50 protein-coding genes and 1 tRNA gene (1 of these 51 running past the window's edge) are annotated in these 56,995 nt (G+C 72.9%); 25 read left to right on the top strand and 26 right to left on the bottom strand.

Features of this window, described 5'->3' with window-relative positions; translation table 11 throughout:
• Positions 1-496 carry the 3' portion of a YbaK/EbsC family protein gene (locus ACZ4W9_RS09355; protein WP_467934330.1) on the top strand. It extends 17 nt beyond the left edge of the window, so 496 of the gene's 513 nt are visible here — the last part of the coding sequence; its start codon lies beyond the left edge, outside the window; the stop codon is at positions 494-496.
• Positions 497-565: 69 nt separating this feature from the next.
• Entirely contained in the window at positions 566-844 is a 279-nt protein-coding gene (locus ACZ4W9_RS09350) for a DUF1876 domain-containing protein (RefSeq protein WP_467934329.1), read from the top strand.
• Positions 845-884: 40 nt separating this feature from the next.
• On the opposite strand, the gene ACZ4W9_RS09345 is transcribed toward ACZ4W9_RS09350, so the two are convergent.
• The 4 genes from ACZ4W9_RS09345 to ACZ4W9_RS09330 form a co-directional block, all read right to left on the bottom strand.
• Positions 885-2,054 carry a serine hydrolase domain-containing protein gene (locus ACZ4W9_RS09345; protein WP_467934327.1) on the bottom strand — a complete coding sequence of 390 codons (1,170 nt, stop codon included), beginning with the start codon at positions 2,052-2,054 and terminating at the stop codon, positions 885-887.
• A gap of 129 nt (positions 2,055-2,183) precedes the next feature.
• Positions 2,184-2,942: an energy-coupling factor ABC transporter ATP-binding protein gene (locus ACZ4W9_RS09340; protein WP_467934326.1), complete on the bottom strand. Its 759-nt coding sequence runs from the start codon at positions 2,940-2,942 to the stop codon at positions 2,184-2,186.
• Positions 2,930-3,727, bottom strand: a complete 798-nt coding sequence (cbiQ, locus tag ACZ4W9_RS09335) for a cobalt ECF transporter T component CbiQ (protein WP_467934325.1) — start codon at positions 3,725-3,727, stop codon at positions 2,930-2,932. Before cbiQ ends, ACZ4W9_RS09340 begins: the two co-directional genes overlap by 13 nt.
• Position 3,728: 1 nt before the next feature.
• Positions 3,729-4,784: an energy-coupling factor ABC transporter permease gene (locus ACZ4W9_RS09330; RefSeq protein WP_467934323.1), complete on the bottom strand. Its 1,056-nt coding sequence runs from the start codon at positions 4,782-4,784 to the stop codon at positions 3,729-3,731.
• 149 nt (positions 4,785-4,933) lie between these two features.
• Between ACZ4W9_RS09330 and ACZ4W9_RS09325 the strand changes: the two genes are divergently transcribed.
• Positions 4,934-5,272, top strand: a complete 339-nt coding sequence (locus ACZ4W9_RS09325; RefSeq protein WP_467934322.1) for an SsgA family sporulation/cell division regulator — start codon at positions 4,934-4,936, stop codon at positions 5,270-5,272.
• Here the strand turns inward: ACZ4W9_RS09325 and ACZ4W9_RS09320 are convergent, their stop codons facing one another.
• The 5 genes from ACZ4W9_RS09320 to ACZ4W9_RS09300 all read right to left on the bottom strand — a co-directional run bounded on the left by ACZ4W9_RS09320 (position 5,273) and on the right by ACZ4W9_RS09300 (position 11,707).
• Positions 5,273-6,937 (bottom strand): penicillin-binding transpeptidase domain-containing protein, encoded by a 1,665-nt coding sequence (locus ACZ4W9_RS09320; protein WP_467934320.1) that lies wholly within the window; start codon positions 6,935-6,937, stop codon positions 5,273-5,275.
• Positions 6,938-7,031: 94 nt separating this feature from the next.
• Positions 7,032-8,669, bottom strand: a complete 1,638-nt coding sequence (locus tag ACZ4W9_RS09315) for a penicillin-binding transpeptidase domain-containing protein (protein WP_467934319.1) — start codon at positions 8,667-8,669, stop codon at positions 7,032-7,034.
• A gap of 112 nt (positions 8,670-8,781) precedes the next feature.
• Complete coding sequence (locus tag ACZ4W9_RS09310) at positions 8,782-9,165, bottom strand: hypothetical protein (RefSeq protein WP_467934318.1); 384 nt, start codon at positions 9,163-9,165, stop codon at positions 8,782-8,784.
• Between the two features lie 3 nt (positions 9,166-9,168).
• Positions 9,169-9,846 carry a DUF6313 family protein gene (locus tag ACZ4W9_RS09305; RefSeq protein ID WP_467934316.1) on the bottom strand — a complete coding sequence of 226 codons (678 nt, stop codon included), beginning with the start codon at positions 9,844-9,846 and terminating at the stop codon, positions 9,169-9,171.
• Between the two features lie 103 nt (positions 9,847-9,949).
• The gene (locus tag ACZ4W9_RS09300) at positions 9,950-11,707 is read right to left on the bottom strand and encodes a dolichyl-phosphate-mannose--protein mannosyltransferase (protein ID WP_467934315.1); all 1,758 of its coding nucleotides are present in this window, start codon (positions 11,705-11,707) and stop codon (positions 9,950-9,952) included.
• Between the two features lie 116 nt (positions 11,708-11,823).
• On the opposite strand from ACZ4W9_RS09300, the gene rsmI reads away from it, so the two are divergent.
• From rsmI to ACZ4W9_RS09270, 6 genes are all read left to right on the top strand, one after another.
• Positions 11,824-12,672: a 16S rRNA (cytidine(1402)-2'-O)-methyltransferase gene (gene rsmI / locus ACZ4W9_RS09295; RefSeq protein ID WP_467934314.1), complete on the top strand. Its 849-nt coding sequence runs from the start codon at positions 11,824-11,826 to the stop codon at positions 12,670-12,672.
• Positions 12,673-12,877: 205 nt separating this feature from the next.
• Positions 12,878-13,234, top strand: coding sequence for a hypothetical protein (locus tag ACZ4W9_RS09290; protein ID WP_467934312.1), 357 nt, complete (start codon positions 12,878-12,880; stop codon positions 13,232-13,234).
• Between the two features lie 47 nt (positions 13,235-13,281).
• Entirely contained in the window at positions 13,282-14,181 is a 900-nt protein-coding gene (locus ACZ4W9_RS09285; RefSeq protein ID WP_467934311.1) for a TatD family hydrolase, read from the top strand.
• Positions 14,182-14,315: 134 nt separating this feature from the next.
• Positions 14,316-15,656, top strand: a complete 1,341-nt coding sequence (locus ACZ4W9_RS09280) for a ubiquitin-like domain-containing protein (protein ID WP_467934310.1) — start codon at positions 14,316-14,318, stop codon at positions 15,654-15,656.
• A gap of 74 nt (positions 15,657-15,730) precedes the next feature.
• The gene (gene rsmA, locus ACZ4W9_RS09275; RefSeq protein ID WP_467934308.1) at positions 15,731-16,600 is read left to right on the top strand and encodes a 16S rRNA (adenine(1518)-N(6)/adenine(1519)-N(6))-dimethyltransferase RsmA; all 870 of its coding nucleotides are present in this window, start codon (positions 15,731-15,733) and stop codon (positions 16,598-16,600) included.
• Positions 16,597-17,490 (top strand): 4-(cytidine 5'-diphospho)-2-C-methyl-D-erythritol kinase, encoded by an 894-nt coding sequence (locus tag ACZ4W9_RS09270; protein ID WP_467934307.1) that lies wholly within the window; start codon positions 16,597-16,599, stop codon positions 17,488-17,490. The genes rsmA and ACZ4W9_RS09270 overlap by 4 nt, the downstream gene beginning before the upstream one ends.
• A gap of 3 nt (positions 17,491-17,493) precedes the next feature.
• Here the strand turns inward: ACZ4W9_RS09270 and ACZ4W9_RS09265 are convergent, their stop codons facing one another.
• On the bottom strand, positions 17,494-18,012 hold the full coding sequence (locus ACZ4W9_RS09265; protein ID WP_467934444.1) for a Uma2 family endonuclease: 519 nt from the start codon (positions 18,010-18,012) through the stop codon (positions 17,494-17,496).
• 128 nt (positions 18,013-18,140) lie between these two features.
• Here ACZ4W9_RS09265 and ACZ4W9_RS09260 point away from each other — a divergent pair, with 128 nt between their 5' ends.
• From ACZ4W9_RS09260 to ACZ4W9_RS09245, 4 genes are all read left to right on the top strand, one after another.
• Positions 18,141-19,949: an ABC-F family ATP-binding cassette domain-containing protein gene (locus ACZ4W9_RS09260; protein ID WP_467934306.1), complete on the top strand. Its 1,809-nt coding sequence runs from the start codon at positions 18,141-18,143 to the stop codon at positions 19,947-19,949.
• Positions 19,950-20,182: 233 nt separating this feature from the next.
• Positions 20,183-22,063 (top strand): outer membrane protein assembly factor BamB family protein, encoded by a 1,881-nt coding sequence (locus tag ACZ4W9_RS09255; RefSeq protein ID WP_467934304.1) that lies wholly within the window; start codon positions 20,183-20,185, stop codon positions 22,061-22,063.
• Between the two features lie 77 nt (positions 22,064-22,140).
• Entirely contained in the window at positions 22,141-23,934 is a 1,794-nt protein-coding gene (locus ACZ4W9_RS09250; protein WP_467934303.1) for an outer membrane protein assembly factor BamB family protein, read from the top strand.
• 174 nt (positions 23,935-24,108) lie between these two features.
• Positions 24,109-24,795, top strand: coding sequence for a helix-turn-helix transcriptional regulator (locus ACZ4W9_RS09245; protein WP_467934301.1), 687 nt, complete (start codon positions 24,109-24,111; stop codon positions 24,793-24,795).
• Positions 24,796-24,869: 74 nt separating this feature from the next.
• On the opposite strand, the gene ACZ4W9_RS09240 is transcribed toward ACZ4W9_RS09245, so the two are convergent.
• Both ACZ4W9_RS09240 and ACZ4W9_RS09235 read right to left on the bottom strand, forming a co-directional pair.
• On the bottom strand, positions 24,870-25,211 hold the full coding sequence (locus ACZ4W9_RS09240; protein ID WP_467934300.1) for a hypothetical protein: 342 nt from the start codon (positions 25,209-25,211) through the stop codon (positions 24,870-24,872).
• Between the two features lie 21 nt (positions 25,212-25,232).
• Positions 25,233-26,921, bottom strand: coding sequence for a sodium:solute symporter family protein (locus tag ACZ4W9_RS09235; RefSeq protein ID WP_467934299.1), 1,689 nt, complete (start codon positions 26,919-26,921; stop codon positions 25,233-25,235).
• Positions 26,922-27,101: 180 nt separating this feature from the next.
• Here ACZ4W9_RS09235 and galT point away from each other — a divergent pair, with 180 nt between their 5' ends.
• Genes galT through galK form a run of 3 tightly spaced genes read left to right on the top strand, consistent with a single transcriptional unit; the run spans position 27,102 to position 30,276 of the window.
• Entirely contained in the window at positions 27,102-28,163 is a 1,062-nt protein-coding gene (gene galT / locus ACZ4W9_RS09230) for a galactose-1-phosphate uridylyltransferase (RefSeq protein ID WP_467934298.1), read from the top strand.
• Complete coding sequence (galE, locus tag ACZ4W9_RS09225; RefSeq protein ID WP_467934296.1) at positions 28,160-29,122, top strand: UDP-glucose 4-epimerase GalE; 963 nt, start codon at positions 28,160-28,162, stop codon at positions 29,120-29,122. The genes galT and galE overlap by 4 nt, the downstream gene beginning before the upstream one ends.
• On the top strand, positions 29,122-30,276 hold the full coding sequence (gene galK / locus ACZ4W9_RS09220) for a galactokinase (protein WP_467934295.1): 1,155 nt from the start codon (positions 29,122-29,124) through the stop codon (positions 30,274-30,276). The genes galE and galK overlap by 1 nt, the downstream gene beginning before the upstream one ends.
• A 9-nt stretch (positions 30,277-30,285) precedes the next feature.
• Here galK and ACZ4W9_RS09215 read toward each other — a convergent pair whose 3' ends face one another.
• On the bottom strand, positions 30,286-30,738 hold the full coding sequence (locus ACZ4W9_RS09215) for a GNAT family N-acetyltransferase (protein WP_467934443.1): 453 nt from the start codon (positions 30,736-30,738) through the stop codon (positions 30,286-30,288).
• 309 nt (positions 30,739-31,047) lie between these two features.
• On the opposite strand from ACZ4W9_RS09215, the gene ACZ4W9_RS09210 reads away from it, so the two are divergent.
• Positions 31,048-31,815: a LuxR C-terminal-related transcriptional regulator gene (locus ACZ4W9_RS09210; protein WP_467934294.1), complete on the top strand. Its 768-nt coding sequence runs from the start codon at positions 31,048-31,050 to the stop codon at positions 31,813-31,815.
• Here ACZ4W9_RS09210 and tamR read toward each other — a convergent pair.
• Positions 31,774-32,271, bottom strand: coding sequence for a MarR family transcriptional regulator TamR (gene tamR, locus ACZ4W9_RS09205; protein WP_184966086.1), 498 nt, complete (start codon positions 32,269-32,271; stop codon positions 31,774-31,776). The genes ACZ4W9_RS09210 and tamR overlap by 42 nt on opposite strands.
• An 89-nt stretch (positions 32,272-32,360) precedes the next feature.
• Between tamR and ACZ4W9_RS09200 the strand changes: the two genes are divergently transcribed.
• On the top strand, positions 32,361-33,194 hold the full coding sequence (locus ACZ4W9_RS09200) for a trans-aconitate 2-methyltransferase (protein ID WP_467934292.1): 834 nt from the start codon (positions 32,361-32,363) through the stop codon (positions 33,192-33,194).
• A gap of 71 nt (positions 33,195-33,265) precedes the next feature.
• Here the strand turns inward: ACZ4W9_RS09200 and ACZ4W9_RS09195 are convergent, their stop codons facing one another.
• Both ACZ4W9_RS09195 and ACZ4W9_RS09190 read right to left on the bottom strand, forming a co-directional pair.
• Positions 33,266-33,943 carry a TetR/AcrR family transcriptional regulator gene (locus tag ACZ4W9_RS09195; RefSeq protein WP_190012673.1) on the bottom strand — a complete coding sequence of 226 codons (678 nt, stop codon included), beginning with the start codon at positions 33,941-33,943 and terminating at the stop codon, positions 33,266-33,268.
• Entirely contained in the window at positions 33,940-34,947 is a 1,008-nt protein-coding gene (locus tag ACZ4W9_RS09190; protein WP_467934290.1) for an acyl-CoA desaturase, read from the bottom strand. The genes ACZ4W9_RS09195 and ACZ4W9_RS09190 overlap by 4 nt, the downstream gene beginning before the upstream one ends.
• Positions 34,948-35,255: 308 nt before the next feature.
• Here ACZ4W9_RS09190 and ppc point away from each other — a divergent pair, with 308 nt between their 5' ends.
• Positions 35,256-37,988 (top strand): phosphoenolpyruvate carboxylase, encoded by a 2,733-nt coding sequence (gene ppc, locus ACZ4W9_RS09185; protein ID WP_467934289.1) that lies wholly within the window; start codon positions 35,256-35,258, stop codon positions 37,986-37,988.
• A gap of 74 nt (positions 37,989-38,062) precedes the next feature.
• Here the strand turns inward: ppc and ACZ4W9_RS09180 are convergent, their stop codons facing one another.
• The 7 genes from ACZ4W9_RS09180 to ACZ4W9_RS09150 form a co-directional block, all read right to left on the bottom strand.
• A complete protein-coding gene (locus tag ACZ4W9_RS09180; protein WP_467934288.1) occupies positions 38,063-38,569 on the bottom strand; it encodes a hypothetical protein in 507 nt (168 codons plus the stop codon).
• Positions 38,570-38,621: 52 nt separating this feature from the next.
• A complete protein-coding gene (pth, locus tag ACZ4W9_RS09175; protein ID WP_467934286.1) occupies positions 38,622-39,224 on the bottom strand; it encodes an aminoacyl-tRNA hydrolase in 603 nt (200 codons plus the stop codon).
• A 71-nt stretch (positions 39,225-39,295) separates the two neighbouring features.
• A complete protein-coding gene (locus ACZ4W9_RS09170) occupies positions 39,296-39,886 on the bottom strand; it encodes a 50S ribosomal protein L25/general stress protein Ctc (protein WP_467934285.1) in 591 nt (196 codons plus the stop codon).
• A gap of 205 nt (positions 39,887-40,091) precedes the next feature.
• A complete protein-coding gene (locus ACZ4W9_RS09165) occupies positions 40,092-41,072 on the bottom strand; it encodes a ribose-phosphate diphosphokinase (protein ID WP_467934284.1) in 981 nt (326 codons plus the stop codon).
• 154 nt (positions 41,073-41,226) lie between these two features.
• Positions 41,227-42,675: a bifunctional UDP-N-acetylglucosamine diphosphorylase/glucosamine-1-phosphate N-acetyltransferase GlmU gene (gene glmU, locus ACZ4W9_RS09160; protein ID WP_467934282.1), complete on the bottom strand. Its 1,449-nt coding sequence runs from the start codon at positions 42,673-42,675 to the stop codon at positions 41,227-41,229.
• 117 nt (positions 42,676-42,792) lie between these two features.
• A tRNA-Gln gene (locus ACZ4W9_RS09155) sits at positions 42,793-42,864 on the bottom strand.
• Between the two features lie 29 nt (positions 42,865-42,893).
• Positions 42,894-43,751 (bottom strand): hypothetical protein, encoded by an 858-nt coding sequence (locus ACZ4W9_RS09150; protein WP_467934281.1) that lies wholly within the window; start codon positions 43,749-43,751, stop codon positions 42,894-42,896.
• A 166-nt stretch (positions 43,752-43,917) separates the two neighbouring features.
• Here ACZ4W9_RS09150 and ACZ4W9_RS09145 point away from each other — a divergent pair, with 166 nt between their 5' ends.
• A complete protein-coding gene (locus tag ACZ4W9_RS09145) occupies positions 43,918-45,249 on the top strand; it encodes a sensor histidine kinase (protein ID WP_467934279.1) in 1,332 nt (443 codons plus the stop codon).
• A gap of 63 nt (positions 45,250-45,312) precedes the next feature.
• Here ACZ4W9_RS09145 and ACZ4W9_RS09140 read toward each other — a convergent pair whose 3' ends face one another.
• Positions 45,313-45,807 (bottom strand): SUKH-3 domain-containing protein, encoded by a 495-nt coding sequence (locus tag ACZ4W9_RS09140; RefSeq protein WP_467934278.1) that lies wholly within the window; start codon positions 45,805-45,807, stop codon positions 45,313-45,315.
• A 46-nt stretch (positions 45,808-45,853) separates the two neighbouring features.
• The gene (locus ACZ4W9_RS09135) at positions 45,854-46,369 is read right to left on the bottom strand and encodes a YwqJ-related putative deaminase (protein ID WP_467934276.1); all 516 of its coding nucleotides are present in this window, start codon (positions 46,367-46,369) and stop codon (positions 45,854-45,856) included.
• A 311-nt stretch (positions 46,370-46,680) separates the two neighbouring features.
• On the opposite strand from ACZ4W9_RS09135, the gene ACZ4W9_RS09130 reads away from it, so the two are divergent.
• The 3 genes from ACZ4W9_RS09130 (at position 46,681) to ACZ4W9_RS09120 (ending at position 51,585) form a co-directional block, all read left to right on the top strand.
• Entirely contained in the window at positions 46,681-47,676 is a 996-nt protein-coding gene (locus tag ACZ4W9_RS09130) for an SMI1/KNR4 family protein (protein ID WP_467934275.1), read from the top strand.
• A 10-nt stretch (positions 47,677-47,686) separates the two neighbouring features.
• Positions 47,687-50,491, top strand: coding sequence for an SUKH-4 family immunity protein (locus ACZ4W9_RS09125; protein ID WP_467934273.1), 2,805 nt, complete (start codon positions 47,687-47,689; stop codon positions 50,489-50,491).
• 206 nt (positions 50,492-50,697) lie between these two features.
• A complete protein-coding gene (locus tag ACZ4W9_RS09120) occupies positions 50,698-51,585 on the top strand; it encodes a cellulose-binding protein (RefSeq protein WP_467934272.1) in 888 nt (295 codons plus the stop codon).
• Between the two features lie 27 nt (positions 51,586-51,612).
• Here ACZ4W9_RS09120 and ACZ4W9_RS09115 read toward each other — a convergent pair whose 3' ends face one another.
• On the bottom strand, positions 51,613-53,109 hold the full coding sequence (locus tag ACZ4W9_RS09115) for an MFS transporter (RefSeq protein ID WP_467934271.1): 1,497 nt from the start codon (positions 53,107-53,109) through the stop codon (positions 51,613-51,615).
• Positions 53,110-53,553: 444 nt separating this feature from the next.
• On the opposite strand from ACZ4W9_RS09115, the gene ACZ4W9_RS09110 reads away from it, so the two are divergent.
• Together ACZ4W9_RS09110 and ACZ4W9_RS09105 are read left to right on the top strand one after the other, a co-directional pair.
• Complete coding sequence (locus ACZ4W9_RS09110; protein ID WP_467934269.1) at positions 53,554-54,342, top strand: ABC transporter ATP-binding protein; 789 nt, start codon at positions 53,554-53,556, stop codon at positions 54,340-54,342.
• Entirely contained in the window at positions 54,339-56,918 is a 2,580-nt protein-coding gene (locus ACZ4W9_RS09105) for an ABC transporter permease (RefSeq protein ID WP_467934268.1), read from the top strand. Before ACZ4W9_RS09110 ends, ACZ4W9_RS09105 begins: the two co-directional genes overlap by 4 nt.
• Positions 56,919-56,995 lie beyond the last annotated feature (77 nt).

The raw sequence follows: 56,995 nt of genomic DNA, 5'->3' as shown, positions 1-56,995 counted from the left end.
CGATGCCGAGGACTTCGGGGCCCACCCCCGGTTCGCCGAAGCGCTGCGGGCGCTCGGGCTGGACGACGTCCTCGCCCGCACCCGGCGCTTCCCGGAGGCCACCCGGACCGCCGCGGAGGCCGCCGCCGCGATCGGGTGCGAGCCGAGCCGGATCTGCAAGTCCCTGGTCTTCGCCGCCGACGGGGAACCGGTGCTGGTGCTGATGGACGGGGCCTCGCGGGTGGACGTGGAGCGGGTGCGGGAGGAACTGGACGCCGGGAAGGTCGGCCGGGCCGACGCGCGGGTGGTGCGGGAGACCACCGGGTACGCCATCGGCGGGGTGCCGCCCTTCGGGCATCGTACGCGCACCCGGGTCCTCGCCGACCGCGCTCTGCTGGAGCACGACCTGGTGTGGGCGGCGGCCGGGACGCCGTACACCGTCTTCCCCATGGCGCCGAAGGACCTCGTGGTGCACGCCGGTGCCACCGTCGCGGACGTGCGCGAACGCACCGCCTGACGCCGCCGACATGACGGGCCGGGGTGGCAGGGCGCACCCTGGAAGCAGCGATTTACGGAGGTGGTCGTGATGACGCACACCGCTGTCGGATGGCATGTCGAGCTGGAGTTCAAGGAGGACGACGACCTGCACACGCGCGCGGCGGCCCTGGTGCGCCTGCCCGACGGCACCGAGGTACGGGCGCACGGCCGGGCCAGCAGGCACCAGGTCGACGCGAACCAGCCCCGGGTCGGCGAGGAGATCGCCGGTGCCCGCGCCCTGAACGAACTCGCGATGCGGTTGCTGAGCAAGGCGCACGAGGAGATCGACTCGGCGTCCGGGCGGACCTCGCACCCGATCCACGTCTGACCCGCACCCGGCGTGCGCCGGGCGCGGGTGCGGGCGCGGATCAGGCGAGCGCCGTGCGGACGGCCCGTACCAGCGCCTGCGCCCTCGGATCCGCCGTCACGCCGGCGCGGAAGCCGTTGGTGACGTAGCCGAAGGCGATGCCGGACTCCGGGTCGGCGAAGGCGAGGGCGCCGCCGCGCCCGGGATGGCCGAAGGAGCCGGGGGAGAGCAGCGGGGACGCCGGCCCGTGCAGCATGTAGCCGAGGCCGTAGCGGGTGTTGACCACCAGGACCCGGTCCGGCCCGGCGGACCGCTCGGCGCGGGCCAGCTCCATGGTGTCCGGGGTGAACAGGCGGCTGCCGCCGTCCACCTCGCCGATCAGCGCGGCGTAGAAGCGGGCCAGCCCGTCGGCCGTGGCGATGCCGTTGGAGGCGGGCAGGGCGGCGGCCCGGTAGCCGGGGTCGTTCTCGTCCGGCAGCGGGGTGATCGCGGCGAAGGCGCGGCGGGTGAGGGAGTCCGGGTCGGCGTAGGCCTCGGCCACCGCCCGCTTGGGGCGGGTCTTCAGGCCGCCCGCCGTCTCGGGCACCTTGGCCGGCCCGACCCGGCCCGCCCGCGCCCGCTCCGCCTCCGGCAGCCCGAGCCACAGGTCCGCGCCGACGGGCCCGGCGATCTCCTCGGCGATGAACGCGCCCACCGGGCGGCCGGTGACCCGGCGGAGCAGTTCACCGGTGAGCCAGCTGTAGGTCTGGGCGTGGTAGCCGTGGTCCGTGCCCGGCTCCCACACCGGCGCCTGGGCGGCGACGGCCGCGGCGCCGGCGTCGGGGCCGGCGGCCTCGGCCGGGGTCAGCGGACGGTCCAGCACGGGCACGCCCGCCCGGTGCGCCAGCAGGTGCCACACCCGCGTGCGCTCCTTGCCGGCCGCCTTGAACTGCGGCCAGTACGTGCCGACGGGCGCGTCCAGGTCCAGTTCGCCGCGCTGGTGCAGGAGCAGCAGGGCGGCGGCGGCCACGCCCTTGGTGGCCGAGCGCACGATCTGGGCGGTGCCGGGCTCCCAGGGCGCGGCCCCGGCGCCGCCGTCGATGTCCCTCCCGCCGCCCCAGAGGTGCACCACCCGGTGCCCGTCGCGGTAGACCGTGACGGCCGCGCCGCGCTCGCCGAGATGCGCGAAGTTCGCGGCGAACGCCTCCCTGACCGGCTCGAAGCCCTCGGCCACTGTGCCGTGCACGTCCACGTCCGCCGTCCCTTCCGATCGCCTGCGACAGTGGGTGCAACCGGGGCTGTGCGCCTGCGATTCCTCGGTGGGATCAGCCCGGCGGAATCGTTACACCGGCGTTGCCGGGGACGACGGCGGGACGGCGCGTCACGCGCCCGCGGTCACGGACTTCGGGTCGAAGCCGAACGGCAGCTCCAGCCGGTGCGCCCGCATCAGCGCGTCGTCGGACAGCAGCTCGCCGGTGGGGCCGTCCGCCGCGATCACGCCGTCGCTGAGGATCAGGGAGCGCGGGCACAGCTCCAGGGCGTACGGCAGGTCGTGCGTGACCATGAGGACCGTCACGTCCAGGGAGCGCAGGATGTCGGCGAGCTCCCGGCGGGAGGCCGGGTCCAGGTTGGACGACGGTTCGTCCAGGACCAGGATCTCCGGTTCCATGGCGAGCACGGTGGCCACCGCGACCCGGCGGCGCTGCCCGAAGGACAGGTGGTGCGGCGGCCGGTCGGCGAAGTCCCGCATCCCGACCCGCTCCAGCGCGGTGTCCACCCGCTCCTGGAGCGCGGCCCCCTTGATCCCGGCGGCGGCCGGGCCGAACGCCACGTCCTCCCGCACGGTCGGCATGAACAGCTGGTCGTCCGGGTCCTGGAAGACGATGCCGACCTTCTGCCGGATCGCGGCCATGTGCTGCCTGCCGACCGGCAGCCCGGCCACGGTCACCGTGCCCGTGCCGCCGCTCAGGATGCCGTTGAGGTGCAGCACCAGGGTGGTCTTGCCGGCGCCGTTGGGGCCGAGCAGGGCGACCCGTTCGCCGCGCGCGATGGTGAAGTCCACGCCGAACAGCGCCTGGTGTCCGTCCGGGTAGGCGAAGGCGAGGCCGGAGACCTCCAGAGAAGCAGTCACAGGAACCATCCCAGCAGACAGACGACGAGAGCGGCGCAGGGGAGGGCGAGGGCGTGCCGCCACTGGGCGCCGGAGGCGGTCACCTCGTCGATGACCGGCATCGATCCGGCGTACCCCCGGCTGACCATGGCCAGGTGCACCCGCTCCCCGCGTTCGTAGGAGCGGATGAACAGCGCGCCGGCGGACTTGGCGAGCACGCCCCAGTGCCGCACGCCCTTCGCCTCGAAGCCGCGCGACTCCCGGGCGATCCGCATCCGGCGCATCTCGTCGGTGATGACGTCGCCGTAGCGGATCATGAAGGAGGCGATCTGCACGAGCAGCGGGGGCAGCCTCAGGCGCTGCAGGCCCAGCAGGAGTTCGCGCAGCTCGGTGGTGGCGGCCAGCAGCACGGAGGCGGCGACGCCGAGGGTGCCCTTGGCGAGCACGTTCCAGGCGCCCCACAGTCCGTTCACGCTGAGCGAGAGCCCGAGGACGTGCACCCGCTCGCCCTCCGCGACGAACGGCATGAGCACCGCGAACGTCACGAACGGCACCTCGATCAGCAGCCGCCTGAGCAGGAAGCCGGCGGGCACGCGCGCGTGGTACGCGACGGACCCGAGCAGCACGGCGTAGACCGCGAACACCCACATCGCCTCGCGCGGGGTCGACACCACGACCACCACGAACAGGAACGCGGCGGCGAGCTTGGTGTGCGGCGGCAGCCCGTGCACGGGCGAGCGGCCCTGCCGGTACAGCCGGTGCGCTCCCCCACGCTCGGCTGCGCTCGCGCGGGAGGTACCCCCATCCGCTCCCACGTCAGACGCCCGTGTTCACGGGGGAGGCGTCGTCGGTGCGCCGCCGGCGCAGCGCCCAGAACACCGCGCTGCCCGCGACGACGGTGACCCCGACGCCGATGACGCCCGCGAGACCGCCGGACAGCCGGGCGTTGGTGACGTCCTTCACGCCGTAGTCGGCCAGCGGCGAGTCGGCCGCGGCGTGCTCCTCCGCCTTCTTGTCGATCCCCTTGTCGTGCGCGACCTTCTCCAGGCCGTCGGGGTTGGCGGAGGCGTAGAAGCTGACGAAGCCGGCCAGGACCAGGGAGGTGACGAGGCCGGTCACCCACAGGGTGCGCCGCGAGGTGCGCGCCGCCGCGGGCGCCGGGACGGCGGGCCCGGCCGCGGGGGCGTCCACCAGGGCGCCGTTCACCCGCAGCCGGAGGCGCCGGCGCAGGCCGCGTGCGCCGTACACCAGGTCGGGGCGCACGGCGATGACGGCGCCGACCGTGAGCGCGGTGATGACCGCCTCGCCGATGCCGATGAGCACGTGCACGCCGATCATCGCGGTGGCGACCTTGCCGATGGAGACGTCGGTGGTGCCGCCGACGGCGTAGATCAGGGTGAAGGCGACCGCGGCGGCGGGCACGGACACCAGCGCGGCGACGAAGGAGGCCACCGTCGCCGAGCGCCGCTTGCGGGGCAGCACGGCGAGCAGGCCGCGGAAGACGGCGTAGGACACGACGGTGGTGACGAGCGCCATGTCGGTGATGTTCACGCCGAGCGCGGTCAGCCCGCCGTCGGCGAACAGCACGCCCTGCATCAGCAGCACCACGGACACGCACAGCACGGCCGTGTACGGGCCGACGAGTATCGCGGCCAGGGCTCCGCCCAGCAGGTGTCCGCTGGTCCCGGCCGCGACGGGGAAGTTCAGCATCTGTACGGCGAAGATGAACGCCGCGACCAGACCGGCCAGCGGTGCGGTGCGCTCGTCCAGCTCGCGGCGGGCACCGCGCAGGCTCACCGCGAGGGCGCCGGCGGCGACCACTCCGGTGACCGCGGAGGTCGGGGCGTCTATGAATCCGTCAGGTACATGCACCCGACGATTTTAGGCCCTTGTTGCGAACCTCTTGCAAGAGAGACAGAGTCTCGTCTCCCACCAGAGGCGCGAACCGGGAAATGTGCGACTCTGGATGGAAGCGGATGAACGGCTTCCACCTAAGTCACGGTGCGTGAGAGGGCGGTCCGATGTCTGTAGTCGAGCAGTACGCGTGCGCTCATATCGTCACGGACGAGGAGGACCCGGGGGCCGTGCCCGTCGTGCTGCGGTACGACCCCGACCGTGATCCCCGCGCGGTCCGCATCGGGCTGCCGGGAGCGCACGAGTGGACCTTCGCCCGCGCGCTGCTCGAACGCGGACTGCGGGTGCCGGCCGAGAGCGGCGCCGTCCGGGTGTGGCCCTGCGGCCGGGTGCAGGCCGTCGTGGAGTTCCACACCGGCGACGGCGTGGAAGTGGTCCAGTTCGAGTGCAAGACCCTGCTGCGGTTCCTGCGCCGGACCTACACCGCCGAGCCGGTACGCGGCTGATCAGCCGCCGAGCTTCAGCAGCGACGCCACGACGGGCCCGGCCGTGTCGCCGCCGTGCCCGCCCGCCTGGACCACGCCCGCGGCGGCGAGATCGCCCCGGTAGGCGGTGAACCAGCCGTTCGGCTTCTTCTGGCCGTCGACCTCCGCCGAGCCGGTCTTCGCGCCGTAGTCCGGGCCGAGCCCCGCCATCGCCTCCGCCGCCGTGCCGGAGGCGGCCGTGTACCGCATCAGCTCGCGCAGCTGGGAGAGGGTCTTCGCGGACAGATCGCGCGCGGCGGTGGCCAGCTTCCGGTGGTCGACGGACGGCGCCACCAGGTACGGCTGGTGGAAGGAGCCCGCCTTCACGGTCGCCGCGACCGAGGCCATGTTCAGCGGGTTCATCCGCACCCCGCCCTGCCCGATCAGCTCGGCCGCCATCTGCGCCGCCGACTGCACCGGCACCGAGCCGTCCACGCTGGGCACGCCGATCGCCCAGTTGTTCATCGACAGCCCGAAGACCTGCTGGGCCTGCTTGGTCAGGTCGTCGTCGTCCAGCTTCTTCGCCTGGCTGATGAAGGCGGTGTTGCAGGAGCGGGCGAAACTCGCCTTGAACGTGCCGCCCTTGATCTCGAAGTCGTCGTCGTTGTGGAACTTCCAGCCGCCGTAGGTCACCGTCTTCGGGCACGGGTGCGGCTTGTCCGCCGAGGCCAGGCCCTTGTCGATGAGCAGCGACGACGTGATGACCTTCATGGTGGAGCCGGGCGCGAGGGCGCCCTGGAAGGCGGTGTTGAAGCCGTGGCCGCTGTTGGCTACCGCGAGGATCTCGCCGGTGGAGGGCCGCAGCACGACCACCGAGGCCTTCGCCCGCTTCTCCACCTGCCGCTCGGCCGCCGCCTGGAGCGCCGGGCTGAGCGTCGTCCGCACCGTGCCCGGGGTGCCCTCGCTCAGCTCCGCCAGGGTCTTGTCGGACAGCTTGGCGGCCTTGGACTCCTTGCCGCGCACCACGCGCAGCTCGATGCCCGCCGTGCCGCCGGCGGTCTTGCCGTACTTCTCCCGCAGCCCGTCCAGCACCGTGCCCAGCGACGGGTACCGGGCGGCCGTGATCTCGCCGCCGTCGCGGTCCAGCGCCTTGACCGGCGGGGTGCCGGACGCGCCGGTCACCAGCCGGTCGCCGTCCTTCAGGTCCGGGTGGACGACGGCCGCGTGCCAGTCGACGCGCGGCTCGCCGTCCCCCGGGCGCCGGACGACGGTGAGCGAACTGCCGTAGGCCAGCGGCTTGCTCACGCCCTGGTAGGCCAGGGTGGCGCGCACGTCGAACGGCACGGTGGCGCCCTTGGCGGCCTTGGGGGTGAGGGTGACGTTCTCCAGGTGGGCGTCCTTGGTGTAGCCGGTGAGCAGCGGGCCCGCCGCCGCGGGGTCGTCGGTGGCGGCGGCGGCCTCGGCCGTCCTGCCGTGCTGCCAGGCGGTGAGGAATCGGGTGGTGGCGGTGCGGACCTCGGCGGCGGTGAGCGGGCCGGTCTTCACTTTCTCGCGAGCGGCCGCGGCGGTGCCCTCGTCGGCCGCGGCCCCGCCGTCGTACAGCGCGTACAGGCCGGCCCCGGCGCCGCCGACGACCACGGCGAGCATCCCGCCGAGCACGGCGGGACGGGTCTTGTGCCGCTCGGCGACGCGCCTTCTCTTGCCCACAGCCTCAGTTCCTCCGCGCCTTTTCCAGGCTCTCCTAAGCCCTCACTCTCCAACGACGGCTTTCACCTTAAGGTCCCCGTCTCCACGGGTGATCTCAACCGGCGTTCCGTAGCACGGTTGCGACAATCGGCCCGGCGGCGTCGACACCGTGCCCGCCGTCCTGGACCATGGCCGCCGCCGCGACATCGCCCCGGTAACCGGTGAACCAGCTGTCCGACCGGGCCGCGCCGTCGGTCTCGGCGGACCCGGTCTTCGCGCCGACGTCCCCGCCCAGGCCGGCCATCACCCCGGCGGCGGTGCCGGAGCGCGCGGTGCGGCCCATCATGGCGCGCAACTGCCGGACGGTGCCCGGCGCGAGGCCCCGCGCGCGTGCCGGCTCCCGGCCGTCCAGGCTCAGCGGGACGATCACCGGCTGGCGGAAGGCGCCGGTCATCGCGGTCGCCGTCACGGAGGCCATGTTCAGCGGGCTCATCTGCACCGTGCCCTGGCCGATGAGACCGGCCGCCGTGTCGGGCCCGCCGGAGACGGGGACCCGGCCGTCGAAGGTGGGCACACCGGCCTGCCAGTCGTTCCGGCCGAGCCCGAAGCGGTCCTGGGCCTCCTTGGTGAGGGAGTCGGGCCGCACCTCGTCGGCGAACTTCACGAAGGCCGTGTTGCAGGAGCGGGCGAAGCTGTCGGCGAGGGTGGCGTGCTCGTCGGGCGCCAGCCCCTCGAGGTTCTGGAAGGTCTGGCTCTCCGAGACGGCCGAGGGCGGGCAGGGCGCCGGGCCGTCGGCCGTGGTCAGGCCGTTGTCGATGAGGGTGGCCGCGCTGACGATCTTCATGGTGGAGCCGGGGGCGCGTTCGCCGAGGAGGGCCGCGTCGAAGCCGTCCTGCCGGTTGTTGGCGACGGCGAGGATCTCGCCGGTGCTCGGCTTGACGGCCGCCACCGAGGACTCGGGGTACTTCAGCACGGCCGCCTCGGCCGCCGCCTGGACGCTCGCGCTGAGCGTGGTCGGCAGCCGGCCCGGCCGGCCCTCGGCCAGGGTGACCAGCGGGGTGTCCGCGGCCTGGCCGCCGTCCGCCCCGGCCTCGTGCCGGATCACCAGCTCCACGCCGGGCCGGCCGCCGGCCCTCTCGCCGTAGCGGCTCCTCAGCTCGTCCAGCAGGGGGCCGAGCGAGGGGTACTTCTCCCGGGTCAGCACCTTCCCGTCGCGGTCCACGGGCTCGATCAGCGGGGCGGACGACTCCCCGGTGGCCAGCGTGTCGCCCCGGCGCAGCCGCGGGTGGACGACGGAGGGCCGCCAGTCGACCAGCGCCCGGTGCGAGGTTCTGCCGCGGACGACGGTGAGCGTGCCGCGGTAGGACAGCGGCTTGGACGTGCCGCCGTAGGACACCGTCGCCGTCACCGAGAAGGGCACCGTGTCGCCGACGGGCGTGTCCGGGGCGATGCGCACCTCGCCTATGTGCGCGTCCCGGCCGTAGGCCGTCAGCAGCGCCCGGGCGGCCTCCGGGTAGTTCGTGTACGAGGCCGCGGTCGCCGCGTCCCCCTTCTCCCAGGCGGCGAAGAACGCCTTGGTGGTCTCCTTCACCTCCGAGCCGCCGGGCGGCCCGGTGCGCGGGGGTGCCACGCCGGCCGCCGTGCCGCTGTCCCCGCTCATGGCGGACGCGAAGTTGTAGAGCCCGTAGCCGGCGCCGCTCAGCAGCGTGACGCACACCCCGCCCACCACGGCCGCCTTGACCCCGTTGCGCATGACGCGGATCCCCCTCCCGTTCAGCCTGTTGAACATGTTCAATTCGACATGCGGGAGCACTGTAAGCGGTTGTGGTGCGCTGGGAACGGGAGTTTTCGAACCGTGACTCGATTCAGCGGCCGCCCGGACGCGGTGGCCGGAACGGGTCGCCGGGGTCACCGGGGCCCCGGGGCTCGTCCGGAGGCCTCGGCAGGAACGGCAGCGGGAGCATGGCGTCGGAGTGCGACCAGGTGCGGTACCGCGCCGCCAGGCCCTGGAGCATCTCCCCGTTCCAGTCCCCCTCCGCGGGCCGGAACTCCTCGACCCGCACCCCGGCGACATCGAGCAGGTCGAGCAGCATCCGGGCGATCAGTTCCTGGTCGAGCTGGTCCTCGACGTCCTCCGAGCCCCAGCGGATCAGCGTCTCGGCGGCCCGGGTCAGGCCCTCTGCGCTGGCCGTGGGGAAGGCCAGGGCCAGCGAGGCCCGCATGATCTCCACCGCGTCGTCGGAACGCACGGCTCACCGCCTCCTCTCGCACACGACGCACAGTCCGCTGCTCCGGGCCGTGACGCGCAGCGCCATCTTCGCCGCGCTCTGCACCTGCCGCAGGCACTCGTGGCGGTCCAGGTGAGCGTACTGCTGGGTCGACATGGTGTCCCGCACGAAGACCTCCCAGTGGTCCTGGGCCCGGGCCCAGTCGTTGCGGTGCGCCACCCGCACCCAGGCGTCGACGAAGTCCTGCTGGGCGACGGTCCCGTGGAAGTAGGCGGCCAGGTTGTCGATGAGGCCGGGCGGACGCAGCCGCTGGCGCAGCCTGCGCTGCCGGAAGAGGGTGTGCGTCGAGATCGACTTCGCCCGGCTGATGCGCTCGGCGATCACATGACCGGCGAACCCGCCGATGATGGCGGGGACGAGGAGCCAGCCCACGAGCGACGCCAGCCACAACGGCAGGTGCCGGGGCGCGTCGATCATGGCGAAGACCCGGTAGACCCCGCTCGGGCTCTGCGCCCGCGCCGCGAAGACGTACAGCGCGCCCAGACAGGCGAGCAGCGGCAGCCCCCAGTCCAGGATCCACTGGGTGACGCCCTTCAGTGCCTTGCGCGACCGCCAGGCCCGGCGCAGCCGCCCGAGGAAGCGCTGCCGCCCCGGAGGCAGCTTGAGATGACCCGGAATCGGGATGGGCCCGCCGTGCAGCAACTACTCCCCCAGGCTGTCGTCACCACAGCGCGCCGGACCCCCGGCCCCCCGCGCCGAACACGCCCGATTCTGCCCCAGCCCGGGCCCGCCCGGCACCGCCCGGCTAAACCCACGTATCCAGCCACATCCGCGACCGCCACGAGTCGATGGGGATCGCGGTGCCCGTGTAAAGGGGCCAGAAGTAGATGAAGTTCCAGGCGATCAGGAGGACCAGGACGCCCGCCGCCGTCGCGCCGATCACCCGGCGGGTGTCCGTGGAGCGCGGCGGGCCGATGACCGCGCCGGTCGTCATCGCCACCGCCAGGCACAGGAACGGCACGAAGACGACCGCGTAGAAGAGGAAGATCGTCCGCTCCTGGTACAGGAACCACGGAAGATAGCCGGCCGCGACGGCGCAGGCGATGGCGCCGGCCCGCCAGTCGCGGCGCAGCGCCCAGCGCCACAGCACGTAGGCGATCGCGAAGCAGGCCGCCCACCACAGCAGCGGCGTGCCGAGCGCCAGCACCTCCCGGGCGCACTTCTGCCCCGCGTCCGCCGGGCAGCCGTCGGTGCCGGGGCCGGGCGACTCGTAGAAGTACGACACCGGGCGGCCCAGCACGAGCCAGCTCCACGGGTTCGACTGGTACGTGTGCGGCTGGTCGAGACCGACGTGGAACTTGTACACCTCGTGCTCGTAGTGCCACAGGCTGCGCAGCCAGTCCGGCAGGAAGGACCAGGTGCCGCCCCTGCCGTCGGTGGCCGCCCAGTTGCGGTAATAGCCGCCGGTGCCGTCGGTGGGGGACAGGATCCAGCCCGTCCAGGAGGCCACGTAGACCACCAGCGCCACCGGGATCGTCGCCACGAAGGCGGCCCCGGTGTCGTACTTGAGGACCGCGAGGTAGGGGTGACGGGCACCGGCCACCTTGCGGGTGCCGACGTCCCACAGGACCGTCAGCACGCAGAACGCCGCCAGCACGTACAGGCCGTTCCACTTCGTGCCCACCGCGAGGCCCAGCATCACCCCCGCCGTCCAGCGCCAGGGCCGCCAGCCGAACCGGAAGGCGTCGGCGACCGCCGCGTCCGGCCGCACCCGGCCGTCCGGCCCGGCCGGCAGCGTGGCGGCCAGTGCCTCCCGCGCCCGGTCCCGGTCGACCACCAGGGCGCCGAACGCGGCCAGCACGAAGAACATCAGCACGCCGTCCAGCAGCGACGTCCGGCTCATCACGAAGTGCAGCCCGTCCACCGCCATCAGCGCGCCCGCCAGGCAGCCGAGGAACGTCGAGCGGAACATCCGGCGCCCGATCCGGCACAGCAGCAGCACGCTCAGCGTCCCGAGCAGCGCCGTCATGAACCGCCAGCCGAACGGGTCGAACCCGAACAGCAGCTCCCCGAGCCCGATCACGTACTTGCCGACCGGCGGGTGCACCACGTACGCCGGGTCCGTCGGCACCGCCAGGCCGCCGTGCTGCTGGAGCACCATGTCGTTGGCGTTCTTGCCGTACTGGTCCCAGCTGACCTCGAAGCCGCGGTGGACGAGCGCCCAGGCGTCCTTGGCGTAGTACGTCTCGTCGAATATCACCGCCCGCGGACTGCCCAGGTGCCAGAACCGCATCAGGCCCGCCATCAGCGTCACCAGCAGCGGCCCGCCCCAGCCCGACCAGCGGGTGATCCGCTCCGCCAGGACCGGCGAGGCGCCCAGCGTCCGCCACAGCCGGGGACTCGGCTGCGCGTACGGCGGCACCAGCCGGTCGCGCACGTCACCGGCCGGCGCGTCCTTGCCCGGCGCGTACCCGAATCGGCGCAGCCGCTGCTGCCACGACGGCCGCCGGTCGTGCGGTGCCCGGCCCTGCCGGAGGTCCATGGAGGACGCGGTACTGGTCACCGCGCCATCGTAGGGAACCGGCCTGTGCGAGTCCCGTGCATGCGCGCCACCGAATCCGGACACGGCCGTTTTCCTCCGCGTTCCCGGGCACCCCGGAGCCCTGGGAGGATGGACGGGTGACTGGAACCCTTGTCCTGGCAGGTACCCCCATCGGCGACATCGCGGACGCGCCGCCCCGGCTGGCCGAGGAGCTGGCCGCGGCCGACGTGGTCGCCGCCGAGGACACCCGGCGGCTGCGCCGGCTCACCCAGGCGCTGGGCGTCACCCCCAAGGGCCGCGTGGTCTCCTACTTCGAGGGCAACGAGTCCGCCCGCACCCCCGAGCTGGTCGCCGAGCTGGCCGGCGGCGCACGCGTGCTGCTGGTGACCGACGCCGGCATGCCGTCCGTCTCCGACCCCGGCTACCGGCTGGTCGCCGCCGCCGTGGAGCAGGACATCCGGGTCACCGCCGTCCCCGGCCCGTCCGCCGTGCTCACCGCGCTCGCGCTGTCCGGGCTGCCCGTGGACCGGTTCTGCTTCGAGGGCTTCCTGCCGCGCAAGGCCGGCGAGCGGCTGTCGCGGCTGCGCGAGGTGGCGGCCGAGCGGCGCACCCTCGTCTACTTCGAGGCCCCGCACCGGCTCGACGACACCCTCGCCGCGATGGCCGAGGTCTTCGGCGACCAGCGCCGGGCCGCCGTCTGCCGCGAGCTGACCAAGACCTACGAGGAGGTGCGGCGCGGCCCGCTGGCCGAGCTGGCGCGGTGGGCCGCGGAGGGCGTGCGCGGGGAGATCACCGTGGTGGTCGAGGGCGCGCCGGAGACCGGACCGGAGGAACTGGACGCGGAGGAACTGGTGCGCCGGGTCCGGGTCCGGGAGGAGGCCGGGGAGCGGCGCAAGGAGGCGATCGCTGCGGTGGCGGTGGCGGCGGGGGTGCCGAAGCGGGTGGTCTTCGACGCGGTGGTCGCCGCCAAGCGGGCCGGCGGGTGACGTTCGTCGCGCCGGGGGACGCCGTGGGCGGCGCCCCCATACGCCGGCAAAGTACCGGCCTGGTGGGCAAAGCCCACTCGTCCCAATCGGCCCGCTTGGGCAAGTAGGGGCCAAATCGGGGCCAACAGTCGGCAGGACGGATGCATTCGCGCCACCGGAGGCGTCCACTGGGCGAGAAGACGCACCCCTCCGAAAGGGAGCCGGCATGAGTGACATAGCGTCGTACGCCTTCGCCTGCATGCGCTGCGGACACGGCTGGGAGCAGTCGTACGCCATCGAGCACCACACGAACGCCGAGGGGGAGCGGTTCGTGCGGTACGTGACCGACGGCCGGATCGTGCCGTCGCCGCTGACCCGGCCGGTCTGCCAGAACTGCGACGGTCACCTCGTCCGGATCATGCGCGCGGGCCAGGTGGCCGCCGTGCGCGCCGCGGCCGACGGGCCGCACCGGGTGCCGGCGGCGGGCCCGGTCGAGGTGCCCCGGGCGCCGGGTCAGGCCGGCCCGTCGCACCACTGGCACCTGTCCGACCTGCTGCACCCGTTCCACCGCAAGGCCGGCTGAGCGGAGCACCGGCCGGCCGCGGCCTGCCCCTTTCGTAGGATCGGGGCATGCCTTCGAACGCCGGCCACAGCTCCAAGGGCGACGACAAGAACGCGGCCCCGCCGCTTCCGGTACCCCTGCGGGTGCCCGTCGCCGACTCCCACACCCATCTCGACATGCAGTCCGGCACGGTCGAGGAGGGCCTGGCGAAGGCCGCCTCGGTGGGCGTCACGACGGTCGTGCAGGTCGGCTGCGACATCAAGGGCTCGCGGTGGGCCGCCGAGACCGCCGCCGCGCACGAGAACGTCCACGCCGCCGTCGCCCTGCACCCCAACGAGGCCCCGCGGATCGTCCACGGCGATCCCGACGGATGGTCCCGGCAGGGGGCGCGGGCGGCGGGCGGGGACGCGGCGCTGGACGAGGCCCTCGCCGAGATCGACCGGCTGGCCGCGCTGCCGCACGTCAAGGGCGTCGGCGAGACGGGCCTCGACCACTTCCGCACCGGCCCCGAGGGCAAGGCCGCGCAGGAACGCTCCTTCCGGGCCCACATCGAGATCGCCAAGCGGCACGGCAAGGCGCTCGTCATCCACGACCGCGACGCCCACGCCGACGTGCTGCGGATCCTGAAGGAGGAGGGCGCCCCCGAGCGCACCGTCTTCCACTGCTACTCCGGCGACGCCGAGATGGCCGGGATCTGCGCCCGCGAGGGCTATTTCATGTCCTTCGCCGGGAACGTCACCTTCAAGAACGCCCAGAACCTCCGGGACGCCCTCGCCGTCGCCCCGCTGGACCTGGTCCTGGTGGAGACCGACGCGCCGTTCCTCACCCCGGCGCCGTACCGCGGACGGCCCAACGCGCCGTATCTCGTTCCGGTCACGGTCCGCGCGATGGCCGCCGTGCGCGGCATCGACGAGGACGCGCTGGCGACGGCCCTGGCCGCGAACACCGCCCGCGCCTTCGACTACTGACCGTCACGAGGGCGCCGCCGGGCGCCCGCGGCACGCGACCGTGCGTAGTCGTGCCGCTTTGGAGAGTGACCGGAGCTCCGCTAGGTTCTGGTGGCCCGATCCGGACCCCTCTGGCCTCTCTGGAGCGTGTCGGCGTGAGCAAGTCGCAGTACGAGACGTACGAGGCGTACCGCCCCGGCGCCGCGCGCGGCCCGGCGGTGCGGGAACTGCCGGCGCACGCGCGGGCGGGCGAGCCGCCCGCCCTCCCGCGGCAGGGCGGGAGCGCGCCGCCGGGGGACGGGGCACGCGGGCACGGCACGGACGGCCTCCGGACGGAGAGCGAGGCCGGTGAGCCGGGCGGGCGCGGCGCACGCCGGCGCCGGGCGCGCGGCGGCGAGCGGCCGGAATCCGCCGTGCGCCGCCTGCTGCCGCAGGCCCTGGTCGTGGCCTTCCTCGCCGGCGGCACCAGCGCCTTCGTCGCCAAGGACAAGGCGATCGAGCTGAGCGTCGACGGCCGGCCGCGCACCCTGCACACCTTCGCCGACGACGTGGGCGAGCTGCTCGCCGAGGAGGGCGTGCGCGTAGGGGCGCACGACATGGTCGCGCCCGCCCCCGGCACGGCGCTCACCAGCGGCGACGAGGTCGCGGTGCGCTACGGCCGCCCCGTACGGCTCACCCTGGACGGGCGGAGCCGGCAGGTGTGGACGACGGCGCGCACCGTGGCGGGCGCCCTGGACCAGCTGGGCGTCCGCGCCGAGGGCGCCTACCTGTCCGCCTCGCGCTCCCAGCGCATCGGACGCGCCGGGCTCGCGCTCGACGTGCGCACCGAGCGCGCCGTCACCGTCATGGCGGACGGCCGGACCCGCCTCGTGCGCACCAACGCGGCCACCGTCCGGGAGGTGGTCGAGGAGGCCGGGATCATCCTGCGCGGCCAGGACACCCTGTCCGTTCCCGGGGACGGCTTCCCGCGCGACGGCCAGACGGTGACCGTGCTGCGGGTGACCGGCCGGCGCGAGGTCCACGAGGAGCAGATCCCGTTCCCGGCCGTACGGATCACCGACCCCACCCTCTTCCGGGGCACCGAGGTCGTCACCCGGCCCGGCCGCCCCGGACTGCGCCGCACCGTCTACTACGTGCGCACCGTCAACGGCGTCCGGCAGCGGCCGCGCCCGGAGCGGACCGAGCTGGTCCGCGCGCCCCGCACCCAGGTGGTGAAGGTCGGCACCCGGCCGCGGCCCGCCTCCGTCCACGACGCCGACCACCTGGACTGGCACGCCCTCGCCGTCTGCGAGTCCGGCGCCCGCCCCGACGCGGTCGACCCCTCGGGCACCTACGGCGGCCTCTACCAGTTCGACACCCGCACCTGGCACGGCCTCGGCGGCAAGGGCCGCCCCCAGGACGCCTCCCCGCAGGAGCAGACGTTCCGCGCGAAGAAGCTGTACGTGCGGCGGGGGGCGAGCCCCTGGCCGCTCTGCGGCGCGAGGCTGCGGGGGTAGTCCCGCGCGGCCGGCCCGCGGCCGGGGCCGGGTGCCTGGCACCCCGGCCCCCCGCACCCCCGTACCCTTGTCCCGTGACCAGCCCCACCCCCGACGCCCTCCTCGGCCCCGCCGACATCCGTGAGCTCGCGGCAGCGCTCGGCGTCCGCCCCACCAAGCAGCGCGGCCAGAACTTCGTGATCGACGCCAACACGGTCCGCCGGATCGTGCGTACCGCCGGGGTCCGCCCCGACGACGTGGTCGTGGAGGTCGGCCCCGGGCTCGGCTCGCTCACCCTCGCCCTGCTGGAGGTCGCCGACCGGGTCACCGCCGTCGAGATCGACGACGTGCTGGCCGCGGCCCTCCCGGCGACCATCGCCGCGCGCATGCCCGAGCGCGCTGGCCGGTTCGCACTGGTCCACTCCGACGCGATGCAGGTCGCCGAGCTGCCCGGCCCCGCGCCGACGGCCCTGGTGGCGAACCTGCCGTACAACGTGGCCGTGCCCGTGCTGCTGCACATGCTCGACACCTTCCCGAGCATCGAGCGGACGCTGGTGATGGTGCAGTCCGAGGTCGCCGACCGGCTCGCCGCCGCCCCCGGCAACAAGGTGTACGGCGTGCCGTCCGTGAAGGCCAACTGGTACGCCGAGGTGAAGCGGGCCGGGGCCATCGGCCGGAACGTGTTCTGGCCGGCGCCGAACGTCGACAGCGGACTGGTGTCCCTGGTCCGGCGGACCGAGCCGATCGGGACGACCGCCTCGAAGAAGCAGGTCTTCGCGGTGGTCGACGCGGCGTTCGCGCAGCGCCGCAAGACCCTGCGGGCCGCGCTCGCCGGCTGGGCCGGCTCCGCGGCGGCGGCCGAGGCGGCCCTCGTCGCGGCCGGGGTCTCGCCGCAGGCGCGCGGGGAGTCCCTGACGGTCGAGGAGTTCGCGCGGATCGCCGAACACAAGGAGAGCGGCAAGTGAGCGTCACGGTACGCGTCCCGGCCAAGGTCAACGTCCAGCTCGCGGTGGGCGCCGCCCGCCCCGACGGGTTCCACGACCTGGCCAACGTCTTCCTCGCCGTCGGCCTGCACGACGAGGTGACGGTGACCCCGGCGGAGGAACTCCGGATCACCTGCGAGGGCCCGGACGCCGACCAGGTCCCGCTGGACCGCACCAACCTCGCCGCGCGCGCCGCGCTCGCCCTCGCCGCGCGCCGGGGCATCGAGCCGGACGTGCACCTCCACATCGCCAAGGACATCCCGGTCGCCGGCGGCATGGCGGGCGGCAGCGCGGACGGCGCGGGCGCGCTGCTCGCGTGCGACACGCTGTGGGGCACGGGCGCCTCGCGCGAGGAACTCCTGGAGATCTGCGCCGAGCTGGGCAGCGACGTGCCGTTCAGCCTGGTCGGCGGGGCGGCGCTCGGCGTCGGGCGGGGCGAGCGGCTGACGGAGCTGGAGGTCGGCGGCACCTTCCACTGGGTGTTCGCGATGGCCGGGCGCGGCCTGTCCACCCCGGCGGTGTTCCGCGAGTTCGACCGGCTCGCACAGGGCCGGGAGATCCCGGAGCCGGTGGCCTCGCCGGACCTGCTGGCCGCGCTCGCCAAGGGCGACCCGGACGCGCTGGCCGCGGCCGTCTCCAACGACCTCCAGCCGGCGGCGCTGTCCCTGTTCCCGGAGCTGGCGGACACGCTGGCGGCGGGGCGCGGCGCGGGCGCGTTGGCCGCGCTGGTCTCCGGGTCCGGTCCCACGACGGCGTTCCTGGTGCGGGACGCCGGGGCGGCTCAGAAGGTGGCCGAAGCCCTGCGGGCGTCGGGGACGTGCGGGGCGGTGCGGGTGGCGGCGGGGCCGGTGGCGGGGGCGACGGTTCTCTGAGGTTCAGAGGTTGCCGATGGCGGTCAGGTCGATGTCGATGTCGAACGGGACGGAGACCTTCAGCCGGTTGTGGTGAATTCCGGTGACCGTGTAGCTCTTGGTGACCGGATCGCGCTCGTACACGTAGACGACCGGCCGCTCGTCCTCTCCCGCCATCTCCACCAGCCAGAAGTGGTTGATCCCCGCGGCGGCGTACTTGCGTGGCTCGGTGTCGCGGTCGCGGGACTCCGATTCCGGCGAAACGACCTCCACGGCGAGGACGACATCGGTGGCTCGGAACGACGTCTGGCCGCGCTCGGTGACCGCCTCCGCGCGAAGCAGGGAGACGTCCGGCCCGGGCGCGTTCTTGCGATCGATGACGATGGTCATCTCGCGGCGGACCCTGAACCTCGGGGGCACCGTCCGGCGGAGGCCGCTTACCAGCAGGTCGATGACAATGCTGTGGAAATCTGCGGCTCGGCAGTCATGGTTCCTCCCATGGACGGGATCCTGCGGCCTGCCTCCCCACCGTAGCGGCCGCATCCCGATCACGTCACCACAGAGAGTGACCACCCCCTCACCCCCCGCCCCCACCCCCCGAAGCCCTACGCTAGAAGGCTGACCCACACGGTGGAGCCGCATGTCGATACCGCCCCGCGCACAGGAGTGAAATGGCCGTCAACCTGGTCAATGTCGAGAACGTCAGCAAGGTCTACGGCACCCGTGCCCTGCTGGACGGCGTCTCGCTCGGCGTGTCGGAAGGGGACCGGATCGGGGTCGTCGGACGCAACGGCGACGGGAAGACCACCCTCATCCGGATGCTCGCCAAGCTGGAGGACGCCGACACCGGAAGGATCACGCACTCCGGCGGGCTGCGGCTCGGCGTGCTCACCCAGCACGACTCCCTCGACCCCGCCGCCACCGTCCGCCACGAGGTGATCGGCGACATGGCCGACCACGAGTGGGCCGGCAACGCCAAGGTCCGGGACGTGCTCACCGGACTGTTCGGCGGGCTGGACCTGCCGGGCTTCCCCAAGGGGCTGGACACCGTCATCGGACCGCTCTCCGGTGGCGAGCGGCGCCGGATCGCGCTGGCCAAGCTGCTCATCGAGGAACAGGACCTGGTCGTCCTGGACGAGCCCACCAACCACCTCGACGTCGAGGGCATCGCCTGGCTCGCCGAGCACCTGCGGGGCCGGCGCTCGGCGCTGGTCTGCGTCACCCACGACCGCTGGTTCCTGGACCAGGTCTGCACCCGCATGTGGGACGTGCAGCGCGGCGACGTGTACGAGTACGAGGGCGGCTACTCGGACTACGTCTTCGCGCGCGCCGAGCGCGAGCGGATCGCCGCCACCGAGGAGGCCAAGCGGCAGAACCTGATCCGCAAGGAGCTGGCCTGGCTGCGGCGCGGCGCGCCCGCGCGGACCTCCAAGCCGCGCTTCCGGGTGGAGGCCGCCAACGAGCTGATCGCGGACGTGCCGCCGCCCCGGGACAGCAGCGAGCTGATGAAGTTCGCCTCCTCCCGGCTCGGCAAGACGGTCTTCGACCTGGAGGACATCACCCTCCAGGCCGGGCCGAAGGTGCTCCTCGAGCACGTCACCTGGCAGCTCGGTCCGGGCGACCGGATCGGCCTGGTCGGCGTCAACGGCGCCGGGAAGACCTCGCTGCTGCGCGCCATGGCCGCCGCCGCCCGCACCGAGGGCGAGGAACAGCCCGCCGGGGGCCGGATCTCCGTCGGCAGGACCGTCAAGCTCGCCTACCTCTCCCAGGAGGTCGCCGAACTCGACCCGACCTGGCGGGTGCTGGAGGCGGTGCAGAAGGTCCGCGAGCGCGTCGACCTCGGCAAGGGGCGCGAGATGACGGCCGGGCAGCTGTGCGAGACGTTCGGCTTCGGCAAGGAGAAGCAGTGGACGCCGGTCGGGGACCTCTCCGGCGGCGAGCGGCGGCGGCTCCAGCTGCTGCGGCTGCTCATGGACGAGCCCAACGTCCTCTTCCTGGACGAACCCACCAACGACCTCGACATCGAGACCCTGACCCAGCTGGAGGACGTCCTCGACGGCTGGCCCGGCTCGATGGTCGTCATCTCCCACGACCGGTTCTTCGTGGAGCGGACGACGGACCGGGTGTTCGCCCTGCTCGGCGACGGCACCCTGCGGATGCTGCCGCGCGGCATCGACGAGTACCTGGAGCGCCGCCGGCGCATGGAGGAGGCGGTCGCCGAGCGGTCCGCCGCCGCGGCGCCCAAGCCCGCCACGACGGAGAAGAGCGCCGCCGACCAGCGTGCCGCGAAGAAGGAACTCCAGAAGATCGAGCGCCAGTTGGACAAGCTCGCCGAGAAGGAGAGCAAGCTGCACGCGCGGATCGCCGACGACGCCACCGACTTCGCGAAGGTGGCCGAACTGGACGCCCAGCTGCGGGATCTCGCCGGGGAGCGCGAGGAACTGGAGCTGCGCTGGCTGGAACTGGCGGAGGACGCCTGACCCCCGCACCCGGCGCGCGAAGCGGGCGCGTGCGCCGGGTGAAGGGGGCGTGAAGGCGCGTAACGAGGGCATCACGGGCCGGTCCTCCCTTGGGAACAGGGGCGGGCGCGGCCCCGTGTGCCGTCGGTGCCGGTGATAGAAAGAGCCGTCTGAAAACCGTCTGAGAAACGGCCCAGAGCCGTCCGTCGCGTGCTGCGTGGCTAGAAATCAGTGAACGAGGGGGAAGAGCGCTGATGACCCAGCCGCCCGACCAGCCGCCGCACGGCGGTTACGGAACACCACAGGACCAGCCGCCGGGCCCGGGCGGCTTCGGCGCCCCCGAGCCCCCGCCCCCGCAGGGCGCCTTCGGCGCGCCCCAGCCCCCCGCCGGGTCTCCCCAGCCGCCCGCCGCGCCCCCGCGGGCGCCCGGCTTCGGCGCCCCGCAGGCGCCCCCGGCCCAGGCGGGATACGGCGCGCCCCAGCCCCCCACCGGGCCCCCGCAGCCCCAGCCGGGCTACGGCTACCCGCAGCAGCCCGGCCCGTACGGGGCCGCCCCGGACCCCTACGGCCGGCCGCAGCCGGGCCCCTACGGGTATCCGCAGCAGGCGCCGCCGCAGCCTGGCCCGTACGGCGCCCCGCAGCCCGGTTACGGCCCGCCGCCCCAGCCGCCGTACCCGGGCATGCCCGGGGCCGCGCCCGGCATACCCGGGGCCGCGCCGGCCTCCAGGAAGAAGACGGCCCTGATCATCGGGTCCGCGGTCGCCGCGCTGCTCGTCATAGGCGGCACGGTGTTCGCGGTCACCGGCGGCGACGACGAGGGCGGCGGCGGGAAGAAGCCCGTCGCCCGGCACAGCGACGGCCCGGTGCACTCCGCCACCGCCTCGCCGACGACCTCCGGCGGCGCGGACCCGGACCACCTCAACGACGGACGCGGGCCCGGCGAGGCCAGGGTGCTCTGGTACGCGCCGGCCCCCGACGCCCCCGCGTCCGGAGCCGACGCGCCCGGCATGTGGATCACCGGCGACACCGCGGTGAAGGCCGCGTACAAGCAGGTCTTCGCCTTCGGCACCGAGGACGGCCGCACCGCCTGGGGGCCGCTCTCCCTGCCGCAGAAGATCTGCGCGGTCACCCCGCACCAGTCGGCCGACGGCAAGGTCGTCGTGGCGTACATGAGCGGCGCCGGCGACCACGCCAAGTGCAACCAGCTCCAGCAGATCGACCTGCGCACCGGCGAGAAGGGCTGGAGCGGCGAGGTCGCCGACGGCGGCCTGTTCGACAGCGCGCTCACCATCGAGCTGACGGTCAGCGGAAAGACGCTGATGGTGGGCCGTTCCCAGTCGGGCACGGCGTACGACATCGGCAGCGGCAAGAAGCTGTACGACAAGAAGCGGTACGGCGCGGCCTGCTTCCCGGCCGCCTTCGCGGGCGGCACCGACCGGCTGATCCAGGTGTCCTCCTGCGGCGTCGGCACCTCCGACGAGCACGAGGAGCTCCAGGAGCTGGACCCGGCGAACGGCGCGGTGCGCTGGACGCAGAAGCTCAAGAAGGGCTGGGAGGTCGGCCGCGCCTACTCGGTCGACCCGCTCGTGGTCTACCTGACCAACCGCGACAAGAAGACCTGGAACATCTCCTCCTTCACCAAGGACGGCAAGTTCCGCTCCGAGGTCGCGGTGGACGAGAAGTTCGCCCCCCGCTGCGGCTGGGCGATCCTCGAACGCGAGCTGCAGGGCTGCCAGGGGGTCGCGGTGGACGCGGACACGCTCTACCTGCCCACCGACGCCACCGTCAGCGCCAACGAGATCGTGGCCGTCGGCCTCGCCGACGGCAAGGAGAAGTGGCGGGTGAAGTCCCCGTCCGACCGGCCGATGTACCCGCTGAAGAGCGAGGGCGGCAAGCTCGTCGCGTATGTGCAGCCGTCGTACGACACCGGCGGCCAGGTGGTGTCGGTGCCGACCGCCGGCTCCGCGCACCGGACGACCGGGCTGCTGCGCAACCCCCAGGGCGCCGCCGGCGTCGAGGGCGCCTTCTACGACGGTGTCCTCGACTGGAGCGGCGGGCGGCTGTTCGTCTCCTCGGGCCGGCTGTCCGGTGACGACGACTCCAAGGAGAAGCTGATCATGGCCTTCGGCAACTGAGCCGGGCGCCAGGTCCCGTCCTCCCCCGTCCCCTTCGCCGTCCGTCCGCCGAGCGTTTCACCGAGGTTCCCGTCGCCATGACCCAGCCGCCCCCGCCGCCACCCCATCAGCCGCCCCCGCCGGGCTCCGGCCACCCGCCGCAGCCGCCCCAGCCGGGCTACGGCTACCCGCCGCAGCCGCCGGCACCCGGATACGGCCCGCCCGGCGCGCAGCCCCACCCCTACGCCCAGCAGCCCCCGGCCTACGGCGCCCAGCAGCCGCCGGTCCAGCCCCCGGCGTTCGCCCCCCAGCCGGGCAACCCCTACGCCCAGCCCGCGCAGCCCCTGCGGGGGCCGCAGCCGGGATACGGGTATCCGGGCCCGGGACAGCCGCCGACCGTGCCGATGGCGCCGCCGCCCACGGCGGGCGGTGGCCGGCGCGGCACCACCGTGTTCATCGTGGTGGCGGCGGTCGTCGCCATCGCGCTGATCGTCGGCGGCGGCGTCTGGTACGCCACGTCCGCCGGGGACGACGGCCCCACCCACGACCCCGTCTCCTCGGCCGGCCGGACCGGCGGCACGAGCGGCGGTTCCGGAGACACCGGCGGCACCGGCGGCACCGGCGGCGGTGGCGGCAAGGAGAAGGCGCCGGACGATCCGGCCGCCAAGGTGCTCTTCGAGGTGCCGCTGCCCAAGGCGGACGACACGGTCGTCACCTCCGGCTCCTGGCTGACCGACACCGTGTACGCCAAGAGCGGCATCGCGGAGATCGCCGGCTACGACCCGGCCGACGGCTCCAAGCTGTGGACGGTCAAGCTGCCCGGCCCGGTCTGCGCGGCCGCCGACCACGTCGACGAGGACGGCCGGACGGCGGTCACCTTCCAGCCGAGGATGCCCGCGAAGGGCTCCTCCGCCGGATGCAGCCAGGTCGCCGCGATCGACCTGGCCGCGGGAAAGCGACTGTGGACCAAATCGGTCGCGTCCGGTGACTACCCGGTCACCTTCCAGAATGTGACGGTCGCCCAGCACACGGTCGCGGTCGGCAGCTCCGACGGCGGCGCCGCGTTCGACATCGGCTCCGGCAAGGCGCTGTGGCAGCCGAAGCCGGGCGACACCTGCGCCGACGCCGGGTACGGCGGTGGCACCCGGCTGGTCGCGGTCCGCAAGTGCGGCTCGTACGACGACCGGAAGCTGCACATCCAGACCATCGACCCGAAGACCGGCAAGGTGCTCTCCGAGTACCGGATGCCCGACGGCGTCGACTACGCGTCCGTCGTCTCCACCGACCCGCTGGTGGTGGCCGCCGACGTCGGCGACGCCGCCGGCGACGGCAGCGGGGTCTCGGACTACTTCTCCATCGACCACGAGACCGGCCGGCTGCTCGCCCGCATCGCCGCGCCCGGCGACACCTACGGGGGCCGCTGCGACGGCATCACCCGCATCGAGGGCTGCAACCAGGTCGTCGCCGGCAACGGCAGGCTGTACCTGATGACCGAGCCGCACGACGGCAAGGCCGAGTACAGCAGGACGAACGAGATCGTCGCCTTCGACCTCCGGACCGGCAAGCCGACCGGGCAGCGCGCCGAGGCCGGCGACGGCTACACGATCTCCCCGCTGCGCATGGACGGCGGCAACCTGCTGGCCTACAAGGCGCCGCCGTACAACAAGGGCGGCCAGGTCGTCAGCATCGACGGCGGCACCTTCAAGGCGGCCAAGCTGCTGGAGAACCCCGCCGAGCGCTCCGTGCACGAGGCGGAGACCAGTCTGCTGCCGGAGTACGCCGAACTGCTCTTCGGCAAGGGCCGCCTGTACATGGCGGCCCAGTTCGCCCACAAGCCCAACCGGACGTACGACAGGGAGTACCTGGTGATGGCGTTCGGTACGGGCGGCTGACCGGACGCGGGCGCCGTCCCCGGACTCGCCTGAACGAGTGAACTGCCTTGCGGTGCCCCGGATTTCATCGATCCGGGGCACTTCTCGTCTGGAGTGGCAGCGCGACGTCGAACAAGCGTGTAGCTTCCGGGGGCATGAAGCGCGGGGGTGCCGGGGGACTGGGGGGGTTGCTCTATGGGAGTGCGGCTCATGGTCGTCGACGACCACCGCCTGCTCGCGGAGGCGCTGGCGTCGGCGCTCAAGCTGCGCGGGCACCGGGTGGTCGCCGCGGCGGCACCGGCCGCGGGCGCGGCGGACCTGGTGATCGCGCGGGCGCCCGAGGTGTGCCTGCTGGGCACGGCGGCCCCGGCCGAGCCGGGCGTCTTCGACCCGGTCGTCAAGATCAAGCGGGAGCGTCCGCAGGTCGCGGTGGTGGTGCTGGGTCCGGTGCCGTCGCCGCGCGGGATCGCGGCGGCCTTCGCGGCGGGCGCGTCGGGGTACGTACGGCACGACGAGCGGATCGAGGGCGTCGAGCGGGCCCTCATGAAGGCCCGGGCCGGGGAGGCGGCGGTGGCCCCGCAACTGCTCCAGGGGGCGTTCGGCGAGCTGCTGAACCCGGCGGCGCAGCCCGATGACGAGGCCCAGCGGCTGCTGGAGATGCTGACCCCGCGCGAGGTGGAGGTCCTGGTCCGGGTCGCCGACGGCGAGGACACCCGACTGATCGCGGCGGGCATGGGCATCGCCCCCAGCACGGCCCGCACCCACGTGCAGCGGGTCCTGATGAAACTGGGCGTGGGCTCGAGGCTGGAGGCGGCGGCCCTGGCCGCCCGCACGGGCTTACTGGAGCGGGCGGGCCCACGCCCGGGGCCGGCCCGGGGATAGCCGGGTGGGCGCGGGGACGGGCAGGCGGCGCGGGGGCGGCCGACGGCACCGCGCCCCGCGGCCGGCGTACGGCGTCAGCTCCCCGGGTGCTCCTGCGCCCGCTCCTCCTCCACCGGCACCGGTGGGGGAGTGGGCCGCAGCTTCAGCCACGTCAGGAAGAAGATCCCCAGCAGCAGCATGCCGATCCCGGTCCACAGGTTGATGTTGATGCCCTCGGCCTTGTCGATCGCGGCCTGGGAGTCGGTGATGCCCGCGATCGTGACGATGACGCCGTAGACCACGAACAGCCCGCCGATGATGCGGCGCAGGTCGAAGATGCGCGCCGCCGTCGCGGACTTGGTCTCCAGCTCGGAGACCTCCCGCTGGACGTCGTGCTCGGTGGGGTGCGGCGGACGGTGTTCGGGACGCTCGGTCATGGTTTCCTCGATCCTCCCGCGTCAGAACGAGAACGGGACGTAGCAGACGGCGGCCAGGACGACCGCGCCCCAGCCCAGCAGGGCCGGCTTGCGGTACCAGGCGTCGTCGCCCTCGGCGGGCGGTTCGGACATGCCGGGGGAGCGGGTGCCGTAGACCAGGCCCTCCAGCTCCTTCGCCGGCTTCGGCTTGGTGAACAGGGACATCGCGATCATCACGACCGCGCCGGCGACGAAGCCCGCGATCGCGGAGACGAAGTTGGCGCCCTGGTCGGAGGGGATGGAGAGGATGCCCTTCTTGTAGAAGACGAAGTAGTTGATCATCGCCGCGGTGGTGCCGGCGAGCAGGCCCCAGAAGCCGGACTTGGCGGACGCGCGCTTCCAGAACATGCCGACGATGAAGACGACGAACATCGGCACGTTGAAGAAGGAGAACAGCGTCTGGAGGTAGCTCATGATGTTCGAGAACGAGGACGCCAGGAACGCCGTGCCGACGGAGGCGCAGACGCCGATCACGGTGATCAGCCGGCCGAACCGCACGTAGTAGCCGTCCTCGCGGCCGCGCACGACGTACTTCGCCCAGATGTCGTTGGTGAAGACCGTGTTGAACGACGACACGTTCGCCGCCATGCCCGCCATGAAGGCCGCCAGCAGACCGGTGACGGCGATGCCGAGCACGCCGTTGGGCAGCAGTTCCTGCATCAGGTAGGGGATGGCGTCGTTGTACTGGAGCCCGGACTTCGCGGTGCCGATCGTCGGCACGAGCGCGGCGGCGACCAGCCCCGGGATCATCACCAGGAAGACGATGAAGATCTTCGGGAAGGCGGCGATGAGCGGGGTCCGCTGCCCGGCGGAGAGGTTCTTCGCGGACAGGGCGCGCTGCACCTCGGCGAAGTTGGTGGTCCAGTAGCCGAAGGAGAGCACGAAGCCGAGGCCGAGGACGATGGTGAGCCAGTTGGCGCCGAGCGGGTTGGCCTCGCCGATGCCGGTGCCGCCCCAGGCCGTGGTGAAGTCGGCGCCGTGCTGCGCGGTGAGCTTGTCGGTCAGGCCGTCCCAGCCGCCGACCTTCTTCAGGCCGAGCACGGTGATGGGGATGAGCGCGGCGAGGATGACGAAGAACTGGAGCACCTCGTTGTAAATCGCCGAGGACAGTCCGCCCAGGGTGATGTAACCGAGCACCAGGGCGCCGGCGACGAGGATGGCGACCCACTTCGGCCAGCCGAGCAGGGCCTCGACCACGAGGGCGAGGGCGTAGAGGTTGACGCCGGCGATCAGCACCGCGGCGAAGGCGAAGAGCGCCGAGCTGAGCAGGTGGGCGGCCTTGTCGAAGCGCAGCAGCAGGAACTCGGGGACCGAGCGGACCTTGCTGCCGTAGTAGAAGGGCATCATCACCAGGCCGAGGAAGACCATGGCGGGGATGGCGCCGATCCAGTACCAGTGGACGGTGTAGGCGCCGTACTGGGCGCTGTTGGCGGCCATGCCCAGGATCTCGGTGGCCGCCAGGTTCGCCGAGATGAAGGCGAGGCCGGTGATCCAGGCGGGCAGCGAGCGTCCGGAGAGGAAGAAGTCGAGGCTGGTCTTGACCGAGCGGCGGGCGGCGAGGCCGATGCCGAGGACGACGACGAAGTAGATCGCCAGGATCGCGTAGTCCAGCCAGTTGGTGGGGAGCCGTAGCTCCGCCGCCAGGGTGGGGGCGTATGTGGGGGTTTGCATGAGAACTCGCTTCGTTGCGCGAACTGATCCAGAGCGGAACCTACGCCGCCGTGTTCGGTATTTGAACACTTCGACTGGTGTTCTTTGTTTGATTGTGATCGAGCGCGGGCGTTGTCGAGTTGTGGTCTGTTATGTTTGATTGTGTTGAGTGATGGCGTGGGGGACGTGGAGGAGTCAGGCGTGAAGAAGACCTCGACCCGGCTGGCCGACGGTCGTGAGCTGATCTACTACGACCTGCGGGACGACACCGTGCGCGACGCGGTGGACCGGCGCCCGCTGGACCGTACGGTCACCACGTCCGAGATCCGGCGCGACCCGCTGCTCGGCGACAGCGTCGCCGTCGCCTCGCACCGCCAGGGCCGCACCTACCACCCGCCGGCCGACGAGTGCCCGTTGTGCCCGACGCACGGCGACCGGCTCAGCGAGATCCCCGACTCCTCGTACGACGTCGCCGTCTTCGAGAACCGCTTCCCCTCCCTCGCGGGCGACTCCGGCCGCTGCGAGGTCGTCTGCTTCACCTCCGACCACGACGCCTCCTTCGCCGACCTCACCCCCCGGCAGGCCCGCCTGGTGCTGGACGCGTGGACGGACCGCACCGCGGAGCTGTCCCACCTGCCCTCCGTGGAGCAGGTGTTCTGCTTCGAGAACCGCGGCGCCGAGATCGGGGTGACCCTGGGCCACCCGCACGGGCAGATCTACGCCTACCCCTTCACCACCCCCCGCACGGCGTTGATGCTCCGCTCGCTCGCCGCCCACCAGGAGGCGACCGGCGGGGAGAACCTGTTCGACGCGGTCCTGGAGAGGGAACTCGCCGGTGAGCGGGTCGTCCTCGAGGGTGAACACTGGGCGGCCTTCGTGCCGTACGCGGCCCACTGGCCGTACGAGGTCCACCTGTACCCCAAGCGCCGCGTGCCCGATCTGCTCGCGCTGGACGAGGCGGCACGCACAGAGTTCCCCCAGGTGTATCTGGAACTCTTGAAGCGGTTCGACCGGATCTTCGGCGAGGGTGAGCCTCCGACGCCGTACATCGCGGCCTGGCACCAGGCCCCGTTCGGCACGCTGGAGGAGTTCGACGGCGTGACGCGCGACGACTTCGCGCTCCACCTCGAGCTTTTCACCATCCGCCGTACTTCCGGCAAGCTGAAGTTCCTCGCGGGTTCCGAGTCCGGCATGAACGTGTTCATCAACGACGTGCCGCCGGAGCGCGCGGCCGAGCGACTGCGAGAGGTAGCGAGTTCATGAAGTACCTGGTGACGGGTGGCGCGGGTTACGTCGGCAGTGTCGTGGCCCAGCACCTGCTGGAGGCCGGGCACGAGGTCACCGTCCTGGACAACCTCTCCACCGGCTTCCGCGCGGGCGTGCCCGCCGGCGCCGCCTTCGTCGAGGGCGACATCCGCGACGCCGCCAAGTGGCTCGACCCCTCCTTCGACGGCGTGCTGCACTTCGCGGCGTTCTCGCAGGTCGGCGAGTCGGTGCAGCAGCCGGAGAAGTACTGGGACAACAACGTCGGCGGCAGCATGGCGCTGCTCGCGGCGATGCGCGAGGCCGGTGTGCGCAGGCTGGTGTTCTCCTCCACCGCCGCCACCTACGGAGAGCCCGAGCAGACCCCCATCCGGGAGACCGCCCCGACGCGGCCCACCAGCCCCTACGGCGCCTCCAAGCTCGCCGTCGACCACATGATCACCGGCGAGGCGCACGCCCACGGCCTGGCCGCGGTCTCCCTGCGCTACTTCAACGTGGCCGGCGCCTATGGCGCCTGCGGCGAGCGGCACGACCCCGAGTCGCACCTCATCCCGCTGGTCCTCCAGGTCGCCCAGGGCCGCCGCGACGCCATCTCGGTCTACGGCGACGACTACCCCACCCCCGACGGCACCTGCGTCCGCGACTACATCCACGTGGCGGACCTGGCCGACGCCCATCTGCTGGCCCTGGGCGCCGCCGCCCCCGGCGAGCACCTGATCTGCAACCTCGGCAACGGCAACGGCTTCTCCGTCCGCGAGGTCATCGAGACCGTCCGCGAGGTCACCGGCCACCCGATCCCCGAGGTGACCGCGGGGCGCCGGGGCGGCGACCCGGCGGTCCTGGTCGCCTCCGCGGACACCGCCCGCGAGAAGCTGGGCTGGAACCCGACCCGCGCGGACCTCGCGGGCATCGTCGCGGACGCGTGGGAGTTCGCGCAGAGCATCACAAGGGAGCACTAGTGGGGGCACAGCAGGTCGCGGACCGCTTCGCCGAGCTGTACGGCGCCCGGCCGGAGGGCGTCTGGGCGGCGCCGGGCCGGGTCAACCTGATCGGCGAGCACACCGACTACAACGACGGCTTCGTCATGCCGTTCGCGCTGCCGCACCAGGCGCTCGCGGCGGTCTCCCGCCGCACCGACGGCGTCCTGCGCCTGCACTCGGCGGACATCGGGGGCGGGGTCGCCGAGCTGCGCCTGGACGCCCTCGAGCCCGGGACCGACCAGGACTGGACGGCGTACCCGGCGGGCGTCGTCTGGGCGCTGCGCGAGGCGGGTCACGAGATCACCGGCGCCGACGTCCACCTGGCGTCCACGGTGCCCACCGGCGCGGGCCTGTCCTCCTCCGCCGCCCTGGAGGTCGTGATCGCGCTCGCGCTGAGCGACCTCAACGGCCTGGGCCTGGAGCGCTGGCGGCTGGCCCGGCTCTGCCAGCGCGCCGAGAACGTCTACGTCGGCGCGCCGACCGGCATCATGGACCAGACGGCGTCGGCCTGCTGCGAGCAGGGCCACGCGCTGTTCCTGGACACCCGCGACCTGTCCCAGCGGCAGATCCCCTTCGACCTCGCGGCCCGGGGACTGCGGCTGCTGGTGGTGGACACCCAGGTCAAGCACGCGCACAGCGGCGGCGAGTACGGCAAGCGCCGGGCCGGCTGCGAGAAGGGCGCGGCCCTGCTCGGCGTCGACGCCCTGCGCGACATCCCGTACGACGGCCTGGACGCGGCCCTCGCCCGCCTCGGCGACGAGGAGGAGGTCGTCCGCCTGGTCCGGCACGTGGTCACGGAGGACGAGCGGGTCGAGCGCACGGTCGCCCTGCTGCGGGCCGGCGACCCCCGCGCCATCGGCCCCGTCCTCACCGAGGGCCACGCCTCCCTGCGCGACGACTTCCGCGTCTCCTGCCCGGAACTGGACCTGGTCGTCGACACCGCCCTGGCCCACGGCGCCCTCGGCGCCCGCATGACCGGCGGCGGCTTCGGCGGCTCGGCGATCGTCCTCGCCCAGGCCGCGGACGTCGACACCCTGACGAAGGCGATCGAGGAGGCCTTCGCCGCGGCCGGCCACACGGCTCCGCGCGTCTTCGAGGCGGTCCCCTCGCCGGGCGCCCGGCGCCTTGTCTGAGAGGTCCCGTCAGCCCAGTCGCTTCGTCAGGGTGTACTCCGTGATCCCCGGGGGGTAGTCGGGGATCACGCAGACCACCTCGTAGCCCTGTTCGCGGTAGAAGCCGGGGGCCTGGAAGTCCCAGGTCTCCAGGCGGGCAGAGGCGCAGCCGCGGGCGACGGCCAGGCGTTCCGCCTCGGCGAGCAGGCGGGAGCCGAGGCCCGCGCCGCGGTGACGGGCGTCGACCCACAGGTAGGTGATGTGCAGCCAGGCCGTCCAGGTGTGGCCGACCAGGCCGCCCGCCAGGCCGCCGGCGGAGTCCAGCGCCCACACGTGCAGGGGTGCCTCGCGTTCGCCGGCGGTGCCGCGCAGCGCGGCGAGCACCGGGGACGCGGCCGTGTTGGTCTCCCGCAGCCGCGAGCGGAGCAGATCACGTCGGGCCTTGTCGACTTCCGCCTCAATACGAAACATGCGGCACACCATAAACGCGCCGGACGGCCAGTTCTGCAAATCTCCTTCCGCTGCGTGCTGCCATCCGTACTCTGTGGAACAGCACCGGTGGGGGCCGGTGCCGCTCAGGGGGCGAGACAGGCGGGTGCGGCGCCCGCGGTGGGGCAGCGGTCTCCGTGACGGCGGCGGCCGTACGGCGCGTGTCCCCGCCCACGGATGCCGCATCCGGACGAGTCGTCGTTCTCCGCATGTTCTCCCGGTATTGCCGGACCCGCCTGTTTCCGGAGCCTTCCGGACCTTGGACATCCCCTGCTCCACGCGGAGCCCGGGGAAGGGGGTTACGTGGTTCGTATCCGAGTCCTCGTCGTCGACGACCACCGCATCTTCGCCGAGTCGCTGGCCGCCGCCCTGGCCGCCGAACCGGACGTCGACGTCTTCGCCGCCGGCAGCGGCCCGGCCGCGCTGCGCTGCCTGGAACGGGCGGCCGGCGAGGGCCGCCGCTACGACGTCCTGCTGGTCGACGCCGACCTGGGCGGCCCCCCGCCCGGCGCCCGCCCGGCCGTACCGGTGCGCGACGGCAACGAGGAGGGCCTGGTCGACGGCATCTCCCTGGTCGCCGGGGTGCGCACCGCCCAGCCCGGCGTGCGCAGCGTCGTCCTCGCCGAGAAGGACGACCCGCGCCGCGCGGCCCTCGCCCTCCAGGCCGGCGCCTGCGGCTGGGTCGCCAAGGACTGTTCGCTGTCCCGGCTGCTGACGGTGATACGGGGCGTGCTACGCGACGAGACGCATCTGCCGCCCGCGCTGCTCACGGGGGTGCTGAAGGAGCTGACGGCGGCCCGCCGGCACCGCACCGAGAGCGAGCGGCTGGTGGAGTCCCTCACCCCCAGGGAACGGGAGGTGCTGCGCTGCATGGTCGCCGGGCTCGGCCGCAAGGCCGTCGCGGAACGGCTGTTCCTGTCCCCGCACACCGTCCGCACCCATATGCAGAACGTCCTCGGCAAACTGGGCGTCCACTCCACGCTGGCCGCCGTGGCGCTCGCCCGGCGGGCCGGGGTGGGCCCGGCGGACCTAACCGGGGATGTTGTCGAACGGGGCGGTCAGCTGGCGTAGCAGCCCGGCCAGTTCGCCGCGCTGGGCGCGGGACAGCTCGGCGAGGATCGCCCGTTCCTGCTCCAGCAGTCCCGCCAGCGCCTGGTCCGCGCGGTCCCGGCCCTCGTCGGTCAGCCGGACCAGCACCCCCCGCCGGTCGCTGGGGTCGGGCAGCCGCTCCACCAGGCCCTTCTTCGCCAGCCGGTCGATACGGTTGGTCATCGTGCCGGAGGTGACCAGGGTCTGCGTCAGCAACTGGCCGGGGGAGAGCTGGTACGGCGTGCCCGCGCGCCGCAGCGCGGTCAGCACGTCGAACTCCCAGGGCTCGAGCTGGTGCTCGGCGAAGGCGAGCCGGCGCGCACGGTCCAGGTGCCGGGCGAGCCGGCTGACCCGGCTCAGTACTTCCAGCGGCTCCACGTCGAGGTCGGGGCGCTCCCGGCGCCACGCTGCGACCAGCCGATCGACCTCGTCCTCCATGGAGATCAGTGTAGTGGTTGTGTCGACGTGAAGTCTCTTGACATCGACTCTCTTGACGTCGAGAGATCTGTGGGGGGAAGGTGGAGGACATGACCCCTCCCCGCCCGGTCCCCCCACCCCGCTGGGACCCCGCCCAGTACCTGCGCCACGCCGGTCACCGCGCCCGCGCCTTCACCGACCTCCTCGCCCGCGTCCCCGGCCCGCCCCGCGACCGGCCCCGCGTCGCCGACCTCGGCTGCGGCCCCGGCAACGTCACCGCCCTGCTCGCCGGGCGCCTGCCCGCCGCCCGCGTCACGGGCTACGACAACTCGCCCGAGATGCTCGACCGGGCCCGCGCCGATCACGAGGGGCCGACCGCGGGCGGCGGCCGGCTCGACTTCGCCCACGCCGACGTACGGACCTGGACGCCCGGGGAGCCGTACGACCTGATCGTCTCCAACGCCACCCTGCAATGGGTGCCGGGCCACGCCGACCGGTTCGCGGGCTGGATCGCCGCCCTGGAACCCGGCGGCGCCCTCGCCTTCCAGGTCCCCGACAACCTCGACGCCCCGCTGCACGCGCTGCTGCGCGGCCTCGCCGCCGCGCCCCGCTGGCGCTCCCGCCTCGCCGGCGTCCCGCGCGGCACGGACTCCGTGCACCCGCCCGGCTTCTACCTGGACCGCCTCGCCCGCCTCGGCTGCGCGGCCGACGTGTGGCAGACCACCTACCAGCACGTCCTCCAGGGCGAGGACCCGGTGCTCGACTGGGTGAAGGGGACCGGGCTGCGCCCCGTCCTGACCGCGCTGGCCGACGATCCCGGGGCCCGCGAGGCGTTCCTCGCCGAGTACCGGGATCTGCTGCGCACCGCCTATCCGAGCGCTCCCTACGGCACGGTCCTGCCGTTCCGCCGGCTGTTCGCGGTCGCCGTGAAACCGTCGGGATGAGGCCCTCGGGCCGGGTCCGCGGCCCCGAAGGCGCCGGGGCCGCGGCCCCGAAGGCGTGCCGCGAGCCCGGCCTACGCCTTGCGGTGGCCTATCAACCGCGGCTTCGGCTCCAGCCCGTCCAGGCCGTGCCAGGCCAGGTTCACCAGATGCGCCGCCACCTCCGCCTTCTTCGGCCGGCGCACGTCCAGCCACCACTGCCCGGTCAGCGCCACCATCCCGACCAGCGCCTGGGCGTACAGCGGGGCGAGCTTCGGATCGAAACCCCGCGACTTGAACTCGCGGCCCAGGATGTCCTCCACCTGGGTGGCGATGTCGGAGATCAGGGACGCGAAGGACCCCGTGGACTGCGGGATGGGGGAGTCGCGGACCAGGATGCGGAACCCGTCCGTGTACTCCTCGATGTAGTCCAGCAGCGCGAACGCCGCCTGTTCGCACAGCTCACGCGGGTGCCCGGCCGTCAGCGAGCCGGTGACCATGTCCAGCAGCCGGCGCATCTCCCGGTCCACCACCACCGCGTACAGCCCCTCCTTCCCGCCGAAGTGCTCGTACACCACCGGCTTGGACACCCCGGCCTTCGCCGCGATCTCCTCCACCGACGTGCCCTCGAAGCCCTTCGCCGCGAAAAGGGTGCGACCGATCTCCAGCAACTGCTGGCGGCGCTCGGCACCGGTCATACGGGTCCGGCGGGTCCGCCGCTGCTTGTCGTTGCCTGGATTGCTGCTGGAGTCGGTCGCCACGGCGTCAATCATGCCGCCTCGGCGGATTCCCTCCGGCGCCGGGAACCGCCTTCCCCGGTGTCACGCCGCGAATCGATGCGCGAGCGTGACGGCCAGCGCACGTCGTACGCCCAGCCCAGCTGCTCGAACCAGCGGATGAACCGCGCCGAGGAGTCCAGCTGGCCGCGCATCACCCCGTGCCGCGCCGAGGTCGGGTCGGCGTGGTGCAGGTTGTGCCAGGACTCGCCGCAGGACAGGATCGCCAGCCACCACACATTGCCCGAGCGGTCCCGCGATTTGAACGGCCGCTTGCCCACCGCGTGGCAGATCGAGTTGATCGACCACGTCACATGGTGCAACAGCGCCACCCGGACGAGTGAACCCCAGAAGAACGCGGTGAACGCGCCCCACCACGACATCTTCACCAGCCCGCCGATCAGCGGCGGCAGCAGCAGCGACACCAGCGTCCACAGCACGAACTGCCGGGAGATCGCCCGCATCGCCGGATCCTTGACCAGGTCCGGGGCGTACTTCTCCTGCGGGGTCTGCTCCTCGTCGAACATCCAGCCGATGTGCGCCCACCACAGGCCCTTCATCAGCGCCGGGACCGTCTCCCCGAACCGCCACGGAGAGTGCGGATCGCCCTCGGCGTCGGAGAACTTGTGATGCCTGCGGTGATCGGCCACCCACCGCACCAGCGGGCCCTCCACCGCCAGCGAGCCCATGATCGCCAGCGCGATCCGCAGGGGCCGCTTGGCCTTGAACGAGCCATGGGTGAAGTACCGGTGGAAACCGATCGTGATGCCGTGGCACCCGAGGAAGTAGAAGAACACCAGCAGGCCCAGATCGAGCCAGCTCACCCCCCATCCCCAGGCCAGCGGCACCGCCGCCACCAGCGCCAGGAACGGCACCGTGATGAAGAGCAGCAGCGTGATCTGCTCGATCGAACGCTTCCGCTCACCGCCCAGCGTGGCGGAAGGAACAGGTGTGTCGGTGGCCTCGCGGGCCTCGTCGATCACATCGGAACTTGAGGTCATACGCGTCCCCTGTGGGGTCGAGGGTCCAGTCGGATGCCGGGGGCCGCCGGGACCGGGCGGGACTCGACGGCGCTTCCCTACGGTTCCGTAACCTACGGCATCGTAAGTATGGCAGCGCGTCACGCCGCGGCAAGAGCCCCAGACCCTGCGCGTCCACATCGCCACCTATCCTTGGAACCGGTCGGACAGCGCGGTCCGCTGAAGTTTCCTTCCCGGACGCCACGGCCCGTATGCGGCGCCCCGCCGCGCGCGGTGGCCGGCCGGGTTCCCCGCCAGCCGAGCTTCAACACTGCAAGGAGCCGCAACCTGTGAGCAGTGCCGACGACCAGACCACCACAACCGGCAGCGAGCTGCGCGCCGACATCCGCCGGCTGGGCGACCTCCTGGGCGAGACCCTCGTCCGGCAGGAGGGCCCCGAACTCCTCGAACTGGTCGAGAAGGTCCGCCGCCTCACCCGCGAGGACGGCGAAGCCGCCGCCGAGCTGCTGCGTGGCACCGAACTGGAGACCGCGGCCAAGCTGGTCCGCGCCTTCTCCACCTACTTCCACCTCGCCAACGTCACCGAGCAGGTGCACCGCGGCCGCGAGCTGCGCGCCCGCCGCGCCGCCGAGGGCGGCCTGCTCTCCCGCACCGCCGACCGGCTCAAGGACGCCGACCCCGAGCACCTGCGCCAGGCCGTGCAGAACCTCAACGTCCGCCCGGTCTTCACCGCCCACCCCACCGAGGCCGCCCGCCGGTCCGTCCTCAACAAGCTGCGGCGCATCGCGGCCCTCCTGGACACCCCCGTCCTCGACACCGACCGGCGCCGCCACGACGTCCGCCTCGCCGAGAACATCGACCTCGTCTGGCAGACAGACGAGCTGCGCGTCGTACGCCCCGAACCCTCCGACGAGGCCCGCAACGCCATCTACTACCTGGACGAACTGCACGCCGGCGCCGTCGGCGACGTCCTGGAGGACCTGACCGCGGAACTGGAACGCGTCGGCGTCAAGCTCCCCGACGACACCCGCCCGCTCACCTTCGGCACCTGGATCGGCGGCGACCGCGACGGCAACCCCAACGTCACCCCCCAGGTCACCTGGGACGTCCTCATCCTCCAGCACGAACACGGCATCAACGACGCCCTGGAGATGATCGACGAGCTGCGCGGCCTGCTCTCCAACTCCATCCGCTACACCGGAGCCACCGAAGAGCTGCTGGACTCCCTCAAGACCGACCTGGAGCTGCTCCCCGAGATCAGCCCCCGCTACAAGCGCCTGAACGCCGAGGAGCCCTACCGGCTCAAGGCCACCTGCGTCCGGCAGAAGCTGGTCAACACCAAGCGGCGCCTCGCCAAGGGCACCCCCCACGAGGACGGCCGCGACTACCTCGGCACCGGCGAGCTGCTGAACGACCTCAGGATCATCCAGGCCTCCCTGCGCGAACACCGCGGCGGCCTGTTCGCCGACGGCCGCCTGGCCCGCACCATCCGCACCCTGGCCGCCTTCGGCCTCCAGCTCGCCACCATGGACGTCCGCGAGCACGCCGACGCCCACCACCACGCCCTCGGCCAGCTCTTCGACCGGCTCGGCGAGGAGTCCTGGCGCTACGCCGACATGCCCCGCGAGTACCGGGCCAAGCTCCTCGCCAAGGAACTGCGCTCCAGGAGGCCGCTCGCCCCGAGCCCGGCCCCCGTCGACGCCGCCGGCGAGAAGACCCTCGGCGTCTTCCAGACGGTCCGGAAGGCCCTGGAGGTCTTCGGCCCCGAGGTCATCGAGTCCTACATCATCTCCATGTGCCAGGGCGCCGACGACGTCTTCGCCGCCGCCGTCCTCGCCCGCGAGGCCGGCCTCCTCGACCTGCACGCCGGCTGGGCGAAGATCGGCATCGTCCCGCTGCTGGAGACCACCGACGAACTGAAGGCCGCCGACACCATCCTGGAGGACATGCTCTCCGACCCGTCCTACCGGCGCCTGGTCGCGCTGCGCGGGGACGTCCAGGAGGTCATGCTCGGCTACTCCGACTCCTCCAAGTTCGGCGGCATCACCACCAGCCAGTGGGAGATCCACCGCGCCCAGCGCCGGCTGCGCGACGTCGCCCACCGCTACGGCGTCCGCCTGCGCCTCTTCCACGGCCGCGGCGGCACCGTCGGCCGCGGCGGCGGCCCCTCCCACGACGCCATCCTCGCCCAGCCCTGGGGCACCCTGGAGGGCGAGATCAAGGTCACCGAGCAGGGCGAGGTCATCTCCGACAAGTACCTCATCCCCTCCCTCGCCCGGGAGAACCTGGAACTGACGGTCGCGGCCACCCTGCAGGCCTCCGCCCTGCACACCGCGCCCCGCCAGTCCGACGAGGCCCTCGCCCGCTGGGACGCGGCCATGGACGTCGTCTCCGACGCCGCCCACGCCGCCTACCGGCGCCTCGTCGAGGACCCGGACCTGCCCACGTACTTCCTCGCGTCGACCCCGGTCGACCAGCTCGCCGACCTGCACCTGGGCTCCCGGCCCTCCCGCCGCCCCGGCTCCGGCGTCTCGCTCGACGGCCTGCGCGCCATCCCGTGGGTGTTCGGCTGGACCCAGTCCCGGCAGATCGTCCCCGGCTGGTTCGGCGTCGGCTCCGGCCTGAAGGCCCTGCGCGAGGCCGGCCTGGACACCGTCCTCGACGAGATGCACCAGCAGTGGCACTTCTTCCGCAACTTCATCTCCAACGTCGAGATGACCCTCGCCAAGACGGACCTGCGGATCGCCCAGCACTACGTCGACACCCTCGTCCCCGACCAGCTCCGCCACGTCTTCGACACCATCAAGGCCGAACACGAGCTGACCGTCGCCGAGGTCCTGAAGGTCACCGGCGAGAAGGAACTGCTGGACGCCCAGCCCGTCCTCAAGCAGACCTTCGCCATCCGCGACGCCTACCTGGACCCCATCTCCTACCTCCAGGTCGCCCTGCTCAAGCGGCAGCGCGACGCCGCCGCGGCCGGCGTCAACCCCGACCCGCTGCTCTCCCGCGCCCTGCTCCTCACCGTCAACGGCGTGGCGGCCGGCCTGCGCAACACCGGCTGACCCCCGCCGGAAAAGGGTGCCCCCGGGATCGTACGACCCCGGGGGCACCCCCGTTTCCCCGGCTCGACGCGCGCTCAGCGCACCGCCACGAACGCCGCCGTCAGCAGCCCCGCGCCGGCCAGCCCCAGCACCCACGCCGGACGCGCCAGCCGCATCCCGCCCGCGACCACCACCGACGCCAGCAGCAGCGCCCCGCCCAGCGGCAGCCAGGCCAGCAGAATCCCCGCCGCACCGGACCGCACCGCCTCCCCCGTGCCCGGCTTCAGCACCACGTCGTACGTCGCCCCCGTACGCACCGCCACGGACCTCGCCAGCTCCACGCGGGCCCGTGCCCGCCCCCCGGCCGACGCCGGCGTGAACGGCCCCGTACAGGCGTCCCCGGCACACCGCGTCACCTTCACCGTCCCGGACTCACGCCCCTTCGCCAGCAGCACGTGCTGCGCGGTCCCCCAGGAACCCCACACCCCGGCGAACAGGATCAGCGCGGCGAGCGCTCCCATCGCGGCGACCCGGCCGAACCGCAGCGCGGTCCCGGACGCCCGACGAGCGGTACGGACGGTGGCAGGCATGGCCGGGATCATTGGCCATACCCCTACGGCCGGTCAACTCCGGTGGGCGGCCCGACCGGACACGTCAGGAGTTGTACGCGCTCTGCGCCCGCTCCAGCCCCTCCGCCACCAGACACTCCACCGCGTCCGCCGCACGGTCCACGAAGAAGTCCAGCTCCTTGCGCTCCGCCGACGCGAAATCCTTCAGCACGAAATCGGCCACCTGCATCCGCCCCGGCGGCCGGCCGATCCCGAACCGCACCCGGTGGTAATCCGGCCCCATCGCCTTCGTCATCGACTTCAGGCCGTTGTGCCCGTTGTCCCCGCCGCCCAGCTTCAGCCGCAGCGTGCCGTAGTCGATGTCCAGCTCGTCATGGACCGCCACGATGTTCCCCACCGGAACCTTGTAGAAGTCCCGCAGCGCGTTCACCGGACCACCGGACAGATTCATGAACGACATCGGCTTCGCCAGGATCACCCGACGGCTCGCCGGCCCGGCCGGGCCGATCCGCCCCTCCAGCACCTGCGCCTGCGCCTTGCCCGCCCGCTTGAACTTCCCCCCGATCCGCTCCGCGAGCAGGTCCGCCACCATGAAACCGGCATTGTGCCGGTTCATCGCGTACTCCGGCCCCGGATTGCCGAGCCCGACGATCAGCCAGGGCGCACTGGCGGGAGTGGTCACGTCCATCTCTCCTTGATACGCGCCAGCCGCTGCCCCCCCGGGGGAAACAGCGGCTGACGAAACGACGACTACGAGGATCAGGCCTCGGCGGACTCACCCTCGGCGGACTCGCCCTCGGACTCCTCGGCCTGGGCGGCCAGGACCTGAAGGACGACCGTGTCCTCCTCGACGGCCAGCGTGGTGCCGGCCGGCAGGGGGATGTCCTTGGCGAGGACGGAGGCACCGGCCGCCAGGCCCTCGACGGACACGGTGACCGACTCCGGGATGTGCGTGGCCTCGGTCTCGACCGGCAGCGCGTTCAGCACGTGCTCCAGCAGGTTGCCGCCGGGCGCCAGCTCACCCTCGGTGTGCACGAAGATGTCGACGTTGACCTTCTCGCCACGCTTGACCAGCAGCAGGTCCACGTGCTCCAGGAAACCCTTCAGCGGGTCACGCTGCACGGCCTTCGGGATCGCCAGCTCGTTGGACTTGCCGTCGATGTCCAGGGAGATCAGGACGTTCGGCGTGCGCAGCGCCAGCAGCAGCTCGTGACCCGGCAGGGTCAGGTGCACCGGCTCGGTGCCGTGGCCGTACAGAACGACCGGCACCTTGTTGTCACGGCGGATGCGACGGGCCGCACCCTTGCCGAACTCGGTGCGGGTCTCGGCGGCGAGCTTCACCTCGGACATATGGATCACTCCTCGTAGGAACTCGGAACGGACGTGGTCACCCGGCCACGAACGGCCTGCTACGAAGAGCGCGTCGATAACGGACCGCCGTATTCGCAGACGCGAGTACGGCCTCCCTCGCCGAGCAACTCAGGCAGTCTACTCGGAGGGGGAGGCCGCACCCAAAAGGATCACCACCGGCCCGCACCACGGACCGGCAGAAACCTCACTGCTCGTCGAACAGGCTCGTCACCGAACCATCCTCGAACACCTCACGCACCGCACTCGCGATCGTCGGAGCGATCGACAGCACCGTGATCTTGTCCAGATCCCGGCCCAGCTCCCCCGGCGTCGGCAGCGTGTTCGTGAACACGAACTCACTCACCCGCGAGTTCTTCAGCCGGTCCGCCGCCGGACCCGACAGCACACCGTGCGTCGCCGTCACGATGACATCCTCCGCACCGTGCGCGAACAGCGCGTCCGCCGCGGCACAGATCGTGCCACCCGTGTCGATCATGTCGTCCACGAGCACACACACGCGACCCTCGACCTCGCCCACCACCTCGTGGACCGTCACCTGGTTCGCCACGTCCTTGTCACGCCGCTTGTGCACGATCGCCAGCGGCGCACCGAGCCGGTCACACCACCGGTCCGCCACCCGCACCCGGCCCGCGTCCGGCGACACCACCGTCAGCTTCCGCCGGTCCACCTTCCGCCCCACGTAGTCCGCCAGCAGCGGCAGCGCGAACAGATGGTCCACCGGACCGTCGAAGAAGCCCTGGATCTGATCCGTGTGCAGGTCCACCGTCAGAATCCGGTCGGCACCCGCCGTCTTCATCATGTCCGCGATCAGACGCGCCGAAATCGGTTCACGACCCCGGTGCTTCTTGTCCTGCCGCGCGTAACCGTAGAACGGCACGATGACGGTGATCGACCGCGCCGAAGCCCGCTTCAGCGCGTCGATCATGATCAGCTGCTCCATGATCCACTTGTTGATCGGAGCCGTGTGGCTCTGAATCAGGAAGCAGTCCGCACCACGCGCCGACTCCTGGTAACGGACATAGATCTCACCGTTCGCGAAGTCGAAGGCCTTCGTCGGGACGACCCCGACACCCAGCTGCTGGGCGACCTCCTCGGCAAGCTCGGGGTGGGCGCGGCCGGAGAAGAACATCAACTTCTTCTCGCCGGTCGTCTTGATCCCGGTCACAGCACAGTCTCCTCAGAGGTTGTCTCAGCCAGCCGGCTGCTCTACGACCTCTCGGCTGGGCAGGAGAGGCCGAATCAGCTGGTAAGGGTGCGGGGTGCACACGTGCGGATGTGCACTTATCACGGTACGCCGTGTTTGGCGCACACGTTTCCGGTCAGTCCTCGCTCTCGCCCCGCCGGGACACCGCCTCGGCCGCCTTCGCCGCCGCGCTCCCCGGCCGCTTCCGGGCCACCCAGCCCTCGATATTCCGCTGCTGACCACGGGCCACGGCCAGCGAACCCGGCGGCACGTCCTTCGTGATCACCGACCCGGCGGCGGTGTAGGCACCGTCCCCGACCGTGACAGGTGCCACAAACATGTTGTCCGAACCGGTCCGGCAGTGCGACCCGATCGTCGTGTGATGCTTGTCCTGCCCGTCATAGTTCACGAACACGCTCGCCGCGCCGATGTTCGTGTACTCACCGATCGTCGCGTCCCCGACATACGACAGGTGAGGCACCTTCGTGCCCTCCCCGATCGACGCGTTCTTCGTCTCGACGTACGTCCCGATCTTGCCCTTCGCACCCAGCCGGGTACCGGGCCGCAGATACGCGTACGGCCCCACGCTCGCCCCCTCACCGATCCGGGCCCCGTCGGACACCGTGTTGTCCACCCGCGCCCCCGCGCCCACGTGCGTGTCCTTCAGCCGGCTGTTCGGACCGACCTCGGCACCCTCGCCCAGATGCGTGGACCCGGTCAGCTGCGTCCCCGGATGCACCACGGCGTCCCGCTCGAACGTCACCGTCACGTCCACCCAGGTGGTGGCCGGGTCGACCACCGTCACCCCGTCCAGCATCGCCCGCGTCAGCAGCCGGTCGTTCAGGATGCGGCGCGCCTCGGCGAGCTGCACCCGGTTGTTGATCCCCGCGATCTCCCGGTGATCGGCCGCGACCGACGCGCCCACCCGGTGCCCGGCGTCCCGCAGGATCCCGAGCACGTCCGTCAGGTACTCCTCGCCCTGGCTGTTGTCCGTGCGCACCTTCTTCAGCGCGTCCGCCAGCAACTGCCCGTCGAACGCGAACACCCCGCTGTTGATCTCCCGGACCGACCGCTGGGCGTCCGTCGCGTCCTTGTGCTCCACGATCGCCGTGACGGCACCCGTGGCCTCGTCCCGCACGATCCGGCCGTAACCGGTGGCGTCCGGCACCTCGGCGGTGAGCACCGTGACGGCGTTGCCGTCCGCGTGGTGCGCCTCGGTGAGCCGCCGGAGCGTCTCGGCGGTCAGCAGGGGCGTGTCCCCGCACACGACGACGACGGTGCCGTCCACGGCGCCGCCCAGCTCCTCCAGGCCCATCCGCACCGCGTGCCCGGTGCCGTTCTGCTCCGCCTGCACGGCGGTCCTGGTGTCCGGGTCGAGCTCGGCGAGGTGGGCACCGACCTGCTCGCGGGCGTGGCCGACCACGACGACGAGGTTCCGCGGGGTCAGCGCGCGGGCGGCGGCCAGCACATGGCCGACGAGGGAGCGGCCGCAGATCTCGTGCAGGACCTTCGGTGTGGCCGACTTCATACGGGTGCCCTCACCCGCTGCGAGAACGACGACGGCTGCCGGGCGGATGGCACTCACGGGGTTGCCCTTCGGCTGGGGGTGGGTGGGGGTGACAGCCGCAGGATACCGGGGGGTGGGGTGAGGGATATGGGGGCGGGCCCTGACGGTGGTGTCAGAGCCCGGTGATGGTGTGTGCTCCCCTGCCAGGACTCGAACCTGGAACAAATCATCCAAAGTGACCCGTGTTGCCCATTACACCACAGGGGATTACATAAGCCCCCTAAACGGACATTTCTCTAGTCCGTTGAGGTCGCCGCCACTACTATGCCGCACCACCAGCCTTCGATGCGACGGTACAACTCGGCGCCCTTCAGAACTTTGATCACCAAGCAGCCGCGATAGGCGTCCCCGGTGTTCTTGCGGACCGTCTTGGGGTTGTGCTTCTTGAGTGTGGTCTTGTTGAACGAGGAGGCGTCGGCCCCGACAAGGGCGGCCCAGTAGCGTTCGGCTCCCTCCACGTCGGCGTTCTCGTGGATCATCACGTTGAACCGCAGGCGCTCCCGTTCCACTTGGAGCAGGTCGAGCCACGCCAGAAAGACTTCGATCATCCCTGGGTCGCTGTTCACGAAAGTGACGTTCTCCCGGCGGGCGTACGGCTTGTCCTTGCTGCCCTCGGCCCAGTAGAGGCCTACGCCGACCAGGAACAGTTCGCGTTCCGACAACTCGCCGATCGACCGCCTGGCCGTCTCCTTCACCCGGCGTCGTTCCTCGTCCCGGATGCGCAGCTTCTCCTCCCAGCCCCTGCGGGCGATAGCCGCCGCTTCCTCGCGGGTTCGCCGCCGCTCCGGCCTCGGCAGATCCCGCACCCACAGGGAGATGGAACTCTTCGAGCACCCCAGCTCCGCCTGGATGCGGTCGTACGTCCAGCCCTGGAGCCGCAATTCGCGCGCCCGGTCCCGCAGGTCGTCCTTGGCGTTGGGGCGCTTCGTCCACTCGGGCGGTGGCTCGCCCTCCAGGAGGCGGTTGAGGATGTCGTTGTTGTCGACGTGCAGCCGGTCGCGGATCTGCCGGCGGCTCAGCCCCTCCCGCCGCAACGCCACCGCCCGTTCCCGCAGTCCCTCGAAGTCGGCGTATTTGCCGTACGTCTGTGCCATGGACATACCGTCCGGCCGGAATGAAGGGTTCCGGGGTCGAACGGGTGAGGTTCGCCAGTTCGAGGGATAGGGGGAGGTTTCGAAGGTGTTCGGTTACGGAGTGTGGTGTGTGGGGGGAGGAGAAAGTCACCGGAAAAGCCGCACCCCTCGCCCGTAGGCTGGAGGCATGACCACGACGGGGGAAGACCATGCCAGGGCCCTGACCGGCCCGTGGTGGTGGGCGAGGTGGCGCAGCGCGGCGCTGGACGGCGGTCTGGCGCTGCTGTCCGCGGCGGAGTGCGCGGTGGAGGGGGTGCCGTTCGCCCGGGAGGCGGGGATACCGGCGTGGGTGGGCGTCGTGTTCGGGCTGATCGCCGGTTCGGTGCTGCTGGTGCGCCGGAAGTGGCCGATCGCCGTGGTGCTGGTGGCGATCGCGGTGACGCCGGCCGAGATGGGCTTCCTGATGGGCGTCGTCGGCCTGTACACGCTGGCGTCGTGTGAGCTGCCGCGCCGGGTGATCGGGGCGTTGTCGGGGATGTCGTTGCTGGGTACGGCGGTGGTGACGTTCGTGCGGGTGCGGCAGGACATGGCGCGCGGGGATCTCACGCTGGGTGACTGGTTCCTGCCGTTCGCGGCGGTGACGACGTCGTTGGGGCTGACGGCTCCGCCGGTGCTGCTGGGGTTGTACGTGGGGGCGCGGCGGCGGTTGATGGAGAGCTTGCGGGAGCGGGCGGATTCGCTGGAGCGGGAGCTTCAGCTGCTCGCGGAGCGGGCGGAGGAGCGGGCCGAGTGGGCGCGTGGGGAGGAGCGGACGCGGATCGCGCGGGAGATGCACGACGTGGTGGCGCACCGGGTGAGTCTGATGGTGGTGCACGCGGCGGCGTTGCAGGCGGTGGCGCGGAAGGATCCGGAGAAGGCGGTGCGGAACGCGGCCCTGGTGGGGGACATGGGGCGGCAGGCGTTGACGGAGTTGCGGGAGATGCTCGGGGTGCTGCGGGCGGGTGAGGGTGCGGTGCGGCGTCCGTCGGGGGTGCCGTTGGCCGCGGTGGGGGAGGCGGCCGAGGCGGCGGCGTCCCGGGCGGCGGAGTCCCGTGCGGCGGTGGAGGCGGGGGCGGTGGCGGAGGGGCCGTGTCTGTCGGAGCTGGAGGAGTTGGTCGGGCAGTCGGCGGCCGCGGGGATGGTGGTGGATCTGTCGGTGGAGGGTCGGGTGCGGTCGTATCCGGCGGAGGTCGAGCAGACGGCGTACCGGGTGGTGCAGGAGGCGTTGACGAACGTCCACAAGCACGCGGCGGGTGCGAAGACGTATGTGCGGTTGGCGCACCGGGTGTCGGAGATCGCGATGCAGGTGGAGAACGAGCCGCCGCCGGAGCTGGCGTCGGCGTCGGCGGCGGGGCTGCCGTCGGGTGGGAACGGTCTGGTGGGGATGCGGGAGCGGGTCGTGGCGCTGGGGGGTGTGTTCGTGTCGGGTCCGACGGACGCGGGCGGGTTCCGGGTGTCGGCGGTGATTCCGGCGGTGTGAGCCCTGGGGGGTGTCTGCCGCGGGGTGGGGTGGTGGTGTGCGCCGTGGGGTGTCTGCCGCGGGTCAGCCGGCGGTGAGGCGTACGGGCTGGATGCCGGTGATGAGGGTGGTCAGGGCGTGGTCGATGTCGGGGCCCGCGTACCAGTCGCCGGTGTGGTCGAGGGTGTAGACGCGGCCTTCGGCGTCGATGGCGAGGAGGGCGGCGGTGTCGGTCTCCTCGCCGAGGGGGCACAGTCGGGTGCCGAGGGCGCGGCCGAGGTCGCCGAGGGTGCGGGCGAGGTGGAGGCCGTGCAGGGGGTCGAGGTGGAGGGCGGCGGGGGCGATCTGGCGGCCGGGTCCGGTGGGGGTGATGGTGAGGCCGCCGAATTCGGCCCAGGCCTCGACGGCGGCGGGGAAGACGGTGTGGCGGTGTCCGGCGGGTGAGGCGTGGGCGCGCAGGGCGTCGGCCCAGATCTCGGCCTGCTTGATGTCCCAGCGTCCGGGTTGCCAGCCGGCGGCGCGCAGGGCGGCGTCGACGGGTACGGGGAAGCGCGTGGTGGAGGTGCGGTCGGGGTGCATCTGCCCTTCGTTCGTCGAGCTTGTCGGGTGGTTGGGGCGCGGTGGGTCAGCCGTCGGCCGCGGTGGGGTCGACGATGCGGACGCCGAAGTGGGCGCTGAGGGCGGTGCAGGCGCGGCAGGGGGCGGCGAAGCGGCCGTGCAGGGGGTCGCCGTCCTCGCGTATGCGGCGGGCGGTGAGTTTGGCGTGTTTGAGGGCTTTGCGGGCTTCGCCGTTGCTCATGGGTCTGCGGGCGGCGCGTTTGCTGCGGGCGGCGTCGGCGGTGGTGAGGTGCCGGGAGATGAGGATGGTCTCGGCGCAGCGGCCGGTGAAGCGGTCGCGTTGGGCGCTGGTGAGGGCGTCGAGGAAGTCCTGGACGAGGGGGTGCAGGGCGGGGGGCTGGTCGCCGCGGGCGGCGGTGCAGGTGAGGGTGGTGCCGCGGACGGAGAGGGCGGCGGCGACGGCGGGCAGGATGCCGTCGCGGCGGTGCCGGAGGGTGGGGGTGGGGGGTGTTTCGGTGCCGCTCCAGTCGATGCGAGGGTCGCCGGCCCGCACGTCGGCACCTCCGGTCTGCACGGTGGTCATGATCGTTTCCCTCCCCTGGGGCATCCCCCCGAAGGACTTAGGGTGCCAAATGCCGTGGCTGGTGGGGAAGCTGGGGCGGTGCGACACGCCCGTTCCGGGGCGTGGCGTGACGGTGGGGTGACGTCTGGTCACGGTGGCGGGCCGGGGTGCGGGTGCGGGTGGGGGAGGTATCGGCGGTCGGGGGGCGTGGGCGGGGGTGTGCGGGGTTGCGGTGGGCCGGTGACCGGGGTTCGCGTACCGCATAGGCTGTCGCCATCCGCGATCGACACCGCCGTTTAGGGCCAGAGAGAACGCCGCAGGGGGCATCCGCCATGACGACAGGTCGGCTCGGGCAGCGAGCCGCGCCGCCGAACGCGGCCTATGCCGGGCAGGTCGTGCACTTTCCGGATCCGGTCCGGGCGGCACGTCACCCGAGAGGGGTACGGGTCGACGAGCGCGGTTACCCCGATTTCTCGCCGTACGCGCGCGTGGCGGTGGAGATCGCCGAGCCGCCGGAGGGCTTCGGGGTCGACGAGTTGCGGCTGACGGACTTCGTGTCGGCGAACGCGGCGCTGGCGGCGTCGGGGCACGAGTTGTGGGACACGGTGCCGAATGTGGCGACGCCCCACGGCTGGACGTGGCATCACGTGGCGGGCACCCGGCGGCTGGAGCTGATCCCGGTGGAGGTGAAGGCGCTGCTGAGGCATCACGGCGGGGTGGCGACGGCGCCGGTGGACCATGGCAAGCGGGGGACGCGGCCGTTGCGGGAGTCGCGGCCGGCGCACTTCGCGCTGCCGAAGTCGGGTGTGGCGGTGACGGAGACGCAGGTGCAGGGGATCGAGGAGGACCTGGGCTATCGGCTGCCCGGCGCCTACCGCTCGTTCCTGAAGGCGGCGGGCGGCTGCGCGCCGGTCGGCACCGCGCTGGACGCGGGGCTGGGGCTGCTGGTGGACCAGCCGTTCTTCACGGTGCGGGACGAGGCTGCGGTCAACGACCTGGTGTATGTGAACAAGTGTCTGCGGGACCACCTGACGAAGGATTACCTCGGGGTGGGGTTCGTGCAGGGCGGGCTGCTCGCGGTGAAGGTGAAGGGCGGGCGGGCCGGTTCGGTGTGGTTCTGCGCGTACGACGATGTGCGGGACGTGGATCCGTCGTGGTCGCCGGCGGAGCGGGTGGAGCGTCTGCTGCTGCCGTGCGGTGACGACTTCGACGCGTTCCTGTCCCGGCTGGCCGGCAGTCCGCCGGAGCTGGAGACGGTGGCCGGTCTGATGGTGGACGGCGGTTTCGTCCGGGCCGTCCCGGTGTCGTCCGGACCGGTGGGGGAGTGAGCTGCACGCGATGGTGACGTACGCGCAGGCGCAGGAGCGCGCCGAGGAGTGGATCAACGGCGACGTGCCCGTGTACCAGCACCGTGAGGTGCGGGTGCGGGAGTTCGAGCTGGGGTTCGTGGTGTGGGGCGAGGACCGGGCGGAGGGTCCGCGTGCGGACGCGGGCGGCCAGCGGCTCGTGATCGCCCGGGACAGCGGGGAGGCCACGCTGTGGCCCGCGCTGCCGGTGGGTGAGGTGATCCGCCGGTACGAGGAGGAGTACGGCCGCGCCGACGAGCCGCGGGAGGCGGTGCCGGCGCCGGCGCGGCTGGACCTGAACCAGACGTCGTTCCTGCTGACTCCTCCGGAGTGGCTGCAGGAGGCGGCGGACAAGCTGGGGCCGGGGGAACGGCGAGCGGGGGATCCGGCGGGTCCGGGGGCTCCGGGTGCGGATGCGCCCGGCGCGGCTCCGGTCTCTTCGGGGGCGGGGGTGCCGGGTCCGGGTGCGGCGGGGTCGGGCGGTGGGCCGGCCGCGGGTGGTACGGCGCCGGGTGCGGCGGCCTCCTCCGGTGGGAGCGGGCCGGCCGAGACGTGGGCCGGGGTGCCGACGGGGGCGGCCGGTGGCGCGCCGGGCGCGCCGGGCGCGTCCGGTGCGGCTCCTTTCGCGGAGGTGCCCGTGGGGGCCACGCCGTGGGCCGGGACCGACACGAACGGGGGGTCCGGTGAGGACGACCGGTCCGTGCCGCTGCCCGCGACGGTGTTCGCGCCGCCGTTGAGCGACCCGGACGACGCGCCGCGCTCCCCGTCGGTGGCGGCGGACGCGCCGACGGCACTGATGTCGGGCGGCAGTCAGTTGCCGCCGACGGCGGTCGCACCGGCGCTGGACGTGCCGGACACCCCGTCCGCTGCCGGTGTGCCCGCCGCCGGTCCGGGCACCGCGCCCCCGCCGGCACCGGGCGCGTCGGCGTACGGCCATCCGCGTCCGCAGGCACCCGCGGCGCCGGCTACGCCCGCGCCGGGCGTACCGCCGTACCCCCCGGCGCAGGGCACCGCGCCCCCGCCGGCACCGGGCGCGTCGGCGTACGGCTATCCGCAGCCCCCGGCGGGTCCGGGTGCGCCGGGGCGGCCTCTTGCGCCGCACGCGGGGGACATCGCGGACGCCGCGACGAGCAAGGCGGCGCCGCCGCCGAAGAAGGGGCGCGGGGGAGTGGGCGCGCCGCCTCCGCCTCCGCCGCCGGGTGTTCCGGGTCTGCCGGGCGCACGCCCGGGCGGTGCGACGCCGCCGCCCGCGCCGGGTGCCCCGGCGGGCGGGTACGTGCCGACCCGGCTGGTGTCGGCGCTCGGGCCGGACGGTCCGCAGGGGCAGTCCGGTGCGGGGAGCGCGGAGGGCGCGCAGGCGCCGGGCGCGCCGAACCCGCCTGCCACGCCGCCGGGCGGTGTGCATCAGGCGGCCACCATGCTGGCCGACCCGGGCCGGCCGGGCGGGGGCGCGCCGCGGCCCCCGGCCGGGGCGGGCGTTCCCGGTCCGCAGGGCGTCCAGGGCGCGCAGGGAGCGGCGGGCGCCCCCGGCATGCCTCCGGTGGCGCCCCAGGCGCCGGGTGCCCCCCAGCCTCCTGGGGCACCGCACGCGCCTCAGGCGCCCCATGCCCCGCACGCGGGCGTCCCGGGCGCTCCCGGGGCCGTGCACCACGCCGAGACCGTGCTTTCCGCGCCCCCCGTGGCCGGTCCGGGCGCCGCTCCCCACGGAGCCGGCCCGAACGCCGCGCCTCCGCCCCCGCCGCCCGCCCCCGGTGTGCCGCCCGGTGCGATGCCGCCGCCGGGTGCGCCCGTGCCGGGGCAGGGGTACGGGTATCCGCAGGGGCAGCCGACGGTGGGCCCCGGCTACCAGGCCGTCCTGCGCTACCGCGCGCAGGATGGTTCCGAGCAGCAGCTGATCCGGCGTTCGGCGCCGGGCGTGCCGCACCCGGAGTGGCAGATCTTCCACGAGCTGCGGGCCATGAACGTGCCGCCGGACCAGGTGCTGGAGCTGCACACCGAGTTGGAGTCGTGCGAGCTGCCGGGTGCCTACTGCGCGCGGATGATCCGCGAGCAGTGGCCGCAGGCGCGGATCACGAGCATCGCGCCGTACGGCACGGACCACGCGGGCCGGCGGCAGGGCATGCACCAGTTGCTGGCGCACCAGGGCGAGTTGCACCAGGTGGCGGACGGTCCCGCGCGGCCGGCGCCGGTGCGGGCGCCGCTGCCGCCGGTGCAGGCCGCGCCGCCGGTGCCGCCGGAGGGGGTCGCGCAGGAGCTGGCGGCGGCGTTCGGGCCGGGGATCTTCCGGTTCGAGCAGCAGGCGGTGTCCCGGCAGGGCGTGCCGCCGATCGTGGCGCACACCCTGGTGGTGGCCGGACTCCCGCTGGACATGGGCCCGTTCTTCTGGGCGCAGGCGCAGCCGGGGCGTCCGGTGCCGACGCTGGCGGAGCTGGCGGCCGAGCGCGGGGTGACGGCGGCGCCGGACGCGGGCTCGTACCTGGTGATGGGCACCGACTTCGGCAAGGCCCTCTGTGTGCAGTACGGGACGGCGAACATCGTGGCCGTTCCGGTGGAGGCGGGTCCGGGCGGTGCGCCGGTGCCGCCGCAGTTCGTGAACACCGGGCTGCCGGAGTTCGCGCGCTGTCTGGCGCTGCTGGGCCGGATGTGGCGCCTGAGGTACGGGCTGAACCAGGAGCAGGCGGGCCGCTGGACCGTCGACTTCCAGGCGCAGCTGGCCGCTCTGGACCCGGCGGCGCTCGGTTCGCCGGAGAGCTGGTGGTCGGTGCTGCTGGAGCAGATGTGGGACGGCCTGCTGTAGCCCCTCCCGCGCGGGAGTGTCCCTCGCCTGCCTGCCGTCGGGCCCCTCACGCGTGCGCGTGAGGGGCCCGGTGTGTTGTCGGCGCCCGGGGCTTCCGCGTCCGCGCGTGGTCTGCGGAGTGTCGGACCATGACCGCTTATGTCCGATCCATCAAGATATGCACGAAATCATTCTGTCGTGTAGGTCCGGTGGAGAGGAGTCCCAGGGTGAGCAGCGCGTCGATGCCGCCGCACGGCTTCGCGACCGTCCGGGGGCGCGGCTACCGCCCCGACCAGGTCGACGCCTGCCTGGAGGCGCTGTCCGGGGACCGGGACGCCGCCTGGGAACGGGCCGCCCGGCTGACCGTGCTCGCCAAGGACATGGAGGCCGAGGCGGTACGGCTGCGCGAGGCCGTCGCCCAGCTCGTACCGCAGACGTACGAGACGCTGGGGGAGGGCGCGCAGCGGCTGTTCCAGCGGGTGCAGAACGAGGCGGCGGACCTCAGGGAGCGCACCCGGCGCGCGGCCGAGCGGCAGGTCGCGCGGGCCGAGGCGGAGGCCGAGCGGGTCCGCCGGGAGGCCCGGGAGGCGGCGGACGCCGTCCGGGCGGCGGCCGACGAGCACGCGCGGGGACGGATCCTGGCCGCGCGGGCCGAGGCCAACGGCATCCGCGTCGGGGCCCGGCGCGAGGTGCGGACGGCGCGCATGGAGGCGCTCGCGGTGGTGCGCGAGGCGCGGCAGCGCGCCGCCGGGACGCTCGCCGAACACTCCCGGCGCAACGCCGGGCGCTGGGCGGCGGCCGAACGCGAGGAGGCCGAGCGGGCGGCGGAGCTGGACGCCCGGCACGCCGAGCGGGCGGACCGGGCCGACGCGGCGCTGACGGCGGCCGAGCGGGCGCTCCAGGAAGCCGGGAGGTACGCCCGGCGGTGCGAGGAGGAGGCACGCGCGCGTGCCGCCGGGATCGTCGCGGAGGCGCGGGTGCGCGAGGAGCGCATCGCCCAGGAGACCGAACGGGTGCTGCGCGAGCACGGTGACACCTGGGACGACGTCCAGGCGCACGTGGACTCGGCGCGCGACCGTCTGATGTCGCTGACCGGCAGGGTGGTCACCGAGTAGCCCGGCCGCCCGTCCCGGTGCGCCGGGTCATTCGGGGAGCACCGGGAACCGCCGGGGCGCCACCAGCAGCAGCACCACGAACGCCAGGGCCGCCGCGCACGCCGCGCCGAGGTAGACGGCGTGGACCGCGTCGGCGATGGCCCGCCGGGTCGACTCCGGGGCCGTGCCGGCGTCCAGCGCGCGGGTGACGGAGTCCAGGTCGCCGGCCCCGCCGAGCCGTGTGGCCAGCACCCCGTTGGCGATGGCGCCGAACAGGGACGCGCCGAGGGTCTGGCCGGTCTGCCGGCAGAACAGCACCGAGGCGGTCGTGGTGCCCCGCTCCGACCAGCCCACCGTCGACTGCACCCCGACGATCAGCGGCAGCTGGAACAGGCCCAGCGCGCCGCCGAGCAGCAGCATCAGCAGCGTCGGCTGCCACCAGGACCCGGGGTAGGGCAGGAACGGAAAGACGCTGAGGACGAGCGCGCCGAGGCCGATGCCGAGCAGCGCGGTGTCCCGGAAGCCGATGCGCCGGTAGACGTGCTGGCTGAGCGCGGCGGACACCGGCCAGCTGAGCGTCCACACCGACAGCACGAACCCGGCGGCGACCGGGCCGAGTCCGAGCACCGACTGCGCGTACGTCGGCAGGAACACCGCGGGCGCGACCATCAGCAGCCCGAGTGCGCCGAGCGCCAGGTTGACGGCGGCGATCGTGCGGCGCCGCCACACCCATCCCGGGATGATGGGCTCCGCGGCCCGCCGCTCCACCGCGACCACCACGGCGACCAGGGCGAGGCCCGCGCCGAACAGGGCCAGCGACGGGGCCGACAGCCACGGCCAGGCGACCCCGCCCTGCACCAGCGCGGTCAGCAGCACCCCGCCGCACGCGAACACCGCGAGCGCGCCGGCCCAGTCCACGCGGGCGCGGCGGGCGGTCTCCCGCTCCGGCTCGTGCAGGTGACGCACGATCAGCCACAGGGCGGCGGCGCCGATCGGCAGGTTGATCAGGAAGATCCAGCGCCAGTCGGCGTAGGCGGCGAGCACTCCGCCGAGTCCGGGGCCGGCGACCGCGGAGACCGCCCAGACCGTGGACAGCCGGGACTGGATCTTCGGTCGCTGGGCCAGCGGGTAAAGGTCGGCGGCGAGTGTCTGTATGGTGCCTTGCAACGCCCCGCCCCCCAGGCCCTGGACGATGCGGAACGCGATCAGCGCGGCCATGTTCCAGGCCGTCGCGCACAGCAGCGAGCCCGCCAGGAACACGGCCGCGCCCACCACCAGCACCGGTTTGCGGCCGAAGGTGTCGGAGAGCTTGCCGTAGACGGGGAGCGTGACGGTGACGGCGAGCAGGTAGCCGGAGAACAGCCAGGAGAAGACGGAGAACCCGCCGAGGTCGCCGACGATCTGCGGTACGGCCGTGGAGACGACGGTGGAGTCGAGCGCGGCCAGGGCCATCGCCAGCATCAGCGCGGCCACCACCGCCCCCCGCCGTCGTTCCCCCTGGCCCCGGGCCGTGCCGCCGCGTATCGCGGGTGTCGTACTCCCCACCGTGGATCCCCTCCCCTGCTTCCCGTCGGAAGCTACCCAGGTGCCCCCTGCACCTATGTGTGGGACGACAGCTTTCCACGGCGGGCCGTCCGGGGCCCGGCGCGGCGAAGGGCGGAGGCCGGGCGCGCCGAAGGGTGGAGGAACCCCCGGGATGACTCCACCCGGCGGTGGAGTCCCCCTAGGGGTTCCTCCGTACCCCGGCTCGGGGAGGGGTCGTCCCGGCGGAGGAGGAGCCGGGGCGGGCGCGGTCCTTAACCTGGTCCTACGCCGTCGGGGGGCGGCGGACCGCACCGGCGGGGGTGGGGTTTTCCCCCCGGAAAGAGGGGGCTCCGCACCAGCGCGCGATGCCCTCGCCGACCGCGAGACTCATCGGCGTAGCCAAGACGACGCACCGGCACCACGGGTGCCGCGCACCGACCTGTCGACCGATATAGGAGACATACCGTGACATCGGCTGTGACCATTCCCAGGCACGGGGGTACTGGAGGGCGTACGGCCGTCGCGGCGCGGGCGCGGCAGGTCGTGAAGGCGTACGGGTCGGGGGAGACCCGCGTCGTCGCGCTGAACAGCGTCGACGTGGACATCGCCCGCGGGCGGTTCACCGCGATCATGGGCCCCTCCGGGTCCGGCAAGTCGACCCTGATGCACTGCCTCGCCGGGCTGGACACGGTGACGAGCGGTCAGATCTACCTGGACGAGACCGAGATCACCGGCCTGAAGGACAAGAAGCTGACCCAGCTGCGCCGGGACCGCATCGGCTTTATCTTCCAGGCGTTCAACCTGCTGCCCACGCTGAACGCCGTCGAGAACATCACGCTGCCCATGGACATCGCCGGCCGCAAGCCCGACCGGGCCTGGCTGGACCGGGTGGTGGAGACCGTCGGGCTCGCCGGGCGCCTCAAGCACCGCCCCACCCAGCTCTCCGGCGGCCAGCAGCAGCGCGTCGCCGTGGCCCGCGCCCTCGCCGCCCGCCCGGAGATCATCTTCGGGGACGAGCCGACCGGAAACCTCGACTCGCGCGCGGGCGCCGAGGTGCTGGGCTTCCTGCGCCGCTCGGTGGACGAACTCGGCCAGACCATCGTCATGGTCACCCACGACCCGGTGGCCGCCTCCTACGCCGACCGCGTGCTCTACCTCGCCGACGGCCGCATCGTCGACGAGATGTACCAGCCGACGGCCGAACAGGTCCTGGACCGCATGAAGGACTTCGACGCCCGGGGGCGTACCTCGTGACCGTCCTGAAGACCTCGATGCGCAACTTCCTCGCGCACAAGGGACGCATGGCGCTGTCGGCGGTCGCCGTGCTGCTGTCGGTGGCGTTCGTGTGCGGCACCCTGGTGTTCACCGACACGATGAACACCACCTTCGACAAGCTGTTCCAGGCCACGGCCTCCGACGTCCAGGTCGGCGCCAAGAGCGCCTCCGACACCGGGGAGACCACCTCCCGCACCGGCAAGCCGCCGGTCCTGCGGGCCTCCGTCGTCGGCAAGGTCCGCGGCGCCCGGGGCGTGAAGTCGGCCGAGGGCACGGTCTTCTCCACCTCGGTGACCGTCGTCGACGCGGGCAAGGACAAGCTGTCGCCCGGCAACGGCGGGCCCACCATCGTCGGCAGCTGGAACGGCAACGACGCCCGCACCATGGAGATCACCTCCGGCACCGCGCCCAAGGGCCCGGACCAGGTGATGGTCGACGCCGACACCGCCGACCGGCACGGCCTGAAGCGCGGCGACGACATCGGCCTGATCACGGCCGTCGGCACGCACCACGCGCGCGTGTCCGGCATCGCCGCCTTCAAGGTCACCAACCCCGGCGCGGCGATCTTCTACCTGGACACCCGGACCGCCCAGCGGACCCTCGTCGGCCGCACCGGTGTCTACACCACCGTCAACGTCACCGCCGACCGGGGCGTGAGCGACGAGCAGCTGAAGAAGAACGTCGTCGCCGCCCTCGGGCACGACTACAAGGTGCAGACCGCCAAGGAGGTCGCCGACGCCAACCAGAAGCAGGTCCAGAGCTTCCTGAACGTCATGAAGTACGCGATGCTCGGCTTCGCCGGGATCGCCTTCCTGGTCGGCATCTTCCTGATCATCAACACCTTCTCCATGCTGGTCGCCCAGCGCACCCGGGAGATCGGCCTGCTGCGCGCCATCGGCTCCTCCCGCCGGCAGGTCAACCGGTCGGTGCTGGTCGAGGCGCTGCTGCTCGGCGTGTTCGGCTCCGTGCTCGGCGTCGGCGCGGGCGTCGGCCTCGCCGTCGGCCTGATGAAGCTCATGGGGCGGATGGACATGAAGCTGTCCACCGACGACCTGACGGTGGCCTGGACCACCCCCGCCCTCGGCCTGCTCCTCGGCGTGGTCGTCACCGTCCTCGCCGCCTACCTGCCCGCCCGGCGCGCCGGCAAGGTCTCCCCGATGGCCGCCCTGCGCGACGCCGGCGCCCCCTCCGACGCCCGCTCCGGTGCCGTCCGCGCCGCCCTCGGCCTGCTGCTGACCGCCGCCGGCGCCTGGAGCCTGTACGTCGCCGCCACCACCGAGAAGGCCAAGACCGGCTCCGGCTGGCTGGGCCTGGGCGTGCTGCTCACCCTGATCGGCTTCGTCGTCGTCGGCCCGCTGCTCGCCGGCGCCCTGGTCCGCGTCCTCGGCGCGGTCCTGCTGCGGATCTTCGGGCCCGTCGGCCGGATGGCCGAGCGCAACGCGCTGCGCAACCCGCGCCGCACCGGCGCCACCGGCGCCGCCCTGATGATCGGCCTGGCCCTCGTGGCCTGCCTGTCCGTGGTCGGCTCCTCCATGGTGGCCTCCGCCACCGACCAGCTGGACAAGACCGTCGGCACCGACTTCATCGTCCAGGACGACAACGGGCAGGTCATCACCAAGCAGGCGGTCCAGGCCGTCAAGGACACCCCGGGCCTGGCCCGGGTCACCGAGTACAAGCTCCTGGACGCGGCCCTGACCACGCCGGACGGCCGTACCACCAGGAACGAGACGATCAACGCGGCCGACCCGACGTACGCCCGGGACGTGCGCACCGAGACCGTCGCCGGCAGCCTCGCCGACGCCTACCGGCCGGACTCGATGTCCGTCTTCGAGGGCTTCGCCGCGGACCACGGCATCAAGCTCGGCTCCACGGTCGCCGTCCGCTTCAAGGACGGCGGGACGGCGAAGCTGACCGTCCGCGCGATCACCAGCGACGAGGTCGTCGTCGACAAGGGCGCGATGTACGCCTCCATCGCCACGGTCGCCAAGTACGTCCCCGCCGACCGGATGCCGCTGGACGACCTGGTGTTCGCCACGGCGAAGGACGGCCAGGAGGACGCCGCCTACCAGGCGCTGAAGTCGGCGCTGCACGAGTTCCCGCAGTACACCGTGCGTGACCAGACCGACTACAAGCAGGAACTGAAGGACCAGATCGGCCAGCTGCTGAACATGATCTACGGCCTGCTGGCGCTGGCGATCATCGTCGCGGTCCTCGGCGTGGTGAACACCCTGGCGCTGTCCGTGGTCGAGCGGACCCGGGAGATCGGCCTCATGCGGGCCGTCGGCCTCTCCCGCCGCCAGCTGCGCCGCATGATCCGCCTGGAGTCCGTGGTGATCGCCGTCTTCGGCGCCCTGCTCGGCCTCGGCCTCGGCATGGGCTGGGGTGCCACCGCGCAGAAGCTCCTCGCCCTGGAGGGCCTGACCGTCCTGGACATTCCCTGGCCGACGATCGCCGGGGTGTTCATCGGGTCCGCCTTCGTGGGCCTGTTCGCCGCCCTGGTCCCGGCGTTCCGGGCCGCCCGGATGAACGTGCTGAACGCGATCGCGACCGACTAGCCGCACCGGCCCGGCCCCCGCGCACGGGACCGGGCCGCGTCCGCCGGTGTGCCTCGGCACGGACGCCTTCCACACCC

Source organism: Streptomyces sp. NPDC029296 (genome assembly GCF_055569255.1).
This window is presented reverse-complemented; position numbering and strand designations above follow the sequence as displayed.

Coding starts and splice junctions, on each gene's coding strand:
- ACZ4W9_RS09350 (WP_467934329.1), top strand. CDS start 566: ATGACGCACACCGCTGTCGGATGGCATGTCGAGCTGGAGTTCAAGGAG.
- ACZ4W9_RS09340 (WP_467934326.1), bottom strand. CDS start 2,942: ATGGTTCCTGTGACTGCTTCTCTGGAGGTCTCCGGCCTCGCCTTCGCC.
- ACZ4W9_RS09325 (WP_467934322.1), top strand. CDS start 4,934: ATGTCTGTAGTCGAGCAGTACGCGTGCGCTCATATCGTCACGGACGAG.
- ACZ4W9_RS09315 (WP_467934319.1), bottom strand. CDS start 8,669: ATGCGCAACGGGGTCAAGGCGGCCGTGGTGGGCGGGGTGTGCGTCACG.
- ACZ4W9_RS09290 (WP_467934312.1), top strand. CDS start 12,878: ATGAGTGACATAGCGTCGTACGCCTTCGCCTGCATGCGCTGCGGACAC.
- ACZ4W9_RS09285 (WP_467934311.1), top strand. CDS start 13,282: ATGCCTTCGAACGCCGGCCACAGCTCCAAGGGCGACGACAAGAACGCG.
- ACZ4W9_RS09265 (WP_467934444.1), bottom strand. CDS start 18,012: ATGCGGCCGCTACGGTGGGGAGGCAGGCCGCAGGATCCCGTCCATGGG.
- ACZ4W9_RS09260 (WP_467934306.1), top strand. CDS start 18,141: ATGGCCGTCAACCTGGTCAATGTCGAGAACGTCAGCAAGGTCTACGGC.
- ACZ4W9_RS09255 (WP_467934304.1), top strand. CDS start 20,183: ATGACCCAGCCGCCCGACCAGCCGCCGCACGGCGGTTACGGAACACCA.
- ACZ4W9_RS09250 (WP_467934303.1), top strand. CDS start 22,141: ATGACCCAGCCGCCCCCGCCGCCACCCCATCAGCCGCCCCCGCCGGGC.
- ACZ4W9_RS09245 (WP_467934301.1), top strand. CDS start 24,109: ATGGGAGTGCGGCTCATGGTCGTCGACGACCACCGCCTGCTCGCGGAG.
- ACZ4W9_RS09240 (WP_467934300.1), bottom strand. CDS start 25,211: ATGACCGAGCGTCCCGAACACCGTCCGCCGCACCCCACCGAGCACGAC.
- ACZ4W9_RS09235 (WP_467934299.1), bottom strand. CDS start 26,921: ATGCAAACCCCCACATACGCCCCCACCCTGGCGGCGGAGCTACGGCTC.
- galE (WP_467934296.1), top strand. CDS start 28,160: ATGAAGTACCTGGTGACGGGTGGCGCGGGTTACGTCGGCAGTGTCGTG.
- ACZ4W9_RS09215 (WP_467934443.1), bottom strand. CDS start 30,738: ATGGTGTGCCGCATGTTTCGTATTGAGGCGGAAGTCGACAAGGCCCGA.
- tamR (WP_184966086.1), bottom strand. CDS start 32,271: ATGGAGGACGAGGTCGATCGGCTGGTCGCAGCGTGGCGCCGGGAGCGC.
- ACZ4W9_RS09200 (WP_467934292.1), top strand. CDS start 32,361: ATGACCCCTCCCCGCCCGGTCCCCCCACCCCGCTGGGACCCCGCCCAG.
- ACZ4W9_RS09195 (WP_190012673.1), bottom strand. CDS start 33,943: ATGATTGACGCCGTGGCGACCGACTCCAGCAGCAATCCAGGCAACGAC.
- ACZ4W9_RS09190 (WP_467934290.1), bottom strand. CDS start 34,947: ATGACCTCAAGTTCCGATGTGATCGACGAGGCCCGCGAGGCCACCGAC.
- ACZ4W9_RS09180 (WP_467934288.1), bottom strand. CDS start 38,569: ATGATCCCGGCCATGCCTGCCACCGTCCGTACCGCTCGTCGGGCGTCC.
- pth (WP_467934286.1), bottom strand. CDS start 39,224: ATGGACGTGACCACTCCCGCCAGTGCGCCCTGGCTGATCGTCGGGCTC.
- ACZ4W9_RS09170 (WP_467934285.1), bottom strand. CDS start 39,886: ATGTCCGAGGTGAAGCTCGCCGCCGAGACCCGCACCGAGTTCGGCAAG.
- ACZ4W9_RS09150 (WP_467934281.1), bottom strand. CDS start 43,751: ATGGCACAGACGTACGGCAAATACGCCGACTTCGAGGGACTGCGGGAA.
- ACZ4W9_RS09145 (WP_467934279.1), top strand. CDS start 43,918: ATGACCACGACGGGGGAAGACCATGCCAGGGCCCTGACCGGCCCGTGG.
- ACZ4W9_RS09140 (WP_467934278.1), bottom strand. CDS start 45,807: ATGCACCCCGACCGCACCTCCACCACGCGCTTCCCCGTACCCGTCGAC.
- ACZ4W9_RS09135 (WP_467934276.1), bottom strand. CDS start 46,369: ATGACCACCGTGCAGACCGGAGGTGCCGACGTGCGGGCCGGCGACCCT.
- ACZ4W9_RS09130 (WP_467934275.1), top strand. CDS start 46,681: ATGACGACAGGTCGGCTCGGGCAGCGAGCCGCGCCGCCGAACGCGGCC.
- ACZ4W9_RS09125 (WP_467934273.1), top strand. CDS start 47,687: ATGGTGACGTACGCGCAGGCGCAGGAGCGCGCCGAGGAGTGGATCAAC.